The following is a 54,995-nucleotide window of genomic DNA, read 5'->3' as shown; positions in this document are numbered from 1 at the left end:
GACGGGCTGGTGGCTGAGCTGGCTGGCGACGCTGGCGGTGTTCACCATCGTCCTACCGCTCGACGCGCTCGACAGCCTCACCGGGCTGGGCTTCCTGGAGCTGGCGTGCCTGGCCCTGTCGGCCGCCCTCTGCGCCGCCACGGTCCGCCGCGTCACCCCGCAGCGCTCCCCCGCCGTCCGCCCCAGCGCCGGGTCCCCCGGCCGACCGGCCCCCGTCACCGCGGTCACCCGCCTGGGCCGGGCCTCCTGACGAGGATCAGGCCGCGGTGGGGCCGGAGCTGCCCGGGCTGGCGTGCCAGAGGCGGCGGGGCGGGTCGGTGACGGCCGGGCCCAGGTCGGCGTAGGGCGACAGGCGGAAGCCGTTGCCGTACTCGATGGCGCGCCCGCCCACCGGGCCCTGGTCGGCCGGGGGCCGGGCGAGCTCGGCGCGGACGGCGTCGAGGCCGCGGGTCCGCCACAGCGCGTCCAGGTCGGCCAGGTTCCAGCAGTCGAGGGCCCGGATCGAGACCGCGCGGGCGCCGGTGCGGCGGACCGCGCCGCGCACCAGCAGCAGCCACGACCCGAACACGGTGGCCGCGCACCGCCCCTGCACCGACTCGAAGAAAGTCAGGTCGACCGGCCCCGTCGAGTCGTCCAGGGTGGCGAAGATGATGCGCTGGCCGGAGCGGATCGCGGGCGTCTGGGTGGCCACCTTGACGCCGGCCACCAGCACCTCGGCCCCGTTGCGCGGCCCGAGCAGGTCCTTGGCGCGGGTCACGCCGAGCGCGTCCAGCAGCTCGTCGTGGAAGCTGACGACGTGCCGGCTGATGTCCATGCCGAGGATCTCCAGCTCGGCCTCGACCATCTCCGCGTCGGTCATCTCCGGCAGCTCGCCGGGGGTGACGTGCTCGGTGAAGCCGAGGGGCAGCTGCACGGCCGCCAGGTGGCGGCTCTCGGCGGGCGGCGCGGGCGCGTACCGTCTGCCGCGGCGCGGCCCCGCCCGCACGCCGATCGACGAGGCCCGTTCCAGCGCGCCGACCTGGGCGATCAGGTCGCGCCTGGTCAGCTCGCCGGGCCGCCACCGCTCGCCGTCGCCGGGCCGCAGCCCGTGCACCGCGTCCAGCCCGCCGACCTGCACGATCCGTTCCATCGTCGGCCGGGACGGGCGGGCCCGGTCCCAGAAGTCGGCGAGCGAGGTGTAGGGCCGGCCCGCCACCATGCGCTCCACCTCGGCCTCGCTGACCCCCTTGACGGCCGAGAACGGCACCCGCAGCGCGTACCCCTCGCCGATCTCCCCCGCCTCGAACGCGCGCCGGGGCCGGCCGGAGCCCTCCAGCCGGGCCGGGTCGACGCGGACCCGCACCCGCGGGCCGAGCCGTTCCACCCGCCAGTCCTTGGCCGACTTGTTGATGTCGAGCGGCAGGATCCGCACCCCGCACTGCCGCGCCTCGTCGATGATCACCCGTGCCGGGTACATGCCGGGGTCGTGGGTGAGCACCCCGGCGAAGAACGCGGCCGCGTGGTGCCGCTTGAGCCACGCCGACTGGTAGGTGGGCAGCGCGAACGCCGCCGCGTGCGCCTTGCAGAACCCGAACCCGCCGAACGCGTCCAGCACCTTCCAGGCCCGCTCCACCTCCTCGTCGCCGAACCCGTTGGCCCTGGCCAGCGGCACGAAGTGGTTGCGCACCCGGTCACGGCCCTCGGGCGTGCCGAGGGTGCGGCGGAGCATCTCGGCGAACGACAGGTCGCGGCCGGTCATCACCTGGATGATCTTCAGCACCTGCTCGTGGAAGACGACCACGCCGTGCGTCTCCTTCAGCGCCTCGCGCAGCCGCTCGTGCGGGTAGTACGGCTGCCGCCAGCCGTGCCTGGCCTCCAGGTACGGGGTCACCATGTCGGAGTTGACCGGCCCCGGCCTGAACAGGGAGATGTCGACGATCAGGTCGTGCATGGTGCGCGGCTCCAGCTTGGAGACCAGCTCGCGCTGGCCGGGCGACTCGATCTGGAAGCAGCCGAGTGTCCGGCCGGCCCGGATCATGTCGTACGTCTCCTGGTCGTCGTGCGGGACGTACCGTACGTCCGGATCGTCGCCGCTCTGGGCGTCGAGCTCGACCGTGACGCCGTCGACCCGCTTGATCTCGCCGAGCGCGTACGCGAGCGCGGACTGCATCCGCACCCCGAGCACGTCCAGCTTGAGCAGCCCGGCCTCCTCCACGTCGTCCTTGTCGAACTGCGACATGGGGAACTCCAGCAGGCTGCGCTCGACCGGGGTGAGGTCGCGCATCCCGGAGTTGCCGACCAGCACCCCGCACGGGTGCAGCGCGATGTGCCTGGGCAGCCCGTCGAGCTTCTCCGCCAGCCGGAACACCCGCTCCAGACCGGCGTCGCCGAGCCGGCTCTCGCGCAGCTCGGGCAGGTCGCGCAGGGACGCGGTGATCTGCATGGCCCGGATGTGCGGGAACGCCTTGGCGATGGCGTCGATCTCGTGCGGCGGCAGCCCCATCGCGCCCGCCACGTCGCGGATGGCGCTGCGCGCCCGGTAGGTCTCCATCATGGACACACACGCCACCCGCGACTCCCCGTACCGGTCGAAGATCGCCCTGTAGCAGTCGAGGCGGCGCGCGGACTCCACGTCCACGTCGATGTCGGGCAGCCCGATCCGGCCCTCCGACAGGAACCGCTCCATGAGCAGGCCGTGGTCGATCGGGTTCACCTCGCCGATGCCGATGAGGTAGTTGACCAGGCTGCCCGCGCCGGACCCGCGGATGGCGCAGCGCACCCCCATCCCGCGGATCATGTCGGTGATGCCGGACACCGCGACGAAGTAGCCCGACAGCCGCTTGCGCTCGATGACGTCGAGCTCGGCGGCCGCCCGTTCCCTGGCCTCGCGGGAACGGCGCAGGCCGCGCTCGGCCAGGCCGTCCGCGACCCGGTGGCGCAGCAGCGGCACCGGGTCGCCGCCGATCTCCGGCAGGTGGAGGCGGGGCGGGCTCTGGCGGAGCGCGAGCAGCTCCACCGGGTCGGCGGCGCACGCCTCGGCGATCTGCCGGGTGGTGCGCAGCAGCCTGCCGATCCGGTCCCCGTCGTGGCCGCAGATCTTGGCGGCGACCTGGGCCATCTCCTTGCCGCTCTTGAGATAGGCGTGGGAGGTGGTGCGTTCCAGGTGGCGCGGGTGCAGCGGGACGAGCTGGCGGGCCGCGTCGAGCACGTCGCCGACCTGGTGGTCGGCCGGGTCGAGGTAGCGGACGGCGTTGGTGAGCACGGCGGGCACGTCCATGGACTCGGCCAGGGCGAGCATCCGCAGCGCCGTGGCGGCGTCGTGGAACGCGTACTGGTCGACCAGCTCGATCACCACGCCCGGCAGCGCCTCGCGCCACCGGCCGAGCAGTGTCCGTGCGTGGTCGTCGCGCCGCTCGGCCACCGCGCGGCCGACGTCGGAGCGCGGGCCGAGCAGCACCGCCAGCCCGCCGTCGCCGGCGGCGTCCCACTCGGCGGCCAGCCCGCGGGTGATGCGGGGGTCTCCGCGCTCGCCCGCGTAGTGCGCGGCCGTGACCAGCCGCGCCAGCCGCGACCAGCCGCGCGAGCGCGCGAGCACGGTCACCCGGTCCTGCGCCCCCGGCCCGGTCCGCGGCCGGGCGTCACGCCCGCTTGCCCGGCTCGGTGGGGCGATCGGCCACATGTCCGGTTCCGGATCGCCGAGAGCCAGGTTGACGCCGAACACCGGCGCGATCCCGGCGGCCGCGCACGCCTGCGCGTGCTTGACCGCGCCGTACAGCCCGTCGCGGTCGGTCAGCGCCAGGATGTCCATCCCGTGTTCGAAGGCCCGCTCCGCCAGCGCCTTCGGGAACGCGGTGCCGTAGCGCATCGAGTAGGCGGAGCTCACGTTGAGGTGCGGGAACGGCCCCGCCGCCCGGCCGCCCATCAGTCCCACGCCCGCAGGAGCAGCCAGCCGCCGCTGGCGGTGTCGAACCTCAGCTCGTACGTGCCGGCCTCGCGCCCGGGGCTGGCCTCGACCCGCCAGAACCGGCGCTCACCGGGGTCGCTCTCGCTGATCTTCCACCATTCGCGGGCCACCACCCAGTGATCGAGCACCTGGCGGACGAGATAGAGCCGGTCACGCCAGACGAACTGGGTCGGCTCCCCGTCTCTGGTCCACACCTCTATCGGATCGCCATAGAGTCTGCTCAAGTCGCTTCTCCCCGCGGCTCTGGTGCCTATGCTGAGCCACCCGGGGGAAGGCGGGCGCTATGACTCGAACATATGTTCTTACGCGCCGAAACGCAAGTCGCCCGCGTGCCGGACGAGCGGGTTCGCCCCGATCGAGTTGCGGATGCTGAAGGCCACGCTCCCCGCCCGGTAGCGGTCGTCCGAGCACTCCACCGCCCTGCCCTCGTGCGTGGTCGTCACCCGGCGCTGGCGCAGCAGCGGGCTGCCCCGCCTGACCCCGAGCAGGCGCGCGTCCCGCGTGCTCGCGGGCACCGCGTCGATGAGGTGCTCGCCGTAGGCGAACACCAGCCCCGCCGACTCGTACAGCGCCTCGGTCACGGACCCGCAGCCGGGCGGCAGCTTCTCGACGGCGCCGGCGATCCACTCCGCGTACGCGGTCCGCTCCAGCAGCACCGGCTCGTCCTCCAGGGTGCGCAGCCGCAGCACGTCGAGCACCTCGCCGGAGCCGAGCCTGGCCGCCTCGGCCGGGGTGGGCGGGCGGCGGCGCTGGGCGATCACCTGGCCGCCGTACCGGTAGCCGTTGGCCCGCGCCCACTCGGCGAAACTGTGCAGCTCGGCGAAGCTCTGGCTGCGCGCGGTGCCGAGCACGATGCGCCTGGCCCCCTGCCGCGACCCGACCAGGCCCTCGGCGGCCAGCACGGCGACCGCCTGCCGGACCGTCCCCCTGGCGGCGCCGTGGCGCGCGGCCAGCTCCGACTCGGACGGGAGCTGCGACCCCACCGGGTGCACGCCCGAGAGGATCTCGCCCCGCAGCTCATCGGCGATCAGTTCATAGCGCGCAACCATTACCAACCACCCCAGTTCACGAAAGAGCAACGTATATGCGACTTACTGGTGCTCGCTTGTTTGTACAAGTTCCCCTACATTCCTCCCACACCCCCGGAGTGGAGGCCACGTGTTCACACCTCGCGCTCGTGCGGCAGGCGTCATCGCCGCCCTTACGGTAGTCACCGCGGCGTGCGGCGCCGCGCCAGGAACCCAGACGTCGACGGCCGCCGAAGGCGGGGTGGACGCGCGCACCGCAACCTCGGCGGCCGACTTCGGCGGCTTCGACAAGCTCGTCGAGGCCGCCAAGAAGGAAGGCGACCTGCACGTCATCGCCCTGCCGCCGGACTGGGCCAACTACGGCGAGATCATCAAGACCTTCGAGGCCAAGTACGGCATCAAGATCGAGAGCGAGGACCCGGACGCCGCCAGCGCGGACGAGATCAACGCGGTCAAGACCCGCAAGGGCCAGGACCGCGCCCCCGACGTGCTCGACCTGGGCCAGTCCTTCGCGATCAGCGGCGCCGCCGAGGGCCTGTTCGCCCCGTACAAGGTGCAGACCTTCGACAAGATCCCCGAGGGCCAGAAGGAGCCCACCGGCCTCTGGGTGAACGACTACGGCGGCTACATCTCCATCGGCTGCGACGCCAAGAAGATCACCACCTGCCCGAAGAGCTTCGCCGACCTGCTCAAGCCCGAGTACAAGGGCAAGGTGGCGCTCAACGGCAACCCCACCAAGTCCGGCTCGGCCTTCGCCGGCGTGTACGCCGCCTCGATCGCCAACGGCGGCTCGTTCGACGACATCCAGCCCGGCATCGACTTCTTCAAGAAGCTGAAGGACGCGGGCAACTTCAACCCGGTCGAGACCACCCCCGCCACGATCGAGAAGGGCGAGACCCAGATCAGCATCGACTGGGACTACAACAACGCCGCCTATGCCCCGCAGATGGCGGCCAAGGGCCTCGACTGGCAGGTCAACGTGCCCTCCGACGGCCAGTACTTCCAGATGTACGCCCAGGCGATCAACAAGGACGCCCCGCACCCGGCGGCGGCCCGCCTGTGGCAGGAGTTCCTCTACAGCCCCGAGGGCCAGAACCTCTACCTGAAGGGCTTCGCCCGCCCGGTCCTCATGCCCGCCATGCAGGCCGACGGCAGCATCGACAAGGCGGCGGCCGAGGCGCTGCCGGCCGTCGAGGGCGAGCCGGCGTTCCCGACCTCGGAGCAGGTCGACGCGGCCAAGAACAAGCTGGCGAGCGGCTGGGACGCCGCGATCTCCGGATGAGACGGTCCCCGGGGTGGCTCGGCACGCTGCCCCTGCTCGCCTTCTACGCGTTCGTGTTCGGCATCCCGCTGGCCGCGCTGCTGGCGGGGGCCTTCACCTCGCGCGGCGAACCGACGCTGGCCAACGTGCGGCAGAGCCTGGAAGGCGGCAACCTGACCGCCATGGCCGGGAGCGTGCAGGTCTCGGCCGTGGTGGCGCTGTCGGGGGCCGTGCTCGGCACGTTCCTCGCCTACGCGGTGGTCACCTCCCGGTCCACCGCGCTGCGCAACGCGGTGCTGACCGCCTCCGGCGTGCTGGCCAACTTCGGCGGCGTCCCGCTGGCCTTCTTCTGGGTGGCCACGCTGGGCAACTCCGGCGTGGTGAGCGGGCTGCTGGGGCTGCCGTCGGGGTCGCTGTACTCGTTCTGGGGCCTGGTGATCGTCTACCTGTACTTCAGCGTGCCGCTGATGGTGCTGGTGATGGCGCCGGCCCTGGACGGGCTGCGGCCGCAGTGGCGGGAGGCGGCGGCCAACAACGGCGCCACCGCCTGGCACTACTGGCGCTACGTCGGCCTGCCCGTGCTGACGCCCGCCCTGCTCGGCGGGGTGGTGCTGCTGTTCGGCTCGGCCTTCGCCGCCTACGCCACGGCGGCGGCCATGGGCGCGGGCACGGTCGTGCCGCTGGTCACCCTCAAGATCGCCAACGCGCTCACCAGCGACGTGCTGATCGGCCAGGAGAACGTGGCGCTCGCCCTGAGCCTGGACATGATCGTGATCGCGGGCCTGGTCATGCTGATCTACCTGCCGCTGCAGAGGAGGACCACCCGATGGCTGCAGTGACGGGCCTGGAGCAGCCCCTCGTCACCGCCCCCGCCCGGCCCGGCCGCCCGCGCGCCTGGCGGGCCGCCGTGTTCGTGATCGCCGGGCTGTACTTCCTGGTGCCGCTCGGGGCGTCGCTCTGGTACACGATCTACACGCCCACCACCGGACTGTCCTTCGAGCCCTACGCCGAGCTGTTGACGGCGGAGGGCTTCGCGTCCAGCCTGTCGCTGTCGCTGGCGCTCGCCCTGGCCACGATCGCGCTGGTGCTGCTGCTGACGCTGCCCGCGATGCTGGCCGTCCGGCTGTTCGCGCCGGGGCTGCGGCCGCTGATGGAGGTGCTCTGCACGCTCCCGCTCGTGGTGCCGCCGATCACGTACGTGGCCGGGCTGAGCACCTCGCTGCGGGTCGGCGCCGACGTGCTCGCGCCCACCCCGTTCTGGGCCACGCTCATCGCCGTCCAGGACCCGGGCTTCCCCGTCGTGCTCGTGCTCGCGTACGTGGTCCTCGTCCTGCCGTTCGTCTACCGCTCGCTGGACGCGGGGCTGCGCACCATGGACGTGCGGACGCTGGTGGAGGCCGCGCGCAGTCTCGGCGCGTCGTGGCCGCACGTGATGTTCCGCGTGATCATCCCCAACCTGCGCTCGGCCCTGGCCAGCGCCTCGTTCCTCACGCTCGCCCTGGTGTTCGGCGAGTTCACCGTGTCCAGGCTGCTCGGCTACCAGCCGTTCGCGGTGTGGATCGTGACGATCTCCGGCTCGCGCGGTCAGGTGTCGGTCGCGGTCTCGATCCTCAGCCTGCTGCTCATCTGGCTGCTGCTGCTGGCGGTCTCCACCGCTTTCGGGAGGGAGAAGAAGTGACGTCCAAGGTGGAGTTCCGCGGCCTGCGCCGGGTCTTCGGCAAGACGGTGGCGCTGGACGGCCTGGACCTGACCATCGAGCCCGGCCAGTTCGTCGCCCTGCTCGGCCCGTCGGGCTGCGGCAAGACGACGGCGCTGCGCTGCGTGGCCGGGTTCGAGCGTCCCGACTCCGGGGCCGTGCTGGTCGACGGCAAGGACATCACCGACGTGCCCGCCAACAAGCGCGACGCCGGCATGGTGTTCCAGTCGTACTCGCTGTTCCCCAACCTGAACGCGCGCGACAACGTCGCCTTCGGCCTGCGCGTGCGCGGGGTGCCGACCGCGACCCGGCGGGCCAAGGCGGACGAGCTGCTGGAGCTGGTCGGCCTGCCCGGGCACGCCGACCGCTACCCGCACCAGCTCTCCGGCGGCCAGCAGCAGCGCGTCGCGCTGGCCCGCGCGCTCGCCCTGGAGCCGCGCGTGCTGCTGCTCGACGAGCCGCTGTCCGCGCTCGACGCCAAGGTACGGGTCGCGCTGCGCGAGGAGATCCGCCGGCTCCAGCTCGGCCTGGGCATCACCACGATCTTCGTCACGCACGACCAGGAGGAGGCGCTGTCGATCGCGGACCGGGTCGCGGTGCTCCGCGACGGCCGCCTGGAGCAGGCCGGCCCGCCCGCCGAGGTCTACGACCGGCCCGCCACCCCGTTCGTCGCCGAGTTCGTCGGCACCATGAACCACCTGCCCGGCCGGCTCGCCGGCGACGGCAAGGTGACGGTCCTCGGCCAGACGCTGCCCGTCGACGGCACCGCCCCCGCCGGCCCCGACGTCACCGTCCTCATCCGCCCGGAAGCCATCCAGGTGACCCTCGCCGCCCCCGACCCCGGCCCGGACTCCGCCCGCAGCCCCGGCCCCGGCCCCGGCTCCGGTGCCGGGTCCGGTGCCGGGTCCGGTCTGGGCGAGGTGGTGACGGCGTCGTTCCGCGGCGCGTCCGTCCGTCTCCGCCTGTTGCTGGACGGTCACGAGGTGCTCGCCGACGTGCCCGGCCACGAGGCGGCGCGGCTCGCCCCCGGCACCCGCGTCGCGATCCGCCTCGTGGAGCGTCCCGTCCTGGTGGCCGCGCGCGCCGCCCCCGTGCCCGATGCCGTCTGAGGTGCCCGCGGCCGTCCTGTTCGACCTGGACGGCACCCTCGTGGACACCGAGCCCCACTGGTGGCGGGCCACCGCGACGGTGGCCCGCGGCCTGGGCGTCGACCTGGGCCCGGACGACGAGCCGGACGTGCTCGGCCGCACGGTCGAGCACACGGCCGCCCACCTGCTCTCCCGCGCCCCCCGCTACCACGACGCCGGGGACACCGGCGACGCCCTCACCCGCGCGTTCGCCGGCGAGCTGGCCCACAGCTTCGACGTCATGCCCGGCGCCACTCCCCTGCTGCGGGAGCTGACCGCCGCCCGCATCCCCACCGCCCTGGTGACCGCCTCGCCCCGCAGTATCGCCGCCCTGGTGCTCCCCCGCCTCGGTCACCGCTTCGACGAGGTGGTGGCCGCGGAGGACACCCGCCGCGGCAAGCCCCACCCGGACCTGTACCTCGAAGCCGCCCGCCGCCTCGGCGCCCATCCCTCCCGCTGCGTCGCCCTGGAAGACAGCCCGGCCGGCGTCACGGCCGCCAGCACCGCCGGCTGCCACGTCATGGTCGTCACCCGTACAGGTCTCCCGACGCTCCGCGAGATCCGGTCGATCGCGTGAAGATCAGTCGACCGCCAGCCGTACCCCGAAGCCGACGATCACCACGCCCGTGACCCGGTCGAGCAGGCGGCGCACGGACGGCGACCGCAGCACGCCGCTCATCACCCCGGCGAAGACGATCAGGCCCGCGCTCCACACCAGCCCCTCGGCCACGTGCACGCCCGCCAGCAGCAGCCCCACCGCCGCGTGCGGCGCGTCCGGCGGGATGAACTGCGGCAGCATCGCCACGTAGAAGGCGCCGACCTTCGGGTTGAGCAGGTTCGTCACCAGCCCGCGCCGGAAGCCGGTGCGGAAGCGGACCTCTCGCCCGTCCGGCTCGTCCACGTGCGCGTCCTTCTTGACCAGCAGCATGCGCAGCCCCATCCACACCAGGTAGGCGGCCCCGGCGTAGCGGAGGACGTCGTAGGCGAGCTGCGAGGCGGCCAGCAGCGTGGCCAGGCCGGCCGCCGTCAGCAGGCCCCAGACGAGCGTGCCGAGCTGGATGCCCAGCGTCACCCCCCACGCGGGGCGCTTCCCGGACAACAGGGACGTACGGAGGATGAGTGCGGTGTCCAGTCCCGGCGTGATCGTCAATAACGCGACGACGGCGGCGAACGAGACGACCGAAGTGGTCAGGTCCATGCCGTCGAGCGTAGTCGTCACGGGATCAGCAGCAGCTTGCCCGTCGTCCGCCTCGAGGCCAGGTCCTCCTGCGCCTTGGCCACGTCAGCCAGCGGGTAGCGGTGCGACACGTTGACGCGCACCCGGCCCGAGCCGATCCACTCGAACAGGTCGGCCGCCCGCCACAGCAGCTCGTCACGCTCGGCCGTGTAGTCGGCCAGCGTCGGCCTGGTGAGGAAGAGCGACCCGGCCCGGTTGAGCCGCTGCGGGTCCACCGGCGGCACCGGACCGCTCGCGGCTCCGTACAGGACCATGAGCCCGCGCCGGCGCAGCGCCTCCAGCCCGCCGTCGAACGTGGTCGCGCCCACGCCGTCGTAGACCACGTCCACCTTGCCGCGCAGCCTCTCGGCGAAGTCCTGGTAGGTCAGCACGTCGTCGGCGCCCGCCTCCCTGGCCAGCTTCTCCTTCGCCGGGGTGGAGGCGGTCCCGTAGACGGTCGCCCCGAGCATCTTGCACACCTGGACGAGCAGTTGCCCCATGCCGCCCGCGGCGGCGTGCACGAGCACCGTGTCGCCCTCCTGCACCCGGTAGGTGGAGTGGGTGAGGTAGTGGGCGGTCATGCCCTGCAGCATCACGGCGGCGGCCACGTCCGGCGCGACGCTCTCGGGCACCGGCACCACCAGGCGGGCGGGCACCACGGCCTTCTCAGCGTAGCTGCCGAGCGCCATCGCCCACGCGACCGTCTCGCCGACGACCACGCCCTCGACGCCTGGCCCGACCGCGGACACCATGCCCGCGCCCTCGGACCCGATCGTGCAGGGCAGTTGCAGCGGGTAGGCGCCGGAGCGATGGTAGATGTCGATGAAGTTGACGCCGCTCGCGGCGACGTCGACCACCACCTCGCCGTCACCCGGCTCCGGGTCGGGCCGCTCGACGTACTCCAGGACTTCGGGGCCGCCCTGGGCGGCCAGCACGATTGCACGCATGCCCCTAGTCAACTACGAACCGTCCGGCGAGCCGGTCCGGCATGACCCTGGCGAGTCCGCCGGACTCCATCGCCACCCAGATCGCGTCGTCGGGTCCGGTGGTCAGGCCGTGCGGCTCCGACCCGGGCAGCTCGAACTCACTGATCGCGCCGTCGACCGTGATGCGGCCGAGCCGGTTCGCCGCCCACTCGGTGAACCAGAGCGCGCCGTCCGGCCCGGTGACGATCGCGTGCGGCCGGCAGGCGCGGTCGGGCAGCGGGTGCTCGGTGACCTTCCCGGCCGGATCGACGCGGCCGACCTGGCCCGCGCCGATCTCCGCGAACCAGAGCGCGCCGTCGGGCCCCGCCGTGATGTGCACCGGCGCCGCGCCCTCGGTGGGCAGCGGGTGGACGGTCACCTCACCGCCCGGCGTGATCCGGCCGACGGCCCCGGCCTGGTTGAGCGTGAACCAGAGCGCCCCGTCGGCCCCGGCCGCGATGCCCGACGGCATCCCGCCCTCGACCGGCACCGCGAACTCGTCCCGCTCCCCGCCGGCGCCGATGCGGCCGATCTTGTCGGAGCGCATGCACGTGTACCACATCGCGCCGTCGGGACCGGCCGCCATTCCGTACGGAGCCTCGGCCTCGTACGAGGTCACCTCGAACTCCGGGGTGATGCGGCCGACCCGGTCGCCCTGGTACTCGGTGAACCACATCGCCCCGTCGGCCCCCGGCGCGATCACCGTCGGCCCGCCGCCGGCCGGGTCGAGCCGGTGGAAGCTCGGCTCCTCGCCGGGGACCAGCCGCCCGACCATCCCCTGGTGCACCAGCGTGAACCAGACCGCCCCGTCGGCGCCGGTCGCGACCCCGTACGGGGCTCCTTCGGAAATTTTGATCAACATGAGGGTCCCCCGTGGGTTCCAAGCCGCGACGCTCCAATCGCAACCTGTGTTGCTTTAGTGTGGCATGGGTTCTACAATAAACGCAACGCCAGTTGCCTTAGGAGTGGCCGTGGAGCCCAGTAAGCGACCCGGCGGGCGCAGCGCCCGCGTCCGCGACGCCGTACGGCAGGCGACCCTCGCCGAGCTGGCCGGGAAGGGGTTCCGGGGGCTCACCGTGGACAACGTCGCCGAACGGTCGGGGGTCCACAAGACCACCGTCTACCGGCGGTGGGGCAGCGTCGAAGGGCTGATCTCCGACGCGCTGGAGCTGGCCCGCGACGAGCCCTGGCCCGTCCCCGACACCGGCGCCGTCGAGAGCGACCTGCGCGGGGTGGCCAGGCTCGTGCAGAGCGGGTTCGCCGATCCGGAGCTGGGCCCGGTGTCGTCGGCGTTCGTGGCGGCGGCCATGCAGAGCCCGGAGGCGGCCCTGGCGCTGCACGACTTCTTCCAGGCCCGCCACGAGCAGTCGGCCCAGGTGGTGCGCCGCGCCGTCGACCGCGGCGAGCTGCCCGCAGCGGTCGACGCCCACGAGGTGATCAGGGCCGCGGTGGCGCCGATCTACTACCGTCTCTTCGTCACCCATGAGCCGGCCACGGCGGCGGACGCGGACCGGGCGGCCGACGCCGCCCTGGCCGCCGCCCGGGCCGGCATCCTCTGACCCGTCGCCCGCTACCGGAAGGCGGCGGCGTTGCGCCGGGCCCACTCGGCGAACGTGCGGGGCGCCCGGCCGAGGAGCCGCTCGACGTCGGGGCTGACGCGCCGCTCGGCCGGGGTGGGCTCGCCGATGATGGACAGGGTGGTCTCGACCACGGGCTCGGGCATGAACCGCAGCATCTGCGCGCGGGCCTCCGCGCGGGTCTGCCGACCGCCGGACGGCGTCCTCGATGGACCGCGCTGTGCTCCCGTGGGAGGACGAGCCGGGGCGGGTCGCGACTCCCTGGGAGGACAGCAGCACGACCCGCCCGGCTCCAGCGGATCTGGCGTCGTCGAGGACGCGGCCGATGACGCCGCCCGGGCTGTCGGCGGCCGCCACGAAGTCGCCGGAGATCAGCAGGAACAACGCGCCGGCGCCGACCACCTCGCCCGGCTCACCGGTGAGCTCGACCGGCTGCCCGACCCCCTCGAACTTCTCAAGGCCCTGGTCGCCGGGTGGATCAGCCAGCGCGACATCGCGGCCCGGTACGGCTGCCCCACCCGGACGACCTCGCGCTCACGTTCGTCGGCGCCTACCAGGGCATGTCCCTGCTGGCCAACGCCCTGCGCGACCCGGAGATCATGACCAGGGAGGGAAACCGCCTCATCCGCTGGCTCGATGCCCTGCCCGAGCGCGGACAGCGTGGCGGCTCGGACCCATGTTGCAGATGAGTATCTGTTCTCTTCCTTCCGGGCCGATTCCTGATCCGGTTGCCGAAAATGACGGCAGAGGTCATGGGGAGGGGCGGTGGCGGACCGCGAGGATGCTCGACGCTCGACAGCCACGAGACTGGCGGTGTGGGCACGGCGACACCTGACGATCTGGATCACCGTCGCGACCACCACCCAGGCCGCGCTTCTCGCCATCACCACCATGCTGATGCAACTGCCCGGTCAGTCCGACTCGGTGATCACCGCTTGCATCGGGATCGTGCTCCTCCTCGCCGCCCTTTCCGTCGTTCTCCCCCTGATCGGGGCGCGCGCCGAGCGGAAGGCCCGGACGGCGGAGGAACTCGACGACAAGCGGCGGTACGTCACCACCCGGGTCCTGCGAGGAAGCGCCGGCGAGCTTCCCCGGCTCGGTCAGCTCTCGGCCACCGATTTCGGAGTCACTCCCACCCAGTACACCACCAGCGGGCGCGACCCCTATGTCCCCCGCGAGCCTGACGACACGCAGATCCGTGACGCCCTCAGCGCGCCCGGCCCGCCCTATCCGTTCGTGCTGGTGTGGGGGAACACCAAGGCGGGCAAGTCCCGTATCACCGCCGAAGCCATCCGGGCGGTGTTCCCCGAAGACACCGTCGTCTTGCTGCCTGCCAGCGGAGCCGCTCTCGCGGAACTCGCTCTCTCCGAAGACGCTCTCCCCTCCGGTGAGGGGCCGGCCGTGGTCCACCTCGACGACATCACCGTCGCCGACCTCGAAGTCCTGACGCCTGCCGTGCTGGACGCGGTCGCCCGCCAGGCCGTACTGGTCGCGACCATGACCGCCGGAAGGCGCGGTCAGATCCTCAAGTCGGGTACCGACAGCACGCGCGTCGCCCGAACGGCGTTGAGCCGCGCGCACCGCGACGGCCAAGGCCACGAACTGGTCTTCCGCCCGCCCACCGACGCCGAGCGTGAGCAAGCCGAAGCCCTCTACCCTGGGGAGACCTTCCGAGGCAGCATCGCCGAGACGCTCGTCGGCGCGATCGAGCTCTTCGCCAAGTACAAGGCCGGGCCCGATGACGATCCGGCCGGCTGCGCCATCGTCCAAGCAGCGGTCGACTGCCGCCGTGCGGGACTCACCCGTTCTGTCACCGACGCTGAGCTCTCGCGGCTGTTCGCTCTCTATCTACCGGCGATACGGGCAGGCGTGCCCGCCACTCCGGACACCTTCCAGCAGGGCCTCCGCACCTGGGCGGCCGTCCCCGTCTCCTCCCAGGTCGCTCTGCTCACCGCGGACACCGGCGACGGTGAGGCAGGGTGGAAGGCTCTTGACCACATCGTGTCCGCCGACGAAGGAGCCCGGCCCATCCACCCGGGCCTCTGGCCCGAGCTCATCTCGATCGTCGACCCGTCCGATGCGCGCGCGATCATGTACGGAGCCGAGAACCGCGGGGAGCGAGAGCACGCCATCGCGGCAGGGCGCAAGGCGGCTACCTCACCTCACCGTGAAGAGGCGGCCGTCTCCGCGGGCTATCTGGGCATTCTGCTCGCTGGGCAGGGAGAGGTGGAAGCCTCCGCGGACGCCTTCCGGCAAGCGGCCCGCTCGCAGAACGCCGATCGTTCGTCCATGGCCACCCTTCAGCTGGGAATAGCGCTTTCCAAGCAGGGGAAGATCGAAGCCGCCACAGACGCCTTCCGCCAAGTGATCCGTTCGCGTAATCCCCACACCGCACCGCTCGCCGCACTCGTCTGCGGGAAAATGCTCGAAGAGCATGGAGATCTGGACGCCGCGCAAGACGCCTACTGGCAGGCGATCCGCTCCTACCACCCCGACCATGCGCCCAGGGCCGAACTGAACCTGGGGGCCCTGCTCGCCCATGCGGGGGAGCTGAGCGCCGCCGGCGAAGCCTTCCGGCGGGTGATCGCTTCGAACCATCCGGACAGCGCGCCTCATGCCGCCTTGAATCTGGGGATAGTGCTCGCCAGCCGGGGGGAGCTGGAAGCGGCCGAGCAAGCCTTCCGGCAGGCCATCGCCTCCGGTCACCCGAGGCACGCGCCACCCGCGGCGCTCGGTCTGGACCAGGTTCTCGCCTTGCGGAGGGGAGAAGCCCCCTTCGGGGCCACCCCTGATGGAGGTTCAGAGGGCGACGAGGTTCCCCCGCCAGAGGGCGGGGTCCCCTCGACTTCAGGGTGAGGGATCAGGACCGGGAAACCGCGTCGGCCGTCCGGCGGGGGACTCTGCCCGCCGCCACCACACCGACCACGGCGATCGCCGCGGCGACGAAGAGCGCGGAACGCAGCCCGTCCACTGTGGCGGCACGCAGCGCCTCGCCGGTCAGGCCGGTGGTGTCACGCCAGGCCACGGCCACCAGCACGGCCAGGCCCGTGCTGCCGCCCGTCTGAAGGAAGGTGGAGGACAGCCCCGAGACCGCTCCCTGGTCATGCGGGGCCACGCCGGTCGTGGCGAGGATGAACATGGTGGTGAACGACAGCCCCGAGCCCAGCCCGAAGACGACGAGCCCGGCCAGCAGGCCGAGATAGGAGCCGTCGGCGGACAGGCTCCAGGCCAGCAGCGCCGTGCCGGCGGCGCCCACGAGCAGGCTGAGGGTCAGCGTGCCGCGCAGCCCGAGCCGGGGGATCAGGCGCTCGCCGATGATGTTGCCCGCCGTGATGCCCAGCGTCGGCCCGAGGAACGCCAGGCCCGACCGCATCGCGTCGTACCCGAGCACGTCCTGGAAGTGCAGGGTGAGGAAGTACGGGACGCACTGCAGGGCCATGCCGTAGACCAGGATGACCCCGGTGGCAGTGCGCGTGTGCGGGTTCGCCAGCAGGCGCGGCGGCAGCAGCGGGTTACGGCTGCGCGCCTCGATCGCGACGAACCCGGCGAGCAGCACGACGGCGGCGGCCAGGGACGCCATCACGCCGGGCGAGGTCCAGCCCCACTGGGCGCCGTGCGCGATGGCGAACACCAGCCCCGTGACACCGGCGGTGCCGGTGACCGCTCCGGGCAGGTCGAAGCCGCCCGGCCTTCGCGTACCGTCCGGGGTCAGCACGGCGAAGGCGGCCACGATCCCGGCGGCGGCCATCGGCACGTTCACGAAGAAGACCGCCTGCCAGCCGAACGTCGCCGTGAGCACACCGCCGAGCAGCGCGCCGAGGCTCAGCCCGCTCGCGCCGCACACCGCCCACACCGTCATCGCCCGGTTGCGGGCCGGGCCCTCGTCGAACATGGTGACGACCAGCGAGAGCGTGGCCGGCAGCAGCACCGCCCCGCCCAGCCCCTGGAGCGCACGGGCGGCGATCAGCGGGCCGGGCCCCGTGGCCAGCCCGCCGAGCATGGACGCGACCCCGTACAGGAGCATGCCCAGCACGAACATCCGCCGTCTGCCCAGCAGGTCGGACAGCCGGCCGCCGAGCAGCAGGAAGCCGCCGAACGGCACCGCGTACGCGCTCACCACCCATTGCAGTGCGTACGGGGAGAAACCGACATCCCGCGCGATGTGCGGGAGCGCGACGTAGACGACGGTGAAGTCCAGGGCGGTGATCATGCTGCCCAGGCCGAGGAGGACGAGGGGGAACGCGAATCTCATGCCGGTCAGCCTCGCCGCGGCCCCGGACGTCAGCCAGCCCCGTGTTCTGCGTACGCAAACTTTGCTTAGGCTGGCGACCTATGGAGCGTGATGTCGAGCTGAGCGAGTTCCTCAAGTCGCGACGGGCGCGGCTGCGGCCGGACGAGGCGGGGCTGCCCTTCAAGACCAACGGCACCAGGCGGGTGACGGGGCTGCGCCGCGAGGAGCTGGCCCTGCTCGCCGGGGTGAGCGTCGCCCACTACACCCGGCTGGAGCAGGGCCGCAGCCAGAACGTCTCGGCCGAGGTCCTCGACTCGATCGCCGACGTGCTCCGGCTCAGCGATGACGAGCGGTCCTACCTGCACGCGCTCGCCCACCCGGCGCACCGGTGCCGCGACTTCCCGCAGCACCCGATCAGGCCGGGGCTGCAGCGACTGCTCGACTCCCTGGTCCTCACCCCGGCCCTCGTCCTGGGCCGGCATGCCGACGTGATCGCCTGGAACACCCTCGCCGCCGCGGTCTTCGCCGACCTCGCCGCGATCCCCGAGGAGCGGCGGACGCTCGGGCACCTGATCTTCCTGGACGACGACGTCAGGCGCATGCACGGCGACGGCTGGCACCGGCTCGCCCGGGAGCATGTGGCCCGGCTCCGCGTCCTGGCCGCCCGCTACCCCGAGAACCCGCGGGTCATGGCGCACGTGGACGCGGTCTGCAAGCGGAGCCCCGAGTTCCGCGCCCTGTGGACCGAGCACCACGTCGCCGCCGCCACCCACCGCGACTACGTCCTCGACCACCCCGTGGTGGGCGAACTCCGCCTGTCGGCCGAGCTGGTGTCCCTGCCGGGCGACCCCGAGCTCCAGGGCCTCGACCTGTACGCCGCCGAACCCGGCTCCGCGTCGGAAGCCGGACTCCGCCACCTCGCCGCCACCACCACCCGCCTCCCCTCCTCCGGCCGTTGACGGGGTGACGGTCGCCTACGACTGGGCGGCGGTGCCGCGGAGTTCGAAGTCGTCGTAGGCCATCTTCAGCACCGACTTCTCGTCCTTCGGCGTGCGGGCGAACATGCCGACCGAGCCGTTGCCGATGCCGTTCGGGTCGTCGGCCGACACGACCTTCTTGCCGTTGACCCACAGGGTGAGCCGCACCGCCTTGCCGGTCTGCTCGCAGGCGGCCTCGATGCGGACCTTGCCCTTCAGCTCGCCGACCTGCGCCGGCTCCGCCATGGTGCCGCCGGAGCCGTTGTAGATGCGGCGGACGCGGGCGTTGCCGGCCGTGTCGAGACCGAACTCGTAGTAGGTGTCGTCGTCCGCCGCGTGGCAGTAGACGCCGTACTCGCCCGAGCCGGTCACCTGCTTGACCTCGGCGGTCACCGCGACCAGGACGGTCTCGGGGAGCATCGGCGTGGGGGTCGCCGACGGGTCGGGGGTGGCGGTCGGCGTCTTGGTCAGGAACGGGATGGCCGCCTCCGCCCAGCGCTCCTCGTAGTTCGGCTCCACGTCCAGCCCGTACGTGCCGTCGGTGCGGTAGCCGTAGCTGGAGCCCGAGGAGGGGTCGTACCTGCCGTTCCAGCCGCCGGACGTCTGGGTGAAATCCTCCCGGTAGAGCACCGACATCTCGGGCGGCCCGCCCGGCATCAGCGCCCACGCGACGACGCCTGCCGTCACCAGCAGCGCCGCCGCCGCGCTGGCGCCCGCGATGAGCTTGGCCCTGCCGGGGCCGCGTGGCGCGTACGAGGTCGCGGCGGTGACCGGCGTGGTCGCCTGCTGCCAGGCCACCTGGACGGTGTGCGCCACCTGCTCCGGCCCGGCGGCCCGGCCCACCAGGTGGTCGAGGAGCTGCTGCGCGGTCGGGCGCATGGCGGGGTTCTTGTGCAGCGCGGCCCGGACCAGCTCGCGCAGGCCCGGCTCGACCTCGTCCAGGCTCGGCTCGGTGTTGAGCACCTGGTAGACGATCGCGGGCAGGGTGTCGCCGGGGAACGGCGACCGCCCGCTCGCGGCGTACGCCACCAGGCAGCCCCACGAGAACACGTCGCAGGCCGGCGAAACCGGCTCGCCGCGCAGCACCTCGGGCGCCATGTATCGGGGCGTGCCGATCAGCTCCCCGGTGCCGGTGACGCCGCCCAGGGTGTCGAGCGCCCGCGCGATGCCGAAGTCGATCACCCGGGGCCCGACGGGCGACAGCAGCACGTTGGACGGTTTCAGGTCGCGGTGCACGACCCCGGCCCCGTGGATGGCGGTCAGCGCGGTCGCCACGCTCACGGCCAGCGCGTCGAGGCTGGACCCGCGGAGCGGCCCGGACTGCCGCACCGCCTCCTCCAGGTTCGGCCCCGGAACGTACTCGGTGACCACGTAGAGCTGGTCGCCGTCGAGCGCGGCCTCCAGCACGGCCGCCGTGCAGAACCGCCGCACCCGCCGCGCGGCGTCCGCCTCCCTGCGGAAGCGCATGCGGAACTGCTCGTGCTGGCTCAGCTCGGGGTTGATCACCTTGATGGCGACCTGCTGCCCGGAAGGGTCCTCGGCGAGATGGACCGTGCCCATCCCACCCCGGCCCAGCACACGCACCAGCCTGTAGCGCCCGATGTGGGAGGTTTCACCGCTCACGGCGCGTAAGCTTACCGACTTCGGCCCCGCCGTCGAATGTCACTCGCCGCCCGGCTGTTCCCAGGGCCAGTCGAGCAGGCGCGCGCCGAGCACGGCCGTCTCCAGCGTGAACCGCTGGGTGGGGTCGTCAGGGGAGAAGCCGGTCAGGCGGTTGATGCGCTGCAGCCGGTACGTGACCGCGCGGGCGCTGACGCCCAGCCGGCGCGCGGCGGCGGTCTGGTTGCCGTGCGCGGCGAAGATCGCCTCCAGCGTCTCCAGCAGCGGCTCGTGCCCGCCGCGCGCGTGCAGCAGCGGGCTGAGCACGCTCGTCACCAGGTCCTCCATCGCGCTCCTGTCGCGCAGCAGTACGGGGAAGACGAGCAGGTCGGCGGCCTTGACCACGTCGTGCTTCAGGCCGAGCCGGTCGGCCAGGTCGAGGGCGCCGGCCGCCTCCCGGTAGGAGGCGACGATGCCGCCGGGCCCGCGCTGCGGCCTGCCGACGCCGACCCGCCAGCCGGCGGGGAAGCGGGACCGCACATGGTGGGTGAACTCGCCGACCGCCGCCGGGAGCGTGGCCGGGACCACGCACACCAGCAGCCCGTCCCGTACCGCGACCACGATGTTGTGCGAGCCGAACCGTTCGGTCAGGTCGCGTTCGATGCCGTCGGCGCCGGTGCCGGCCAGCCCGCGGGCGACGGTCACCACGTACGACTCGGCCAGGCGCAGCCCGAAGTGCTCGGCCCGTTCCGCCAGCCGCTCGGCCCTGCCGTGGAGCAGGTCGTCGACGAACGCGCGGCGTTCCCGTTCGGCTTCGCGCAGCGCGGCGAGCTGTGCCTTCTCGTACCCCTCCATGAGGGCGGCGACGGCCTTGCGCAGCGCGGGCAGCACCGACGGCGCGGCCAGCCCCTCGGCGGCTGCCAGCGCGGCGTCGACCAGGTGCCGTAACGGCACGCCCAGCTCGGCGGCGCGGCGGCCGCCGGCGCGGTAGGCGTCCAGTTCGTCCCTGCCGGGCAGCCGGCCGGTGCCGGCGGCCTCCCGCAGCGTGCGGAGGTGCCCGCCGAGCAGCTCGGCGGGCACCCGCGGCGACATCACACCCCCACGTCGCGCCGGTCGAAGGCCAGCACCGCGGTGAGCGCCAGCACCGCGGCGGCCCCGGTCAGCACCAGGTACTCCCCCACCGGCAGCCCTTGCTGCAGCGGCTGGCCGGAGGCGTAGTAGTGGAACGGCGACAGCCACTTCAGCCAGGCGATGGCGTCCACGCTCCGCCCGACGGTGACGACGACGTAACCGAGCACCGCCCACACCCCGGTGACCGCCATGGCGGGGCCCTTGCGGCCGGTGGCGGCGCCCACGGCCAGGGTGACGGCCCCGAAGAACAGCCCGACCAGCAGGACCCCGGTGTGCGCGGCGAGTATCCGGTCGAACGGCACCCCCATCTCCATCGTCTCCGCCATCACCCAGGTGACCAGCAGCGTCATGGCCGCCACCGCCCCCAGCCCGATCACCAGGGCGGCGAACCGCTCCAGGACGAGCCGCTTGCGGTCGATCGGCAGCGTGACGACGAGCTCCAGCGTGCCGTCCTCCTCGGGCTGGGCGAGCGCCCGGTTGGCGATGAGCATGGCGCAGGCCAGGAAGAGGAACGGCACGAAGAGCTGGTAGACGACCGACTGCAGGTAGCCGGCGCCGCTGGTGAAGTCCTCCATGCCGCCCATGAGGTCCTTCAGCGCGCCGGGGAACTTCGCCATCGCCTGCGGGCCGTACACCTCGGGATTTTCCTTCACGCTTCCGTACACGGCCAGGTAGAGGCCCATGAAGGCGCTGATCCCGATCGTCCAGCCGATGAGGGCCCGCCGGTAGTCACGCAACGTCTTGGCGATCATCGTGTCTCCCCTCGTCGCTGTAGTAGGTGAGGAAGATCTCCTCCAGGTCCGGCTCCTCGCTGACCAGGTGCACCACGGTGAACCTGGCCGCGGTCTTGATCAGCGCGTCCGGCCGGCCGTCGATCGTGCAGCGCACGCTCGCGCCCGCCACCCGCAGGTCCCGCACCCCCGGCAGCCCGTCGAACGCCTCCGCCGGCACGGGCGCGTCGAAGTGCAGCTCCACCCGCCGCACCGCCTTCTCACGCAGCGCGGACACGTTCTCCACCGCGACCAGCCGCCCGGCCCGTACGATGCCGACCCGGTCGGAGACGTGCTCCACCTCGGCCAGCACGTGCGAGGACATGAGCACGGTCCGCCCGGAGGCGCGCACCTCCCGCAGCATGGCGAGGAACTCCTGCTGCACCAGCGGGTCGAGGCCGCTGGTCGGCTCGTCGAGGATGAGGAACTCGGGCTCGTGCATGAACGCCTGGATGAGCCCGACCTTCTGCTTGTTGCCCTTGGAGAGCTTCCCCATGGGCACGCCCAGGTCGGCGTCGAGCCGCTCGGCCAGCGCGCCGATCCGGCCGGCGGGCACCCCGCCGCGCACCTTCCCGAGGAACTCCAGGTAGTCGCGGGCCTTCTCCCTGCCCTCCAGGGCGAGCTCGCCCGGCAGGTAGCCGATCCTGGCCCGTACGGCGGCCTCCCGCGAGCCGGTGCCGAGGACGCTCACCGTGCCGCGGGTGGGCCGGATGACGTCGAGCATGAGCCGGATCGTGGTGGTCTTGCCGGAACCGTTCGGCCCGAGGTAGCCGAAGATCTCGCCCGGCTGGATCTCCAGGTCGAGGTCCTCCAGCCCCCGGCGCTTACCGTAGTACTTGGTCAGCCCTTCGGCCCGCACCACTGCTGTCATGCCCGCCATGGTGCCTGTCAGGGGCCGCCGCCGTCACCGGCGGGCTCCGGAAGGTTCGGCGCCGGTTCGCTTCCGGCACCCGGCAACCGCTGACTCCGGAATTCCGGTTTTCCGGGGTATCTTTCGCTTGTGACGACGATCGAGGAGCGCGTGGCCGCGCTGGAGGCCCGGGTCGCCGCCCTGGAGGGCCGGGCGCCCGAGCCCGGCGGCGAGGTCGAGGAGTCCGGCAAGCTGGTGTACGGCGGGCATGCCAGGTTCGGCGGCTACCGGTGGAGCTGGGAGATGGCCCGGCCGCCCGGCTGGCTGGTCGAGCAGCCGGCCGGTCCGATGGCGGCCGTGCTGGCCGCGGCGGGCCACCCCGCCCGGCTGCGCATCCTGCAACTGCTCGTGCGGGGCCCGCGGCCCGCGGCCGAGCTGCAGACCGAGCTGTCACCGGCCTCGCAAGGCCAGCTCTACCACCATCTCAAGACGCTCAGCTCGGCCGGGCTGGTCGAGCAGCCGGAGCGCGGCGTCTACCGGGTGCCGCCCTCGGCGATCTTCCCGGTGCTTGCCATGATCGCCGCGGCGACGGACGTGGTCCACCCCCGCTGACGGTCACGGGGCTCCGGGCGGCAGGCCGGGCACCTGCGGCGGGCCGTTCCCGATCAGGTCGAGCAGCGCCCCGGTGTCCAGGTTCCGCTCCACCAGGTCCCCGAGCGCGTCCAGGCGCCGCTCGCGCAACCGGCCGAAGTCGGTGGCCGGGTCGGGCTCGAACGCGCGGCCCGCCCTCCCGGCCACGTCCGCCAGGAAGGCCCGACGGAACGCGTCGTTCTCCAGCGCGCCGTGCCAGGTCGTGCCCCACACGTTCGCGGCCCGGCAGCCGTCCAGGAACGGCTCGCCGCCCTCCACCGTGACCCGTCCGTGGTGGATCTCGTACGCGTCCACCGGATGCCCGTACGCCTGACCGGACGGCCTGCCGAGCACCTTGTCCGGCCCGAACGTCACCCGCGCGGGCAGCAGCCCGAGCCCGTCCACCCGGCCGGCGCCCGACTCGACCTCGTCCACGATCTCCCTCGCCAGCATCTGGAAACCGCCGCAGATGCCGAGCACCGGCCCGGCGCGGGCGGCGAGCGCGTCCGCCAGCCCGCGCTCGCGCAGCCAGGCCAGGTCGGCGACGGTGGCGCGGGAGCCGGGCAGCACCACCAGGTCGGCGTCGTCCAGCTCGGCCGGGCCAGTCACGAACCGCACCACCACGCCAGGCTCGGCGGCCAGCGCGTCCACGTCGGTGAAGTTGGAGACGCGCGGCAGCCGCACCACCGCCACCCGCAGCGTCTGCCTGCCGTGCGGCTTCCCGGTCACCACCCGGCGGCCGTCGAGGGCGAGCGAGTCCTCGACGTCCATCCAGAGCCCGTCCAGCCAGGGCAGCACCCCGTACACGCGCCGCCCGGTCAGCTCCTCGATCATGTCCAGGCCCGGCCTGAGCAGCTCCCGCGCGCCCCTGAACTTGTTGACCACGAACCCGGAGACCAGCGCCTGGTCCGCGGCGTCCAGCAGCGCGACCGTGCCGTAGAAGGCGGCGAACACCCCGCCCCTGTCGATGTCGCCGACCACGATCACCGGCAGGTTCGCGGCCCTGGCCAGGCCCATGTTGGCGAGGTCGCCGGCCCGCAGGTTGATCTCGGCGGGGCTGCCCGCGCCCTCGCACACCACCACGTCGTAGGCGTTCCTGAGCCGGTCCAGCGACTCCAGCGCCGCCGTCCGCAGGCGGTCCTTGAGCGCGCCGTACTCCGTCGCGTCCACGTCGGTCAGCGGGCGGCCCATGAGCACGACCTGGCTGCGGCGGTCGCTGCCCGGTTTGAGCAGGATCGGGTTCATGTCGGCCACCGGCTCCAGCCCGGCGGCCCGCGCCTGGACCTCCTGGGCCCGGCCGATCTCGGCGCCGTCCGCGGTCACGTACGAGTTGAGCGACATGTTCTGGGCCTTGAACGGGGCGACGCGCACGCCCCGCCGGGCCAGCCAGCGGCAGATCCCGGCGGTGACGACGCTCTTGCCGGCGTCTGATGTGGTGCCCGCGACGAGCAGCGCCCCTCTCACGCGGACCACCGTAACGGTGATTCGCCTGAAATCGCCCATTTACGAATCCTGTGACTTCTGCCACTCTGACTAGAACGCGATTCTAGAGTTATCTACTGGAAGGTGGGGCATGGTCGGAACGCTGGGCTCGCCTCGTACCGGCAGGATCGACGCCACGTCACAGGCACCGTTCGGCTGGACGCCGCTCGTCGTGCTCTTCATCGTCGGCCTGGTCGACCGCATCGAGGCCAACCTCCTGTCAGGGGTCCTCCCGCACATCATCAAGGAGTGGGGAATCAGCGACGTCGCGGCGGGCGCGATCCCGACCGCCGCCGCGATCGCCGGGGCCATCGTCGCCATCCCCGCCGGATACCTGGCCGACCGCCGCAGCCGCACCCGCATCATCGCCATCGTCGTCTTCATCTGGGCGATCGCCACGGCGGGCTCCGGCCTGGCGACCGGCTTCGCGATGTTCTTCGGCATGCGGGTGCTGCTCGCCGCCGCCGAGAACATCGACAACCCGGCCTCGGGCAGCCTGCTCGCCGACTGGTACCCGCCCTCCAGCCGGGCCAAGGCGTACGGGCTGGTCCGCGTCACCACCTACCTGGGCGGCGTCGGCACCCTGATCGGCGGCGTGCTCGCGGCGCAGCTGGGCTGGCGGCAGGCGTTCCTCATCATGGTCATCCCCGGCGTGCTCACCGCCCTGCTGGTGTGGTTCCTGCGCGAGCCGCGCCGGGGCGAGCTGGACCGGCTCGTCGCCACCGGCTCCGCCCCCGAGGCCCGGGCCACCGTGCACGCCGAGCCCGTGCCCGAGCCGACGCCCGACAAGGTGCCCGTGCACGACCAGGTGCCGTTCGGCACCCAGCTCCGCCAGGTGATCCGCATCCCCACGCTGATCTTCGTGTGCGTCGGGCTCGGCCTGCTCACCCTGGGCCTGGCCGGCGTCTTCTACTGGATGACCACGCTCATGGTGCGCTCGTTCGGTGTGGACACCGCCGTCGCCGGATCACTGAGCGGCCTCATCACGGTGGCCGGCACGCTGAGCGGCACCCTCATCGGCTCCTGGCTGGGCCGTAAGTGGCACGGCACCCGCAAGGGCGGCCGCCTGCTCGCGGGCGGCGGCGGCATCACGATCGGCGCGCTCATCCTGGCGCTCGCCCTGTCGATGGACTCGCTGGCCTGGCTGACCGTGCTGACCGTGCTCGCCAGCACCTCGATGTCGATCGCCATCCCCAACATGACCGCCTGCCTGGCGGACGTGGTGCCGGCGAGCGCCCGGGGACTCGGCTTCGCCGTGCTGCAACTGCTGATGGCCGGCTTCGGCGCGTTCGGCTCGCTGATCGTCGGCATCGTCTCCGAGCGGACCGGCTCGCTGCTGACCGGCATGTACGCGCTGGTCCCCGTGATGGTGATCGGCGGCCTGCTCACGCTCGGCGCCCGCGCCTCCTTCGAGCGGGACGCGCGGAAGGTGCTGGACGCGGCCCGCGACTCCTGACCCGTCAAGGGCGGGAGGGTGCCACACCCTCCCGCCTTGCTCTTCCCCAGATAGGAAAGAAAAGTTGCGCAATTAATCCTTCCCATTTAGGCTGACGCCATGGAGAGCAGGCGCATCACCGACCTGGACACGCTGAAGGCCATGGCCCACCCCCTGCGCCTCAAGCTCTACCGGGCCCTCTTCCAGGCCCGCGTCGCCACCGCGTCCCAGCTCGCCGACCAGGTCGACGAGGCGGTCTCCCTGGTCAGCTACCACCTACGCAAGCTCGCCGCCCACGGCGTGATCGAGGAGGCCGAGCCGCAGAGCAGCGACGGCCGCGAGCGCTGGTGGCAGCTCGTCATGCGCCACTACAGCGTCCAGGACAAGGACTTCCGCGACGCCCCCGAGCGGGCCGCCGCCTACACCGCGTTCACCCGCACCGCCTTCCACGACCACGTCGAGCTGTACGAGCGCTACCTCGACGAGCAGTCGGCCTGGTCCCCCGAGTGGCGCGCGGCCGCTTTCAGCTCGCAGTCGCTGCCCCGCCTGACCGCCGCCGAGCTGAACGGGCTCAACCAGGAGCTCCTGGAAGTGGTCAGGAGGTGGCAGCGCCACAGCGAGGCCGCCATCGAGGCCGGCGACACCGAAGGCCGCGAGAACGTCAACCTCCACCTGTACGGATTCCCCGCCCGCCGCCCCTGACCGAGGAGGTCACGGCCATGCACCCCGACATCCACCTGCGGCTCATGGAGATCCGCGACGCCGAGTTACGGGAGCGCGCCGACCACTGGCGCGCCACCCGCGACAGCCGCCCCACGATGAGCTGGCGCCTCGGCTGGACCCTCGTCGAGCTGGGCCTGCGTCTCGTCCACCGCGCCCCCGCGAACATCCAGCGGATCTGATCGCCTCACGGGTGTATCAAGCTGCGGAGCCCTCACTCCATGTGGATGTCGAAGGAGGCTCTCGTGGAAGCCGCAGACGGCCGCGTCATCTTGTTCCTCGTCATCGCGATCGCGCTGTTCATCGCCGGGCGCCGCTACCAGACGCTGGTCGCCACCCGCCAGGCGTGGCGTGACGCGATGAGACTGGTCATCGCGCGCAGGCAGGTGGCCGCCAACGCCACCAGGTCCATGCTGTGGATGGCCGTCGTCACCGGGTTCGTCCTCTGGCTGGTGGCCAACCTCAACCGGCTGATGTGACCCGCCGCCGCGCCATCCCCCACGCGGCGAGCACCGCCGCGCCGGCCGCCACCAGGCTCACCGCCCGGGTCAGCCGCACCGCCCGCCGGATGTCGCCCACGCCCGGCGGCGGCCCGTCACCCATGGCCGGCCGGTGCTCCACCCTGCCGCCGTACACGTTGGCGCCGCCGAGCGTGACGTCGAGCGCGCCCGCGAAGGCGGCCTCGCACCGCCCGGCGTTCGGGCTCGGATGACGGTGCCCGTCGCGCGCCAGCACGGCCAGCGCCCGCCGCCGGTCCGGCGCGGCCAGCACGGTGATCAGCCCCGTGAGCCGGGCCGGCACGTAGTTGGCCACGTCGTCCAGCCGCGCCGCCGCCCACCCGAACCGCTCGTACCGCGGCGACCGGTGACCCACCATGGCGTCCAGCGTGTTGACCACCCGGTAGGCCAGCAGCCCCGGCACCCCCGCCACCACCCCCCAGAACAGCGGCGCCACCACCGCGTCGGAGGTGTTCTCGGCCAGCGATTCCACCGTCGCCCTGGCCAGCTCCGGCGCCTTCAGCCCCGACGGGTCGCGCCCGCACAGATGCGGCAGCCGCTCCCTCGCCGCCTCCAGATCTCCGGCCTCCAGAGCGGACGCCATGCAGGCCCCCTCCCGCGCCAGCGTCGTCGCGCCCAGCACCGCCCAGGTGGCCGCCGCGGTCGACACCGTGCGCGCCAGCGGGCTCCGGGCCCGCTCCGCCAGCAACCCGGCCCCGGCCGCCACCCCCACGCAGACCGCCACGTACCCCACGCCGTTCACCCGCGCGTCCCCGTACACCCTGCCCTCGAACCAGGACGCGGCCCGCCCGAACAACGCGACCGGATGCCCCCTCCTGGGGTCGGCGAACACGGCGTCCAGCATCACCCCCAGCGCCAGCCCGGCGGCACGACCAGATCTCATGGAGGACATCCTGGCGGACAGCCTTGGCGGAGGGTTCCGGGGGGTTCTGGCGGAGGTTCCTCGGCGGAGTCCCGGCGAACGGTCCTTTCGGAAGGTCCTTGCGGGGTCAGACCAGGTGCGCCCGCAGCCAGTCCTCGTGCGCGTCCAGCCAGGCCGATGCCCGCCGGATCCGCTCACCCGCGCCACCGTCCCACAGCGTCGCCCAACTCCCGCCGCCCGCCGCCCGCGCCTTCATCACCTCGTACGAGCGATGGAACCGCAACCGCGCCACCTCCAGCAGCCGCCGCCGCTCCCTCGGCCGCAACCCGTACGCGTCACAGAACAGCCGCAGCCGCTCCCCCACGTCCACCCCGCGCAGCAACGGATGCCGATCGACCGGATCCGCGATCGGCGCCCAGTGACGCAACGTCGTCACCACGTCGAACACCCGCGTCGTCGGCCGCGCCTGATCGAAATCGATCATGGCGGACGGGATCCCGTCCGCGAACACCACGTTGGCCGGCGTCAGATCGCAGTGACCGATCACCTCCGGCGGCGCGTCGTCGTTCGACCCGCCGTCCCACCCGCCAGGCGCGAGCGGAAACCCCTCGGCCGCGTCGTGGAACCCGCGTAACAACCGCGCCAGATCAGCCAGCGCGCCGTCGGAGACCGACACCGGACTCACCCCCGTCGCACCCGGCAGGTAGGTGAGCACCTCACGCCCCAGCGCGTCGAACCCGAGTACGCGCGGCGCTCCCCCGAAACCTGCGGCTTCCAGATGGCGGAGCAGGGCATGCACGGCAGGCGTCGACGACCTCGCCGGCCTGCGCACCGTGTCACCGACGCGCACCACGCCATCGGTCACATCCCCGCCCTGCAAGGGGATCTCATGCAGGAGCGTCGCGAACATGCCACGACAGCTTAGACCCTCCCCCACCCCCTCGCGTGGGGTTTTTCATGCAGTTCAGGGTGATGGGAGAGGGGATCTGGGGATGAGGAGGTGACGGACAGGAGCGCACGAGGGCGGTGAGGGCGGGCTGACACGGTGGAAAACGTGTGCATGACACGTCGCCGGATCATGCACAATAAGGCGAGAGCGCCCTTAGCTCAGCTGGACAGAGCATCGGACTTCTAATCCGACGGTCGCAGGTTCGAATCCTGCAGGGCGCGCCACTCCACCTGCGGAAACTCACGCCGCGGTCGCGGCGACGGCGGCATGGGGCAAATATGAGGCAAAGCTGAGTCAGCCGCTGAGCCCACGCCCCAGCTTGGACGCGGCGTTCAGCACCAGCCAGGGCCGTTTCCCGAGCGGCTTCGTGGGCCACCTCGGGCAGCACCGAGACGTAGGTGTCGGCGGTCAGCACGATGGTGGCATGCCCCAGCATCGCCTGCACCACCTTCAGATCGGTGCGCGCGGCCAGCGCCAGCGTGGCGGCGCCATGGCGCAGATCGTGCAGCCGGATCGGCGGCAGCCCGGAGGCGGCCACCAGCCGGCGGAACCGGCTGGTGAGGTAGTCCGGTCGCAGTGGCTCGCCGTTCGCGGTGATGAACACGTATCCCGAGTCCTGCCAGCCTGCCTCCGCCGTCGCGCTCAACTCCTCTTGCCGCTCGCGGTGCCGGGTCAGCACCCGCACGGTCTCCGCGTCCAGGGCCACCACCCGGCAGCTGGCGGTGCTCTTCGGCGGTCCGATCACGACCTGGCCGTCGGCGTGCACTCGCTGCTGCGCCACCGTCAGCTCCGCGGCCTGCAGGTCGACGTCGGTCCAGCGCAGCCCGGCCAGCTCGCCCCGGCGCAGGCCGCGCAGCGCGGCCAGCCACCAGGCGGCGTACAGACGGTCCTGCGCGATGCCGGACAGGAAGGTCGCGAGCTGTTGTTCGGTCCAGACCGCCACCGCCGGACGCTCTCCGGACTGATGCCAGCGAGCTGTCCGCCCGGCGGTCCAGACGACCGGATGCGGCCGCCGCGGGTGGGGCAGTTCGGCGCCGTTCGCGGGGTTGACCGGGATCACCTGGGCGGGAACCGCCGCGTTCAGCGCGGTCCGCAAGGTGGCGTGGATCCGCACCACCGTCGCGGGCGACAGCCGGCGGCCGGTCGGCGAGGGGTGGGATGCGAGCGTCGCGAGCAGTGTGTTGACGTCGCGGGAGGCGAGCTGGTGGAGCAGGATCCGTCCCAAGCAGGGGATGAGGTAGAGGCGGATGTGTGCAGCGTAGCCTTGCCGGGTCGATGGACGGAGGGCGTCCTTGGTGGCCAGCCAGCGTGCCAGCCACTGTCCGAGCGTGCATCCGGCCCCCGCCCTATCGCGATCGGCGGCGGCCAGGGCGCGGCCTGCCGCCTGCGCTTCCTCGGGGTCAGCGTATCCACCCTGGCGGACGCGCTGCCGCTGCCCGTCCAGGCCGCGTACCTGTACCGCGAAATACCAGCTGCCGTGGTCGTCATCTACCGGCAGACGCGGACACGTCATTCCTCGCTGACGCCCTGTTTCCGCATCCACGCAGCCGCATCGCCTGCTGACCTGCACACGAGTCTTTGTCATCTGTCCCACCTCCACCCCCACGGTGCGCGACGACAGACGCGCCAGCCAGGGCTCGCATTCCATCGAGGGCGATCCCAGGTCAAGTGTCCGGAGTGCGGGGGGACTCAGGTTGAGCTGGGTCAGCTCGCCGTACAGATCGACAGCCTGCTGAGAGGCATTAGGGCGTTCTGGTTCTGGCGGGTGTTGCGCAGGCGGTTCGCCTGGGTGAGAAGGAGCGCGGCTCGTCGCGCCGGATCTTGAGTGGTGGCCAGGCGGTGGGCAGGCTTCGATGGCCTCCAGAATGACGGGTTCGATGTCGGGCAGGGCGGTCAGGGCCCAGCGCTACCGGCGTTTCAGCATGAGCTGGAGGTGGGCACCTCAGCCAACAGACGCTAGGTCACGGCGTCCACTATCGACAAGATCACGGAACGTGATCCCAGGTGGCCCGGACCAGCCATTCGGCGCCTCAGAGCCCTTCCTTCCACCGGGCGAAGGGCTCTGCGTTTGCTGTACTCGAGTTCTTAAGCCCCCACAACGTCCTTGGACAGATCAGCGCGTACCAGCACCGCCAGCAGGCCGAACAAGCCCTTCACCCGCCGGTAGACAAGCGACAACAATGGCTGACGATGGTCGCAGCCGCCGCTCTGATCGCGCAGCAAAACCCCAGATCGCAGCGCGAAACCGTGTTCTCGAGCGGAACAAGCGTCGCAAATCCCAACGATGTAGATCTCTGGTGGCTTAGTTAGTACAATTCCGCCTGTGAACTTGCAGGCGCAGATTGAGCTCATAACCAACCCACAGGACTTTGTCCGGCTGTGCAATGCGGTTCTGCAGGCAGAGTATGGGGATGACTTCCTTCCGATTGATGATGACCGGCCCGATAGGGGAAACGACGGCTTCTTGAAGTCCGAACGGAGAATGTTTGCCGCACACTGTTTCAAGCGAGCGCAGAACCGCAGCATTGACGCCGAGATCAGGACGAAGATGGCCGGCGACCTGAAGAAGGCGATCCAGCTCAAGCAAGATCGGGCCTGGGATATAAAGCGCTGGACCTTCCTTTCGAACTATCCCATGCCGGAACATATCGCCGCCAGTATAGTGCAAGCTGGTAATGCCGTTGGTATTGAAGTCAGTTGGCGAGGGCCGGAGTATTTTGCGGATAGACTTCAGCGATTCAAGGGCCTGCGAGAGCTCTTCCCGAATCTTATGGCCAACGAGGTCGCCGATAAGCTTGACGATGTCATGAGGCGCTTGGATTCGCTCGTCCCGCCGAAGCCGCTAGCAATAAATTGGGTGCCCAGAAACCCGAATGAGCAGCGGGCACTGATCGAGCAGATGCCACGCGCCTGGGAATACCTACTTTTCGCCGGCGTGCTCTTGCAAGGGCGTGTCGCTCTAGATCTAAGGTGGCGAGACTATCAGAATGGTTATGGGCGCCGAACGGGCAGATATCTAGACCGACGGTCATCTCTGGCTCAGCTTGAGGGGGTATTAAATGACGGACTCCTGATAACGAAGGGACTAAATGCAATCTTTTCGTCCGACATAAACGTCCGCGCCTTTGGGCCGCCGGGATTCGCTGGTGATGTCGGTACCATCGTGCAATTCGCTGGCCGCATAGTCTCCACTTGCGAAGATCTTCTCAATCTTGCAAGTGAGGTCCGAGGAACGGTCTATGCGGACGAGTTTCGTCAGGCCGCGGATATGCTATCGGCAATCCTTGGACAACCCATAGGTCAAATTCTCTTCTTCATGGATCGAGTCATTCGGGAATTTGGAGAGATTCCCGCGTGGCTTGCGATGCCCAACCCGCCGCCGCGGCATATCGAGATAACTTTAGAAATATCTGTAGACGAACGCAGATTGAAGGCGTTCACCAAGGAGGTTGCTCGAGTGCGCAGGCGGTTGAGAATCTAGGTGACCTGGCAAGAGTCTTCGAGTCCGTGGAGATCGCCAGGCATGGCTACGTCGAGGACGAATAGGCATGCTCCGGAGGCGTCGAACACTGGCCGCGGGCCGACCACGACCTGGCCGTCGGCGTGCACCCGCTGCTGTGCCACCGTCAGCTCCGCCGCCTGCAGGTCGATGTCCGTCCAGCACAGCCCGCCCGGCTCGCACCGCTGCAGATGGCGCAGCGCAGCCAACCATCAAGCGGCGTACAGGCGGTTCTGCGCGATGCTGGCCAGGAAGGTCGCGAGCTGTTGTTCGGTCCAGACCGTGTTCCTACGAACCAGTCTTGGTACCGACTTCGAACGAGCGTCGGTGCCACTGCCCTGAAGCGGCTTCATCCTCAGCGATTTCTGGTACCGCCCATGTTCTCCTCGCTGCTGTTTGAACCTTTGCAAGGTCTCTCGGCGGTACCAGAAATCGCTCGTGACCATGAACTTCAGAGGTCGTCAACTGGCACCGGAACTCGTTCGAACTTGGCACAGAACTCACTCGTAGAACCACAGACCGTCGCCGTCGGGCGCTCTCCCGATGGCCGCCCGAATGATTTCACTGCGGGTACGAAACTCGTCAACCACAGGTCGGAGCTGTCGTGGTTGCTCTTGACGCGGTGCAGCGCTCATGTCGGTTCCGATCTCATGGGCGACTCCTGGTCGGTCAAGATGCGCCGGAGAACGGCATCGTGTTCCTGGAAGAGGACGTACTCGGGCAGTCCATGTGCTGCTTTCAACGTCGGATCAGTGTGAGGGCCGAGTGGCACCGCGGAGGGTGCCGATCCGACCTCGGCGATGATCTCCGCGTCCATCACCACGAGTTCAGCGCCGTAGTGCTGAGCAATGTAGTTGGCGATTTGAAAGCCGTCGGCATCGAGGTCACCCGCGTACCGCAGGGCGATGTTCTGGTCGAAGGCGAGCTGGAGGAGGGCGTGATCGACTCCCCGCAGGTGGCCGCTGGTGCAGGCGAGGGGAAGGTCGCTGTCCAAGGCCATAGCCGCTTCGAGAACGGATGGATTCTCGACGACGGTAAGGATCTGTTGGGACAGGACGGGTGGGTGCATGACGAGATCAAGCAGGGTTACCGCCACTGGCGTCGTAGCCTCCCGCAGCCGCCGGTCTATAACGCCGTCTCCGACGACCTTGATCCGGTATAGGAGAACTGTGGCCGACAGCCGGTCAGCGACGATGCCGGCGTCCGAGAGGAGGGCGCGGACGAGATCGGGCCGGATGGGTTCTGGCTGCCCGGTGAATTCGGCGACGGCCGAGACCAGCCGTGCGCCGTTGGGGGTGTTCAGCTCGAAGTAGTGGGGGTCGCCGGCACTGACGTTATCTCAGCGAATTGCTGACAGGTAGTCGTGCTCGAAATGGGTGAGGACAAGTGCCGCTCGGGCGATGTCGCCGATTCGGCTGGGGCTGACGGTGATGTGCTGGAGGACCCACCAGCGGCCTTTGAGCAGGGCGAATCCGCGTTCACCGAGGCAGCGCAGGGCGCGTAGGAGCCGGTTGTAGGTGCGGTTGTCCGGGCTGAGGATCTGGTTCCCCTCGGGTTGTCTGATCGGCGTGTGGATGCCGATTCCGGCGCCGTCGTAGCCGCTGTCGGCGAGGGTGGGCAGACCGGCTGCGGCTGCGGCGTACAGCGCGCCCAGCACGTGGGTGCGGGCGGCGCTCAGGTCGTGGACGGAGCCGGGTTCGACCTCGCCGATCCACAACGGCAGCCCGTCTGGTGCTGAGAGCGCTTGGAGGTTGCCGGCGTGGTGGCAGGCCTTGCCGGAGTACCAGGCATCGATGGGTTCGCCCTTGACGCTGATGGTCTGCTCGGCGCAGCGGTCGATGGGGATCAGGGTGCCGTCCAGGATCACGTAGGCCAGTCCTGCGGCGTGGGCGTGGTCGAGGGCTTCGTGTAGATCTGGTGCTTGAGCTGCGAGAACTGCGATGCCTTCGTGGATGTAGCGGTAGGCGGCGGCTCGGGAGACGTGATGGTCGCGGCCGAGTTTGGGGATGTCGTGCTCGCCGCGGAACCAGCACAGCACCATGACTGCCTGCCGGAACGGGGTCAGGGCTCGGCTGTCTTTGGGCGTGCCGCGCAGTCGGCGTTCATCCCGCAGAAGTCGGGCGACGTGGTGAACGAGTGCGCGAGAGACGTCGAGCGTGGCACGATGAGCAATCACGTGGAGCCTTTCGGCGTCGGGATTTCTTGTGGTGAGAACTCATCTACCGGAGGCTCCACGCCCGTCTCCGGCCTTCGATGGCTCCTCCCGAAAGGCCCGATACGTCACCGCCTGCGTCCCAGAAATCCCCAATCGCCCTGAATTATTTCGCTGAGATCACCTCATTGAACCAGCGATAGTAGCTCTTATCGATCAAGGGGTTCCTTTTGGACTATTGGCGGACCGCCCGCCGCCGAGATGATGAGCCGGCGGCGAAACCTGTGGATCTGACGGGAAGGGGTGTACCTTCCCGAATCATCTGATCAGAGTTTCGGAATAAGGCCGACGCGCCAACGTCGGTCGGGAAGCGCACCCGTGCCGCTTACCGTAGTGCCCGAGTTGCCCGCTGACGACCACGACGGCTCGGCCGCCCTCGTTGATCGACCAGTTTGTTCGTGAGGGCGCCCGCAAGATGCTCGCGACCGCATTGCAGGCCGAGGTCGATGGCTACATCGCCGCCTTCGCCGGCGAGCGCGAAGAGAAGGGCCGCCGGCTGGTCGTGCGCAACGGCCACCAGCCGCGGAAGATTCTCACCGCGGCCGGCGCGATCGAGGTCACGGCCCTACGCCTCAACGACAAGCGCATCGACGAGGCCAGCGGCGAGCGGCGGCGGTTCTTCTCGGCGATTCTGCCCGCTTGGGCCCGCAAGTCCTCCCCCATCGGCGAAGTGCTGCCACTGCTGTACCGGCACGGCCTGTTGCGGCTCACTACTATTCCGCCATGCTTTTCGATCTTGCTGGGTACGCCTTCATGACCGCGTTCTTCGTCCTGTTCGCGGGCCTTCCCGCGGCCGGGGCCATCCCTGCCGCGATGCTCACCGCCCCGCCTGACCGCCACAAGGTCATGCGCTTGCGCTTCGTCGTCGTGGGACTGTTGGTGTCAATCGCCGGCATCTTGTTGATGGGGCTCGGCGCCTGGCTGGGGCGGGAGGATTCGCGCTACGGCGCCATCGAATTCTTCGGGATGCTGCTGATCTCCCTCATAGGCGCGGGCCTGCTTGTCGCCGGTCTCGGCCCGCTGCCTTCGTGGCTGCTGCAGCTCTCAGGTCCGTACGGGGAACGGCTGCCGCTGCCCCTCCGCCTGGCTGCCCGGGACCTGGCCCACCGTCGTGGCCGCGCGGTGCTCGCGATCACGCTGACGATGATGGCGACGGCCTTTGGCATCGCACTGATGATCATCGCGGTCGGCGAAACAACGCAGAGCAGGGCCGAATACTCCCCCCAGGCCCGGCCGGGCAGCTTGTTGATCCGGCCAACCGCCTTGTTCGTGCAGCAACCTTTCTCGGCGGCCGATGCGAACACCGTACGAGCGGCGATCGAGCAGGAATTACCCGGGGTGCCGATCGCCCAGAGCGAGCGCCCCTCGGGCGAATCCTGGTACTTCGACGCGAGGGCGGAAAACGTCGAAATACCAGAGGAGGCCGTCTACTGGGACTATGCCATCGGCAACGAGAAGCTGCTGCGGTACCTCACGGGCGATCAGTCGACACCGTACGACGAGAGCATGGCCGTGGTGATCACGTCAGCCGAGGTGAAAGTCGACTCGGTCGAACTCTTCTACGAGATCAACGAGAACGATGAGACAGCGACGACCAGGACCGTCCCGGCGTTCATCACCAGGACTGCCGACCCGCACATGCAGACGATCTTCATCCCCTCGAAGATCGTCCAGGATCTCGGCTACCAGCTCCAACCAAACGAACTGATCGTCGACCCCACCCTCCGCCGGGTCACGGTGCAGGAGCAGGAGCGCCTCGACGACCGACTGGACGACGCGGTCGCGGAAACGTACGTCGAGCGGGGCTTCGAAGCTTCGACCTGGTGGATGCCCGTCGTCGCGGTGGCGCTCCTCATCGCCCTCGCGTGCACGCTGGCCACCGGATTCGGAAAGGCCGCCAACGCGCGCCAGGCCCGGGTCCTGAGGCGGGCCGGCAACGGATCAGCCACGGCCTTCCGGTGGTTCTGCGCTTTCCGCGCGGGTCTGAGCACCCTGTACGGCACGGTGCTTGGCGCGGTCGCCGGATGTCCCGCCGGGATGTTGCTGCTGTGGCCCCTGACGGTGCGTATCACGTGGGAAGAACCGGTACGGGTGCCGTTCGAGACTCCCTGGCCGGCGATCGCGGCCGTCGTCGTCGGCCTTCCCCTCCTCGCCGCCACCCTCGGTGCGATTCTCGCCCGCGAGCAGTCGTCGCGCTAGCGCCCTTCCCGCTCAGTATGGTGGCCGCGTGGCTGGCCCGCTTGCCCTACTGGCCGGCTGTCGGTCTGGTGGCGCCCTTCGCCATGCTGGCAGTCTTCTTCGTCCAGCCGACGTATGGCTGTTGGGTGTCCCGGCCGCAGGTTCGAGTCCTGCAGGGCGCGCCGTCCAGGCCAGCTCAAACACCGTCTGAGCTGGTCTTTTGTCCGGGCGGGACTCGCGGCCCGCAGGATGGGGCCCGGCGGCGAACCGGGACCCTGGGTAGCGTGCGATCGAGGGCGTTGACGCGCATAGGTGGAAATGCCGCAGTTCCTCGCGCTCTCCCGGCCGACCCCTCTCCGACATCAGCAACACGTTCAGCGGCCTGGTCGCGTCAATCCGAGCGGAGCGACGGCGGGAAGCGCAGCACCCAGCGGCGCTGCCAAGGGGTTTCGATGGCCCGTCGGTGGTGGTGCTCGCGTGTCCAGGCGACGGCGTCGGCCGGGGCGAGGCCGGCCAGGATGGCCAGGCAGGCGACGACCGTGCCGGTGCGGCCGATGCCGCCTCCGCAGGCGACCTCCACCGCGGCGCCCGCCCGCGCTCGCTCGTACAGGGCGCGGATCTGCTGGACGGCCGCGTCGCGGTCGCGGGGCAGCAGGAAGTCGGGCCACTGGATCCACGCGCGGGGCCACGGCAGCTCGCCCTCGTGGTGGCGGCGGAGCTTGTCGGAGCCCAGGTAGAGGCCGAAGTCGGGTCTGGGTCCCGACGGCAGCGGATGGCGGAGGCCGCGGCCGCGGATCCAGGTGCCGTCGGGGAGCTGGAAGGCGCCTGCGAGGGGCGGTCCGCCCGCCGCAGGGGTGTCCATGGGGTCGCTCATGGGGTTCTCCTTGTGTTCTTCAGTGGGCGGCGCTGTCGGAGCGCCGCCGTTCGCGGTGTTTCGCGACATTGATCCGGTTACCGCACACGTCGGGCCTGCAGTAGATGCGACGCCCTCCGCGGCTGATGTCGACGAACACCCCGCGGCAGCCAGGGGCGGCGCAGGCGCGGAACCGGTCGTGCCCGAGCGCCCGGACCGCGCCGAGCAGCCCGATGCCGATGAGCGCGGCCAGTTCCTCGGCCAGCGGCGCGCCCGGCCTGGTCGGGACGTACCACTGCCACCGCCCGCCGGGATCGCGCTCCAGCACCGGCCGGAGTCCTGCCCGCCCGGCCAGCACGGCGCCGCCCGCGACGGCCTGGTCCTCCGTCTCGGTCTCCACGACGCCGCGGGCCTCCCGGCGCAGCAGGTGGACCTCGCGGAGGTCGTCGTCGGTCGGCGGCCGGCCGCCCGCCACGGCGTCGAGCCGCAGCCCGTGCCCCGCGAGCAGTTCCATCAACGCGCCGGGGGTGGGCAGGGCGTCGCCCGCCGGGGCCTGCACGGTGGGCGAGGTGTTGGCCAGATCGCCGGCGAGAGTCGCCCCGACCGCGTAGTCGGTGATGGAGATCCGCATGTCGCACCTCGTTTCAGTAACCGAATAAACGGAACTATACCCCTTACATCGATCACGCGGGGTGCGGAAAACCGCAGGTTCAGACGGGCGGGTGCCTCATTCCGCCAGGTGAGCGGCTCGGCCTACCGTTCTTGGCCATGATCGGAAAGTTGTTCGACGTGCCACGCCGGCTGCTGGCCGGGCTGGCGGCCCTGCTCACCCTGGGCGCGGTGGTCACGTTCACTGCCATGGCGGACAGCACCATGCAGCCCCTGCCGGCCACCGCCCCTGACGACCAGTTCAGCGCCGGACGCGCGCTGGTGCACCTGAAGAAGTTCGCCGCCGAACCACGGCCCGTCGGCAGCCCGGCCGGCGACCGGGCCCGGGACTACCTGGCCGGTCAGCTGCGCGCGGCAGGGCTCGAGGTGGAGATCCAACGCTCGGTGGGTGCCCGTTCCGCGGCGGGGCTGGCGACGTTCGGCCAGGTCGACAACATCGTGGGCCGGCTGCGGGGAACGGACTCGACCGGCACCGTGCTCATCGCCGCGCACTACGACTCCGCGGCCATGGGACCGGGCGCCTCCGACGACGGCGCCGCGGTGGCCTCGATGCTGGAGACCGTCCGGGCGCTGCGCGGCGGCCCCGGCCCGCGCAACGACATCGTGCTGCTCATGTCGGACGGTGAGGAGGACGGCGTGCTCGGCGCCGAGGCCTTCGTCCGCGAGCACCCCCTGGGCAAGGCCGGCGGCGTGCTGCTGAACTGGGAGGCCCGCGGGGTCAGCGGCCCCTCGCTGATGTTCGAGACCTCCGCGGGCAACGCCCGCCTGGTCGAGACCTTCGCGGAAGCCGTCCCCGCACCGCGCGGCCACTCCGCCATGGTGGAGGTGTATCGGCTGCTGCCCAACAACACGGACTTCACCCCGCTGACGAAGGCGGGCTTCACCGGCATGAACTTCGCCTACATCCAGCGTTCCTCGCTGTATCACACGGCGGGCGACACCATCGCCAACCTCAACCCGGGCAGCCTGCAACACCACGGCAGCAACATGCTGGCGCTGGCCCGCGCCCTCGGCGGCGCGGACCTGCGGACGCTGGACTCCGATCACGACGCCACCTACTTCCGCGCGCTCGGCACGATGATCACGTATCCCGGTCAGTTCGTCTGGCCGCTGGCGGTGCTGGCCGTCGTCGCGGTGGCGGGCCTGGCGCTGCTGGCCCGCGTCAGGCGGCTGCTGAGCCTGCCACGGCTGATCATGGCGACGGCCTCGGCCGTGGTGCCGTTGGCGGCGTCGGCCGTCTTGGCGCAAGGGCTGTGGGAACTGCTGGTGTCCTGGCGGCCGGCCTACGACCCGATGGGCGGGCTGCTGCACCGCCCGCAGCCGTACCGGGCGGCGATCGCGGTCCTGTGCGCGCTGACGGTCCTCGGCTGGTACCTGGTGCTGCGCCGCAGGCTCGGCCCGGCGGCGCTGGCGGTCGGGGCGCTGACCTGGTTCGCCGGGCTGGGCGTGCTGTGCGCCCAGGTCGCTCCCGGGGCGTCTTTCCTGTTCGCCCTGCCGGCGCTGACGGGCGCGCTCGGCTGGCTGGCCGCGGTCCTGCTCCGCACGCCTGCCTGGGCGCGGACGGTCGCGGCGATGCTGGGCCCGGTCACGGCCGCCATGCTGCTGCCGTCCCTGGCCGGGAACGTCTTCGACGGGATGGGGCTGGCGCTCGGCGGGGCGAGCGCGCTGGTGCTGGCCCTGTCCGGGCTGATCGTCGTGCCGATCGCGGAGCTGTTCCTGCCCGATCCCGCCATCCTGCCGAAGCGGGCCGCCGTCCTCGCGGCGCCCCTGACGGCTGTTCTCCTCGCGGCGGGGCTGGTCGTGGCCGGATTCGTGGTGGACGACTTCGACGCCGACCGGCCGCGGCGCACGCATCTGGCGTACGTCATGGACGCCGTGACTCGTCGTGCCCACTGGGTCAGCGCCGACGTGGACCCGGCGCCGTGGACGAAGCGGTACGTGTCCGGCCATGACGCCTCCGCGCTGCCCCCGGGGTACGCACGCGGCCCGCTGCGGACCGGACCGGCACCGGCGATCGCCGCCGAGGGCCCGCGAGCCGACGTCCTGGCGCACAGCGGGGACACGCTGAAACTGCGGGTGACCGCCGGGGAGGGCACGCGCTCGGTGACGCTACGGCTCGACCAGCCGATCAGCCACGCCACCGCGTCGGCCGGCCGGTTCGGGTCGGTGAGCGTGCCCGTCACCGGCACCCGAATCGGCACCTGGCCCTCGGAGATCCGCTTCCGCGGCCTCCCCGCCCGGGGAGTCCAGATCACCCTGCGCGTACCGGAGAAGGACCGGATCCGCCTCACGGTGATCGCCGAGACCGACGGGCTGACCGCGGTGCCGGGCTTCGTCCCCCGACCTCCTGACCTGGTCGCCGCCACCAGGGAGGACGGCGACCTCACCGCGGTCACGCGTGGTTACACCCTGACCAGGGGCTCCTAGATCCCACACCGCGGAGGCGGGGCGCCTGAGGCTGGTCTTGATGTCGACCAGCCTCGAACCCGTACAGGGCGGGCGGCGGAGCGTCCTGGACCGCGCGGCCGATAGCGGGACGTCAGCAGTTCTCGGCCGACGGTGCGCAGAATCGGACCTCGGGGTAGCGCGGGGAGGGCTTGTCCAGCAAGGGCTGCGCCTTGCCGCGCAGGTGCAGGTCGAAGAAGGCGGCGACGTACTTGCGGGTGATGTCCATCGAGCGGGTTTCCTTCAGGCCGCCGCCGAGGTCCACGCCGAGCTGCTGGAGCAGCATGTCGTAGTCGGTGAAGGACGGATGCAGCGCGCCTTTCACCACCAGCCAGCGTTTCCATCCGGTCAGGCGCTCCCAGTCACGCTTCCAGGTGCTGTCGTCCGAGGGGGCACCCATCAACATGAACGGTCGCGCCAGTCCGCTCTCGGGGATCGGGAGGAACATGCTGCCGTCCATGTTGATCCCGGCGCGCACCCGGGAGTCCTTCAGCATCGTCTCCGGAGCGGCGGCCCCGCCGATCGACTGGCCCGCCATCGCGATCCGGGCCGGATTGATCAGGGCGCTGCCTTTCCACGTGGGCCGCGGACCGGTCAACTGGTCGAGCACGAAGGGGATGTCGATCGCCCGGCTCCGGATCACCTTCTCGCCGAAGTCGTCGTCGTTGACGTTCTCGCAGGCAGCGCAGGTGGCGACCCTCCCGTCGGGGAAGGTGGTGGCGAAGTTCTCGTAGGTGTGGTCAATACTGGCCACCACGTACCCTCTGCTGGCCAGGTCCTCGGCCAGACCCGTGAGCGAGCTGCGAGGCCAGGTGAAGCCGGGCGACAGCACCACGAGCGGCAGACTGCGCCGGCGTCCCGACGGCTCGGCGCCGGTGAGGGCGTTCGTCCGCGTCCGGCTCAGCGCTTCTGGCGGTACGTTCTCCAGTTCCTTGATCCCCGAGCCCTTCAGGAGCAGCTCCGACTCCTTGGGCGTGACGTACGGTGCGCGCCGCCCGGCACGCGCCACCGTCGGATACCAGAGGGAGACCATGAGCTCCCTCGCCTTGGCCGCGGGGACCCACGGGTCAGGGCGGGTGGTGTCGGTCAGGTGCAGGGAGGTCGTGCCGACGCGGTGAGGGCCGGTCGGCTTCGGGAGATACGGCGTGCCGGGCGCCGCGGCGGCGGGGGCCGGCGCCGCGGCGATGGAGGCCGTGAAAGCGAGTAGTCCGGCGACGGCGGCCACGAGTACGGGCCTTCTTCGCGCTGGATGGGTACTGTCGTGTGCCATGGAGTCGATCTTGCGGTCCGGGATCGGCGCCGGCATCGGCCGCGAGTCCATCGTCCTCGGCCGAAAGGTCGATCTCCAGAGCTCATCGCCCCCGGGTGAAGGCGAGCGGCACTCCATGGGCGTCGTCAGCGGTGACGTAGAAGCCGCCGGGGGTGGTGTGGGTGGGGATCAGGTTGCCTTCGATGAGCGTTCGGGCGGCGGTCAGGTCGCGGACCGCGACGGTATGGGCGGCCAGCAGAGGCAGGGCGGGCACGGTGTGTCCGGGAAGGAAGTCGTCGAGCGAGGACTGCGGGATGATCTCCACTCGTCCGTGCCGCATGGGGAGCACCCGCTTGGGGCCGTCGATCCACACGTCGGCGTCCAGCATGCGGGCGTAGCGCTCTTCGTGGCCGTCCATCTCGTCGTCGGGCACGACGAGCAGCACGCTGTGCAGTCCGATCGCGCCGTTGGGGTGATCGAGGTAGCGCGGCTGGTGGACGTACTGCGGGGTGAGATGCCGGGTGGTCTGAAGCGCCCCCTCGGGGGTGTGGGCGGCATCGATGCGGACGCTGTCGGCGCGGACGGTCCGCGGGCCGTCGGGGGTGGAGACCTCTCGTTCCAGTGCGCGGATTCCGGTGGAGACCAGGCCCGCGGCGCGCAGCCGTTCTTCGGTGGCGGCCACGTCCCGCGAGCCGAGGGTCATCAGCAGACCGCGGTACGTCCGGCGTAGCTGATGGACGCCCCAGGGGTCGGGAGCGGCGGGATCGACGATGCCGAGCAGTTCGATGAACGACTGCCCGAAGTAGGCGCACCGGTTGGCTGTACAGGTGGGCAGGAGCGGACCCCCGGGCCGTTCGGCGAGTCGGTGGGGCGAGACGGGGCTGAGGGTGAAGCCGAGGGCCTCATAGCGGGCGCAGGTCGCGGCGAGGTCGGTGGTGATGAGCACCGTGTGGTCGATGTAGTCGATGTCGGCGGTGTGTTCGGTCGTCATGCGTTGTCCTTGCTCGGTTCCTGATGATGTCGCGAGAGGTGTCACGCGGCCGCTGCGACGGCGGCGGCGATGAAGAGCACTTGAAGGGCTGTGCGGGCCGGCAGCGGGGTCACGGGTTTCCCGGCCAGGGTGAGGCCGCGGCGGGCCGCCGAGACGTTGGCGGGAAACATGGCGATCATCAGCAGCGCCAGCCCGATCGCCGCGTACGGCGCGACCGGCGCGAACAGCAACCCCACGGCGCCGGCCAGTTCCAGCACGCCGGTGAGAGTGACCAGCAGGGCCGGGCGCGGGAACGACGGCGGGATCATCGCGACGAAGCCGCCGGTGAGGGCGATGAACGGAACCATCCCGTCCTCCAATCTTGTCACCGGATAGATTGGAGGAGGTTCGCCATCTTGTCAATGTCAAGCTAGGGTGTGGTCGTCACGTCGATCACCGGAACGCGGAGGTGGGGAACATCAGCCAGCCGTCCTACCACCACGGCAACCTGCGGCGCGTCATCATCGACGCCGCGCTTCAGGCCATCGGCGAATCCGGCCCGGCCGGATGGAGTCTGCGCGAGCTGGCCCGCCGCGCCGGCGTCTCTCACGCCGCTCCCGCCTACCACTTCGGTGACAAGCAAGGCCTGCTGACGGCCGTGGCCGCCGAGGGCTTCGCCATGTTCGCCGACGCTCTCGAGAGCGCGGCCGCCGACGTGTGGGAGGTCGGCGTCGCCTACCTCCGCTTCGCCCTCGACCACCGGCCCTACTTCGAGGTGATGTTCCGGCCCGAGCTCTACCGCGTCGACGATCCCAGCGTCCAGTCCGCGCACCAGCGCGCCGCGGACGTGCTCATCACCAGCGCCCACTCGCTGTCGCCGGGCCCGGAACACGACCGGACCACCACGGTCGCCGCCTGGTCGCTGGCCCACGGCTTCACCACCCTGTGGCTGAGCGGCGCCTTGCCGGAAAGCACGGACGGAGACCCGGAGGCCCTGGCCCGCTCGATGATCCGCCTCGTCTTCGGCGCCCTGGCGGGAGGGTCGGCGCCCGGAGAGGACCGGACCGGATCGCGGCGCTAGGACCTGTGCCCGGCGGGCCGTCCGGATCGGCGTGAACCGTCGCCGCGCGAAGCCGGGGCAGGTTCGGATCCCGCAGCGCGCAGATATGAGACCCCACCAAGACGGAACCCCCGATCCTGCCGGTTCGGGGGCGGGGTCCTATTCAGCAGGACGACCTACGGTGGTCACTCCCCGTGCTCGGCGTCGAACGCCTCGCGGGCGCGCTCGACCTCCGGCATGGTGACCGTCGCCCAGCCCAGCAGCGCGTCGACGAGGTCCTGGAGGGTCTTTCCCAACGCGGAGATGCGATATTCGACGGCGACCGGGCGGGTGGCGATCACCACGCGGTCCACCATGCCGTTGCGCTCCAGCCTGCGCAGCGCGGCTGTCAGGGACTTCTGCGAGACCGTGGGGATCACCCGCCGCAGCTCGTTGAAGCGCCGGGGGCTTTCACAGAGCCTGTCGAGCACCAGCAGCGACCATTTGTCGAGCACCTGATCCAGCAGCTCCCGATGTTCGCGGGCGATCGGTGGGTGTCCGGCCTGGGCCGCGGTGGTTTCGTTCATGACACCTGGTCTCGTTGAGGTGGCCTTTCTGTACTAGGTATACATGAGATACCTGATTTCGCACAGAGAAGGACATCTCATGACCGTTGAGCTTTTCACCCCAGAAGGCATGTTCCAGCCAGTTCCCTACCACCATGTCTCGGTCTCCACAGGCACGCGACACGTCCACGTCGCCGGCCAGGTCGCGCGAGACGAGCAGGGGAACAAGGTCGCCACGGGCGACTTGGCGGGGCAGATCGCTCACGCTCTGCGCAGTACGGCCCGTGGTCTGGCGGGCGCGGGAGCGAGCTTCTCCGACGTCGTACGCCTCCGGTTCTTCGTCACCGGCTGGCAGCCGGAGAAGTACACCGAGTTCATGGCGGGCATCGAGAGCGTGGTGGACGAACTGGGGATCCCCCAGCCGTTGCCGCCGCTCTCGGCGATCGGCGTGGACTACCTCTTCGAGCCCGACGTGCTGGTGGAGGTGGAGGCGGAAGCAGTCCTCGACTGAATAGGCCCATGAGGAAGCCGCGGGGGCGGAGTCTTCGGGCCGCGCAGGGCGATGTAGACGAACAGCGCGCCCATGACGGCGACGCCCGCCCACATGGCCTGCTGCCAGCCGTCGACGAAGGACTGCCGGGCGGCGTGGACCAGGTCCTGCGCGTGCGGGCCCGCGCTGCGGGCCACCTCGACGGCGTTGGCGACACCTGCGCGCGCGGTGTCCGCGAGACCCTGGGGAATGCCCCGCAGGCGGTCGTCCACGGCGCCGCGGTAGCCGGCGGACAGCAGCGCTCCCAGCAGGGCGACGCCGAGGGCGGTGCCGAACTCGCGGGTGACGTCGTTGAGCGCGGACGCGACACCCTGCTTCTCGCGCGGCAGGGAACTGGTGATGGCCTGGGTGGAGGGGGCCATCGACAGGCCCATGCCGATGCCCATGGCGAGCATGCCGGGCAGGATGGTCAGGTAACCGCCGTCGGCGGAGACGAACAGGGCCATGAGGGCCAGGCCGACGGCGGCCAGCGCGATGCCCGCAGCCATGGTCGAGCGGGGGCCGATGCGCGCGGCCAGCTTGGGGGCGAGGCCGGAGGTCGTCATCATCATGACGGCCATGGGCATCAGGGCCAGCGTGGACAGCAGCCCCGACCAGCCGAGCACGGCCTGGAAGAACGGGAAGAGCACCACGGCGATGCCCGCCTGGACGCCGAAGACCACCAGCAGCGTGATCGAGCCGCCGGCCAGTCCACGTTCCCGGAACAGGCGCACGTCCAGCAGCGCGGCGTCCCGGCGGTGCGACTCCCAGGCCACGAAGCCGATCGCGGCGACGAGACCGGCAGCGAGACTGATCAGGGTCGCGGGCGCGGTCCAGCCGCGCTCGGGGCCCTCCTGCAGGACGAAGATGAGGCCGGCCACCGCGACCGCGGACACCAGCGCGCCGACGGTGTCGAAACGGTGGGCGGACCTCTCACGGGAGTCGGGGACCGACTTCAGCGTCATGGCCAGGGCCACGACGGTCAGGACCACGGGCAGGACGAACAGCCACCGCCAGTCGGCGACGTCGACGAGGAGGGCGGAGAGGAACATGCCCAGGATGCCGCCGCCTCCGGCGACACCGGTCCACACACCGATCGCCGTGCCGCGTTCCTCCTCGGGGAAGGTGGAGGTGATGACGGCGAGAGTGATGGGCATGATCATCGCGGCGCCGATACCGCCGGCCACGCGCGCGGCCAGCATCACCTCGGCCGTCGGAGCCAGGCCCGCCGCGACACCGGCGACGCCGAAGACGCCCAGCCCGGCGATGAGCATGGGCTTGCGTCCCAGGCGGTCGCCGATCGCGCCGAGCGGCAGCAGCAGCGCCGCCAGGGCCAGGGTGTAGATGTTGATGATCCACAAAACGGTGTTCTGCGAGGCGCCGAACTCGACGGCCATGTGCGTCTGGGCGACGTTCAGCCCGGACACCGACGCGATGACGGCCATCAGCGCGATGGAGACGGCGATCAGAATGCTGCGCAGCTGACGCGCGTCCGGTGCGCCTCCGCCGCTCCTGTCAGCGGCCTGCGGAGGCTGGTTCGTAGTCATGGATTCCTCTCACGTGGGCATGCGATCTTCCGCACACGACGGTAAGCCTGGCTTGCGGTTTAGGCATACGATGTTGCGTATGACGCAAGAAAGTGGAGAGCTGGACGGCCTCGTACGCAAACGCATCCGCGCTCTGCGGGTCGCTCAGGGCTGGTCCCTGGAAGAGCTGGCCACCCGCGCCAACCTCAGCCAGTCGTCACTGAGCCGCATCGAGAACGGTCAGCGCCGCCTCGCCCTGGACCAGCTCGTCACCCTCGCCCGCGCCCTGGACACCACCCTGGACCAGCTCGTCGAGACCGCCACCGACGACGTCGTCATCAGCCCGATGATCGACGACACTCACAGCCTCATGCGCTGGCCCGTGAAGGGCGACCCGGGCGTGAGCGTCGTACGCCAGCGCATGACCGCGCCACCCGACAGCCCCTCCCGCATGCGTGCCCACCCCGGCCGGGAATGGCTGGTCGTCCTCTCCGGCACCGCGATCCTCATGCTGGGTCACCGGCGCTTCCGTCTTGAGACCAACCAGGCCGCCGAGTTCCCCACCATGCTGCCGCACGCCATCGGCGCCGAAGGCGGACCGTGTGAGATTCTGGGCATCTTCGACCGCGACGCCCGCCGCGGACACCAGCGCGACAACGGCGGCGCCTGCGACACGCCCGGCACCCGCGCATGACGTCGACGACATGCCCGCCTCGTACGGCCGGCTGCGCCGGCGCTTCTCATCCGTCGGCGCGGACCTCGGCGATCACGTCCCGCAGCACGTCGTCCAGAGAGTGCGTCGACCGCCATCCCGTCAGGGTCCGCAGGCGCCCGGTGTCAGGCACCCGTTGCAGCGGCTCCTCCGAGTGCGGTCCGTACACCTCCTCGTGCGGGACGAAGACGATTTCCGAGTCAGAGCCCGCGAGCTCGATGACGCGTCTGCCGAGATCCAGGATGCTCGTCTCCTCCGACGACCCGAGGTTGAACGTGCCGCCGATCGACCGCTCGTTCTCCAGCAGCAGGAGCATCGCGGTCACCGCGTCGTTGACATGCAGGAAGCACCGGGTCTGGCTGCCGTCGCCGTAGATGGTGACCGGCTCGTTCGCCACGGCCTGGCGGACCAGCCGGGGCACCACCATGCCGTAGGCCGGGCTCTGCCGGGGCCCCACGGTGTTGAAGAAGCGCACGATGATCGTGTCCAGCCCGCGCTCCCGGTGATAGGCGTTGACCAGGCACTCGTCCACGGCCTTCGCCAGGCTGTAGGACCAGCGGGCGACCTCGGGCCGGCCCAGCACGTGGTTCGCGTCCTCCCGCAACGGCATCTCCCGGCTCTGGCCGTAGACCTCGCTCGTGCTGGCCAGCAGGACCTTCTTGCGAAAGGCGTCGGCCGCCTGCATGACCACCTGCGTGCCGCGCACGTTGGTGATCAGCGAACCGAGCGTCCGGCTCACGATCAGCCGGACGCCGACCGCCGCCGCCAGGTGCACGACCACGTCGCAGCCCTCGACCAGCTCCGCCACCAGCCCTTCGTCCAGCACCGAGCCCTTGACGAAGGTGAAGCACCCGCCGGCCGGGTGCGCGGCGAGGTTGTGGCCCGTGGACAGGTCGTCCAGGACGACCACGGAATGGCCTTGTGCGAGGACCGCTTCGCCGAGATGGGATCCGATGAAGCCGGCCCCTCCAGTGATCAGGTATCTCACGGTTGTTCCTGGCAGAAATGGATGGGCAGCCGTGACGCATACGATTCATAGAGCATAATCGAAATGCTCTGCCGTGGCCTGTGCGCGCCGACCGGAAACTCCTCGGACATTCGGCGGATTACCCGGCGGCCGAAAAGCAGGAGGCGGATTGAGGAGACTGCTGGTGGTCGTCGCGCACGGCGATGACGAGACCCTGGGCGCCGGTGCCACACTCGCGCGGCTGAGCGAGGCGGGCGTGCGCATCCGGCTGTGCGTCCTGACCCGCGACGACGGCTCCCGCGATCCCACCGGGGGCGGCGCGACCGACCGTGCCGGGGCGATCGAGAAGGCCGCAGGCATCCTCGGCATCGAGGAGGTCAGCGTCCACGGCTATGGCGACAACCGGCTCGACCAGGTGGGTCAGCTCGAACTCAACCGTACGATCGAGGCGGAGATCCGGCTCTTCGGCCCGGACACCGTGTTCACCACCAGCCTCAGCGATCTCAACCAGGACCACCGCCTGGTGAGCTCCGCGGTGCGGGTGGCGGCCCGTCCGGGGCGCACCGGCGTCACCGAGATCCGGTGCGCCGAGGTGCGGTCGGCGACCGACTGGGGCGAGGCGTCCGGCCTGCGGCCGGCGTTCTCCCCCAACTGCTGGCAGGTCGTCTCCGAGAAGCATCTCGAACGCAAACTGGCGGCGCTGCGCGCGTACGGCGGGGAGGTGGAGGAATGGCCGCTCCCGCGAAGTGAGAATGGCGTGCGGGTATTGGCCGCATATCGCGGCAGTCAGGTGGCCGCCCCCTTGGCCGAGGCCTTCGAGATAGCGCGCGTCATCCACGATTAGCCGGACCTCTTGATCGGTTCCCTCGGCGGGGTAATCTTCTGTCGTGAGCTCCATGCCTTCGGAAGCGATGGCAGCGATTCGTGCTCGACAGCAGGAGCAGTTCCGGCATCTCGCCAAGAGTGGCTGCGAGAAATCCGTCCTGGACGATTTCGAAGCGTTCCTGGCCGCACCGGGGACGCTGTCCCGCCCGTCATTGATCGTGCGCTGCCGGATCAGCGCTGAAGATCTCGATGTGCGCGTGGTCGTGGACAAACCCATATCGCGGCACAGGCTGACGGATTCCCTCCTGCCCGCCCTGCGGCGCCTGCTCCCCCGGATACGTCACCCCGCGGACTTCTTCGTGCTGCTGAGCGACAGCGTGTACGTCTCCCCTGCCGGCCGGGCCGAGTTCGTCGAGTTCCTCATGAGGGCGCCGCTGCTGAGATGCGACCGGCGTGACGGCGACGACATCAGCGCGCACTCCATCCTCATCCCCGACTTCGCCATTCTCGGGCCCCGGTACGCCGGCGAGCTCGCCGCCATTGCGAAGGCGTCCGCGGCGATCCCGTTCGAGCGGCGCCTCGGCCTGATCAAATGGCGGGGCACGCTGTCGGGTCCCGGATACCCGAACTTCGGCAACCGGCGCGACTTCGCCCGCTACGCGCTGCTGATGGCCTCGCGCAAGCACCCCGAGGTGCTGGACGCGCGCCTCGTCACGTACGACAACCTGACCGACAGCGAGTCCGCGCTCGCGCTGCGACGCCACCTGCGGGAGATGTTCGGCGACCCCGCGGAAGAAGTGCCCGCCGAGGGCTTCGTACGCTACAAGTACCTGATCTCGCTGGACGGCGCGGTGGCGGCGTGGAAACGCGTGCCCACGATCCTGGCTTCGAGATCTGTCCTGCTGCTGCAAGCTCAGTGGAGCCAGTTCTTCTACGCGGGGCTGAAACCGTGGGTCCACTACGCACCCGTCCGGCATGACCTGTCGGATCTGCTGAAAGTCCATGAACGGCTGGCCGAGCATCCGGAGGAGGCGGAGGCGATCGCCGACAACGGGCAGCGCTTCGCCGGGGAGATACTGCACCCGGCCGCGCTGGACACCTTCTTCGTCCACGTCGTCAACAGGTGCGGCGAGCTGTCCAGCTGATACGGATGACGGTCGACGCGTTCTCCCTGATCCCGCCGATGCTGCGGCAGCCGGCGATCCGCATCGCGATGCGCAGCTCCTCGACCAGGAGGCCGACCGCGTCGACGACCCCTCGCTCCCCACCTGCCGCCAGCGCCCACATCACCGGCCTGCCGAGCAGGACGCCGTCGGCTCCCAGGGCGATCGCCTTGAGGACGTCGGTGCCCCGCCGGAATCCGCTGTCGATCAGCAGGCCGGTGCGCTTCCCGACGGCCGCGGCGATCTCGGGAAGCATCCTGATCGTCGACTCCGTCGTGTCCAGTTGCCTGCCCCCGTGATTGGACAGGATGAGCGCGGCCACCTCCAGGTCCAGGGCCGGCGGGACGTCGAGCGGGTTCATGATGCCCTTGAGCACGACGGGCAGCGCGGTCTGTCCGCGCAACCACTCGACGTCGCTCCACGTCAGCGCGGGATCGAGGTCCGCGCCGACCGAGTGGATGGGGTTGTCGTGCACGACCACGTTCCGACGCGCGAAATTGGCGGCGACCACGTCCGCCGGGAGGGCGAACCGGTTGCGGACGTTCCTGTAGCGCCTTCCGGTGACCGGACATCCCACGGTCAGGACGATCGCCTTGTATCCCGAGCCTTCGGCCCGCTGAATCAGCTCCTTCGTGAGCGCCCTGTCCTTGAAGATGTACGTCTGGAACCAGAGGTGCTCGTTGCCGGAATCCCTGGCGACGTCCTCCATCGCGACACTGGACATCGAGCTCACGATCATCGGGATGTCCAGGGCCTTCGCGGCTCTCGCGGTCGAGACCTCTCCGCTCTCGTGGACGAGCCGGTGAAAGGCCGTCGGGCTGAACCCGACGGGAAAGCCGAACGAATGCCCCAGCAGGCTGGTCCGCAGGTCGAGGTCGGCGACGTCACGCAGGCACAGGGGCAGCAGCCGGATCCCGTCCAGGTCGCGGCGGTTGGCCCGGCTGGTGATCTCGTCGCAGGCGCCCCCGTCGATGTAGTCGAAGACGCCGGCCGGCAACCGCTCCCTTGCCAGGGTCCTGAAATCGTCGAGGCTGGGCGGTGTCATGGCGGGGGCGGGCCCTCGTCGACGGGGGCCCAGTCGCCGTGCCGGTGCACGATCTTCCATATGCCGTCCTCACGCCGGTAGACGTGGGTGACCCGGATCGTCATCGGCTCGGCGGGCCGCCCGTCCACGGACGCGGTGAAGCGTTCGCACCCTACGGTGTAGGCGAGGTCGCCGACGATGTCGACGACCTCCACGTCGAAGCTGAGGTCGCCGCACCGGGAGAACCTCGACCCCACCCAGTGGTAGACCCGGTTGAGCTCGGCGGATCCCGTGGTGCACGACCCCCAGGCGCCGAAGAGGCTCAGCGGGTCCCGCGTCGACCACATGCTCATGAACGGCGCCTGGTCTCCCGAGAACAGCGCTCTCATCGCCTCGGTCTGGCGGGCGAGGGTGTCCGCGCGAAAGTCGTCGAGCTCACCCATGGGGCCTCCCGAGGCGGGACTTTCCTACAGCCGGGAAGTTATACCGGCGGGTGACCCGTGTAAACGGGTCACCGGCCGGGGAAGTCCCGACGCTTATCATGTCCTCGGTATAACCGAGCTTCCGCAACAGCCTGTCCCTTACTCCGGGCCATTCACACCGGATAATGCTGTACAGCACGGAATCCCTGACCCGGCCGTCGTCGTAGATCATGTGCTGACGGATCACGCCTTCCTGCACGGCGCCCAGAATCTTCATGGCGGCCCTCGAACTCAGGTTGTACGGGTCGGTGATCAGCTCCACCCGGTTGACCGACAACCTTTCGAAGGCGTACGTCAACGTCAGCAGCCTGACCTCCGAATTGACGAGGGTCCCCCGCGCGTTGCTCGTGTACCACGTCGAACCGAGGGCGAGGCGGCGGTGCTCGGGAGCCATGTCGTAGTACCGCGTCGATCCCACGATCCTGTCGTCCGCCCGGCGCCGCACCGCGAACGGGTAGAGCTCCCCCATCGCGTCCCGTTCCACGGAGTAGTCGAACCAGTCGTCGAAGTCGGACCCTCGTACGGTGGTGAAGTACGTCCAGATGCTCTGGTCGTCGCCGGCGGCGGCCCGCAACGGCTCCCGATGCCGCATCGTCAGCGGCTCCAGCACCACGCGGGGCCCGGAAAGCGTGCCGGGCCGGGCGAATCTCATCCGCCTCCCCTCCCTCGCTGACTGGTCCTGACCTCGACGTAGTGCGGGAACGGACGGACGACGCCCGGGTCGTGGTCCAGCAGCACCACGTCGCCCGACGCGGCCACTTCCCGGAATCCGTGGAACCTGTAGGTCAGGTACATCATGCGGTTGCGTTCGTTGGCGACGAAGTCCGCCCGCAGCCGGACGCCCTGGCGCCGGGCCGACCGCACGATGTGGCTCAGCATGATCCCGCCCACTCCGCGGGTGATGACGCGGCAGGACATGACGAGCAACTTCACCAGCCAGGCGTCCGGACCCCGCTCGACCAGCGCCAGGCCGATGGTCCCGCTGGACCCGTACCGATCTTCCAGCTCGGCGACCAGCAGGAGGTGATCGGGCGAGTCCTTGAGATCGTTCAGTTCCTCGTACGCGTAGTGGCGGCCGGTCGTGTTGAGCTGGCTGGTCCTCAGCGTGAGTTCCTCCGCCCGGCGCAGGTCGAGCTCCCCGGCCGGGCGGATCGTCATGCGCATGCCGAGCGTCTCCAGGAACTTCTCGCGGCTGCCCGGGGACTCGTTCTGGGCCCGGTTCCGCTGGATGTCGGCCTGGCACATCTGCCGCCGCCTCCTCGACTCGTCGGTGACGAACCGGGGTCGCATCCGGGGCAGGTCCAGCAGCCCGCCGAGGTCGGCGGCGTCGATCACGCTCACCTGAGGCAGGGCGTACCGCACCTCGTCCCGTTCGAACGCCTGATCGTCGACGAGGGCGAGGGTGTCCAGGCCGATGCCGAGCTCGCGGGCGATGATCCTGATCGACGCCGACTTGTCGGCCCAGCCGATCTGCGGATGCAGGAAGAACTCGGCGAGACCGAACTCGGTGACCTTCGCCCACGCCAGGTCGTGGTCGTTCTTGCTGGCGACGGACTGCAGGATGCCTCGGTCGTCGAGCTCGCCGACGACGGATCTGACGCCGGGCGCGAGGACCAGGTCGTCGCCTTCGAGCAGGGTGCCCTGCCACAACGTGTCGTCGAGGTCCCAGACGACGCACTTGATGCCCGGCCCCTGCCGCTCAGCCCGCATGCTCACACTCCGTCGCCGTCATCGCAGGTACGGCCGCTGGAAGGCGTAGTCCGCGAGGGTCACCTGGTGGATCTCGTGGGTCCCCTCGACGATCCCCATGACGGTGGCGTCACGCAGATACCGGGCGACCGGGTAGTCCGTGGTGCAGCCGTTCGCCCCGTGGAGGTGGACCGCGTCGTTGGCGACCCGGATCGCCGCCTCGGCCGCGTGGTACTTCGCCAGCGCGGTCTCCATGACGGCGCGCGGGTCGCCCGTCTCCCGCAGGCATGCGCTCCGGTAGCAGACCGCCTGGGCGGCGGTGTGCGCGACCAGCATGTCGGTGAGGTGCCGGCGGACGAGCTGGTGGTCTTTCAGCGTGCGGTCCCCCTGGGTGCGCCGCCCGGTGTACGAGACGCAGGCGTCCAGGCATCCCTGGATGATTCCGGTGCTCCCCCAGGCGACCGAGAACCGCCCTTGGTCGAGCGCCAGGTTGGCGACGAAGCCGAGTCCCGCGCCCGTGGGCCCCACCTGGTGCGATCTCGGGACCCGGACGTCGTCCAGCCGGACCTCGGCCGGCATCGACCCCCGGGTGCCGAAGATGTCCGTGACCGGTGTCACGGTGAGGCCGTCACTGTGCCGGTCCACCACGAGCGCGACCGGCTCGCGTTCGCAGTGCGCGAAGACCAGGAACAGGTCGGCGATCTGCCCGAAAGTGATCCACTTCTTCGTGCCGCTGACGAGGTAGCCGTCGCCCACCTCCACCGCCCGCGTCCCGATCGCCCGGGTCGCGCTGCCGGCGCCGGGCTCGCTCAGCGCGAAGGCGATGATCTTGCGGCCGGTGCAGAGCTCCGGCAGCCATCGCTGCCGCTGATGCCGGTCGCCCAGCGCGGTGAGCGCCTGCGCCGCCATGTTGTGCACCGTCATCAGGCTGCGCACGGACGAGCACGCTTTGCCGATCTCCTCGGTGACCAGGCCGTAGCTGACCGGATCGAGCTCACCGCCGCCCCACCGCGCGGGCAGGGCGGCCCCCAGGTAGCCCTCCTCGCGCATCGCGGCCAGGACGGAAGCGGGAGTGGCCTGCTGCCGGTCGATCTGGTCCGCCAGCGGGGCGATCCGCTCGGCGGCGAACCGCCGCGCCCTGTCGCGCCACCCGGCCTGGACGTCAGTCAGCCGCATGGCCGGGCCCGGGTGGCGGCTGCGTCTTCCTCAGGACGAACGCCGTCAGAGCATCGATCGAGGAGAAGTTGACGATGTCCAGATCTTCCCGCTCCGCCTTGATCGAGAACTCGTTCTCGACGAACTGGACGAGCTGCAGGGCGAACAGAGAGTTGACGAGGGCCGCGTCCAAGATCGTGGTGTATGAGGTTCAACCACTCTGCGATCTAAATCCTATTTAAGCAGCAATAGCACTATTAGTCACACTTGCATCAG

Annotated in this window: 54 protein-coding genes, 2 tRNA genes and 2 pseudogenes (1 of these 58 running past the window's edge); 26 read left to right on the top strand and 32 right to left on the bottom strand. The window is 70.6% G+C overall.

Annotated features, from left to right (window positions below; all coding sequences use genetic code 11):
* A protein-coding gene (locus ACZ6YG_RS37825) for a DUF4328 domain-containing protein (protein ID WP_466020630.1) crosses the window boundary here: on the top strand, window positions 1-250 show its end. It extends 464 nt beyond the left edge of the window; the window shows 250 of its 714 coding nt (coding positions 465-714); the start codon falls outside the window, past its left edge; the stop codon is at window positions 248-250.
* Between the two features lie 6 nt (window positions 251-256).
* Here ACZ6YG_RS37825 and ACZ6YG_RS37820 read toward each other — a convergent pair whose 3' ends face one another.
* The 3 genes from ACZ6YG_RS37820 to ACZ6YG_RS37810 all read right to left on the bottom strand — a co-directional run bounded on the left by ACZ6YG_RS37820 (window position 257) and on the right by ACZ6YG_RS37810 (window position 4,992).
* Window positions 257-3,901 carry a DNA polymerase III subunit alpha gene (locus tag ACZ6YG_RS37820; protein WP_466020682.1) on the bottom strand — a complete coding sequence of 1,215 codons (3,645 nt, stop codon included), beginning with the start codon at window positions 3,899-3,901 and terminating at the stop codon, window positions 257-259.
* Window positions 3,901-4,167: a DUF6504 family protein gene (locus ACZ6YG_RS37815; protein WP_148029863.1), complete on the bottom strand. Its 267-nt coding sequence runs from the start codon at window positions 4,165-4,167 to the stop codon at window positions 3,901-3,903. Before ACZ6YG_RS37815 ends, ACZ6YG_RS37820 begins: the two co-directional genes overlap by 1 nt.
* A gap of 78 nt (window positions 4,168-4,245) precedes the next feature.
* Complete coding sequence (locus ACZ6YG_RS37810) at window positions 4,246-4,992, bottom strand: GntR family transcriptional regulator (protein ID WP_219548030.1); 747 nt, start codon at window positions 4,990-4,992, stop codon at window positions 4,246-4,248.
* Window positions 4,993-5,101: 109 nt separating this feature from the next.
* On the opposite strand from ACZ6YG_RS37810, the gene ACZ6YG_RS37805 reads away from it, so the two are divergent.
* Genes ACZ6YG_RS37805 through ACZ6YG_RS37785 form a run of 5 tightly spaced genes read left to right on the top strand, consistent with a single transcriptional unit; the run spans window position 5,102 to window position 9,632 of the window.
* Window positions 5,102-6,253, top strand: coding sequence for an ABC transporter substrate-binding protein (locus ACZ6YG_RS37805; protein WP_219548028.1), 1,152 nt, complete (start codon window positions 5,102-5,104; stop codon window positions 6,251-6,253).
* Window positions 6,250-7,071, top strand: a complete 822-nt coding sequence (locus tag ACZ6YG_RS37800; protein WP_148029860.1) for an ABC transporter permease — start codon at window positions 6,250-6,252, stop codon at window positions 7,069-7,071. Before ACZ6YG_RS37805 ends, ACZ6YG_RS37800 begins: the two co-directional genes overlap by 4 nt.
* Entirely contained in the window at window positions 7,059-7,910 is an 852-nt protein-coding gene (locus ACZ6YG_RS37795) for an ABC transporter permease (protein WP_466020629.1), read from the top strand. Before ACZ6YG_RS37800 ends, ACZ6YG_RS37795 begins: the two co-directional genes overlap by 13 nt.
* Window positions 7,907-9,037, top strand: coding sequence for an ABC transporter ATP-binding protein (locus ACZ6YG_RS37790; RefSeq protein WP_466020628.1), 1,131 nt, complete (start codon window positions 7,907-7,909; stop codon window positions 9,035-9,037). Before ACZ6YG_RS37795 ends, ACZ6YG_RS37790 begins: the two co-directional genes overlap by 4 nt.
* Before the next feature lies 1 nt (window position 9,038).
* On the top strand, window positions 9,039-9,632 hold the full coding sequence (locus tag ACZ6YG_RS37785) for an HAD family hydrolase (protein WP_466020627.1): 594 nt from the start codon (window positions 9,039-9,041) through the stop codon (window positions 9,630-9,632).
* A gap of 3 nt (window positions 9,633-9,635) precedes the next feature.
* Here the strand turns inward: ACZ6YG_RS37785 and ACZ6YG_RS37780 are convergent, their stop codons facing one another.
* The 3 genes from ACZ6YG_RS37780 to ACZ6YG_RS37770 are packed head-to-tail and all read right to left on the bottom strand — an operon-like array spanning window position 9,636 to window position 12,098.
* Entirely contained in the window at window positions 9,636-10,253 is a 618-nt protein-coding gene (locus ACZ6YG_RS37780) for a LysE family translocator (protein WP_466020626.1), read from the bottom strand.
* Between the two features lie 17 nt (window positions 10,254-10,270).
* Entirely contained in the window at window positions 10,271-11,218 is a 948-nt protein-coding gene (locus ACZ6YG_RS37775; protein ID WP_466020625.1) for a quinone oxidoreductase family protein, read from the bottom strand.
* 4 nt (window positions 11,219-11,222) lie between these two features.
* The gene (locus tag ACZ6YG_RS37770) at window positions 11,223-12,098 is read right to left on the bottom strand and encodes a Vgb family protein (RefSeq protein WP_466020624.1); all 876 of its coding nucleotides are present in this window, start codon (window positions 12,096-12,098) and stop codon (window positions 11,223-11,225) included.
* 109 nt (window positions 12,099-12,207) lie between these two features.
* Here ACZ6YG_RS37770 and ACZ6YG_RS37765 point away from each other — a divergent pair, with 109 nt between their 5' ends.
* Complete coding sequence (locus ACZ6YG_RS37765) at window positions 12,208-12,795, top strand: TetR/AcrR family transcriptional regulator (RefSeq protein ID WP_148029854.1); 588 nt, start codon at window positions 12,208-12,210, stop codon at window positions 12,793-12,795.
* 11 nt (window positions 12,796-12,806) lie between these two features.
* Here ACZ6YG_RS37765 and ACZ6YG_RS37760 read toward each other — a convergent pair whose 3' ends face one another.
* Window positions 12,807-12,959, bottom strand: a complete 153-nt coding sequence (locus tag ACZ6YG_RS37760; protein WP_466020623.1) for a hypothetical protein — start codon at window positions 12,957-12,959, stop codon at window positions 12,807-12,809.
* 327 nt (window positions 12,960-13,286) lie between these two features.
* Here ACZ6YG_RS37760 and ACZ6YG_RS37755 point away from each other — a divergent pair, with 327 nt between their 5' ends.
* Both ACZ6YG_RS37755 and ACZ6YG_RS37750 read left to right on the top strand, forming a co-directional pair.
* A complete protein-coding gene (locus ACZ6YG_RS37755) occupies window positions 13,287-13,502 on the top strand; it encodes a hypothetical protein (protein ID WP_466020622.1) in 216 nt (71 codons plus the stop codon).
* 76 nt (window positions 13,503-13,578) lie between these two features.
* The gene (locus ACZ6YG_RS37750; protein ID WP_466020621.1) at window positions 13,579-15,669 is read left to right on the top strand and encodes a tetratricopeptide repeat protein; all 2,091 of its coding nucleotides are present in this window, start codon (window positions 13,579-13,581) and stop codon (window positions 15,667-15,669) included.
* Between the two features lie 4 nt (window positions 15,670-15,673).
* Here ACZ6YG_RS37750 and ACZ6YG_RS37745 read toward each other — a convergent pair whose 3' ends face one another.
* Window positions 15,674-17,065, bottom strand: coding sequence for an MFS transporter (locus tag ACZ6YG_RS37745; RefSeq protein ID WP_148029851.1), 1,392 nt, complete (start codon window positions 17,063-17,065; stop codon window positions 15,674-15,676).
* 80 nt (window positions 17,066-17,145) lie between these two features.
* On the opposite strand from ACZ6YG_RS37745, the gene ACZ6YG_RS37740 reads away from it, so the two are divergent.
* Window positions 17,146-18,003: a helix-turn-helix domain-containing protein gene (locus tag ACZ6YG_RS37740; protein WP_364237670.1), complete on the top strand. Its 858-nt coding sequence runs from the start codon at window positions 17,146-17,148 to the stop codon at window positions 18,001-18,003.
* A gap of 15 nt (window positions 18,004-18,018) precedes the next feature.
* Here ACZ6YG_RS37740 and ACZ6YG_RS37735 read toward each other — a convergent pair whose 3' ends face one another.
* Genes ACZ6YG_RS37735 through ACZ6YG_RS37720 form a run of 4 tightly spaced genes read right to left on the bottom strand, consistent with a single transcriptional unit; the run spans window position 18,019 to window position 22,392 of the window.
* The gene (locus ACZ6YG_RS37735) at window positions 18,019-19,644 is read right to left on the bottom strand and encodes a serine/threonine-protein kinase (RefSeq protein ID WP_261808359.1); all 1,626 of its coding nucleotides are present in this window, start codon (window positions 19,642-19,644) and stop codon (window positions 18,019-18,021) included.
* A gap of 39 nt (window positions 19,645-19,683) precedes the next feature.
* Entirely contained in the window at window positions 19,684-20,712 is a 1,029-nt protein-coding gene (locus tag ACZ6YG_RS37730; RefSeq protein WP_466020620.1) for a PucR family transcriptional regulator, read from the bottom strand.
* On the bottom strand, window positions 20,712-21,503 hold the full coding sequence (locus ACZ6YG_RS37725; RefSeq protein WP_148029848.1) for an ABC transporter permease subunit: 792 nt from the start codon (window positions 21,501-21,503) through the stop codon (window positions 20,712-20,714). Before ACZ6YG_RS37725 ends, ACZ6YG_RS37730 begins: the two co-directional genes overlap by 1 nt.
* Window positions 21,481-22,392: an ABC transporter ATP-binding protein gene (locus ACZ6YG_RS37720; protein WP_148029847.1), complete on the bottom strand. Its 912-nt coding sequence runs from the start codon at window positions 22,390-22,392 to the stop codon at window positions 21,481-21,483. Before ACZ6YG_RS37720 ends, ACZ6YG_RS37725 begins: the two co-directional genes overlap by 23 nt.
* Before the next feature lie 129 nt (window positions 22,393-22,521).
* Here ACZ6YG_RS37720 and ACZ6YG_RS37715 point away from each other — a divergent pair, with 129 nt between their 5' ends.
* A complete protein-coding gene (locus ACZ6YG_RS37715) occupies window positions 22,522-22,983 on the top strand; it encodes an ArsR/SmtB family transcription factor (RefSeq protein ID WP_219548003.1) in 462 nt (153 codons plus the stop codon).
* Window positions 22,984-22,986: 3 nt separating this feature from the next.
* Here ACZ6YG_RS37715 and ACZ6YG_RS37710 read toward each other — a convergent pair whose 3' ends face one another.
* Window positions 22,987-24,504: a cobyric acid synthase gene (locus ACZ6YG_RS37710; RefSeq protein WP_466020619.1), complete on the bottom strand. Its 1,518-nt coding sequence runs from the start codon at window positions 24,502-24,504 to the stop codon at window positions 22,987-22,989.
* A 70-nt stretch (window positions 24,505-24,574) separates the two neighbouring features.
* Between ACZ6YG_RS37710 and ACZ6YG_RS37705 the strand changes: the two genes are divergently transcribed.
* The 4 genes from ACZ6YG_RS37705 to ACZ6YG_RS37690 all read left to right on the top strand — a co-directional run bounded on the left by ACZ6YG_RS37705 (window position 24,575) and on the right by ACZ6YG_RS37690 (window position 27,117).
* Window positions 24,575-25,939: an MFS transporter gene (locus tag ACZ6YG_RS37705; protein WP_466020618.1), complete on the top strand. Its 1,365-nt coding sequence runs from the start codon at window positions 24,575-24,577 to the stop codon at window positions 25,937-25,939.
* A gap of 99 nt (window positions 25,940-26,038) precedes the next feature.
* Entirely contained in the window at window positions 26,039-26,620 is a 582-nt protein-coding gene (locus ACZ6YG_RS37700; RefSeq protein ID WP_148029843.1) for a winged helix-turn-helix domain-containing protein, read from the top strand.
* Between the two features lie 17 nt (window positions 26,621-26,637).
* Window positions 26,638-26,820, top strand: coding sequence for a hypothetical protein (locus ACZ6YG_RS37695; protein WP_466020617.1), 183 nt, complete (start codon window positions 26,638-26,640; stop codon window positions 26,818-26,820).
* A gap of 63 nt (window positions 26,821-26,883) precedes the next feature.
* Window positions 26,884-27,117, top strand: a complete 234-nt coding sequence (locus ACZ6YG_RS37690; protein ID WP_148029841.1) for a hypothetical protein — start codon at window positions 26,884-26,886, stop codon at window positions 27,115-27,117.
* Here the strand turns inward: ACZ6YG_RS37690 and ACZ6YG_RS37685 are convergent.
* Entirely contained in the window at window positions 27,101-28,039 is a 939-nt protein-coding gene (locus ACZ6YG_RS37685; protein WP_466020616.1) for a cobalamin biosynthesis protein, read from the bottom strand. The two genes, ACZ6YG_RS37690 and ACZ6YG_RS37685, sit on opposite strands and share 17 nt — an antisense overlap.
* Window positions 28,040-28,145: 106 nt before the next feature.
* Complete coding sequence (locus tag ACZ6YG_RS37680) at window positions 28,146-28,928, bottom strand: phosphotransferase (protein WP_466020615.1); 783 nt, start codon at window positions 28,926-28,928, stop codon at window positions 28,146-28,148.
* A 186-nt stretch (window positions 28,929-29,114) separates the two neighbouring features.
* Between ACZ6YG_RS37680 and ACZ6YG_RS37675 the strand changes: the two genes are divergently transcribed.
* A tRNA-Arg gene (locus ACZ6YG_RS37675) sits at window positions 29,115-29,191 on the top strand.
* A gap of 173 nt (window positions 29,192-29,364) precedes the next feature.
* Here the strand turns inward: ACZ6YG_RS37675 and ACZ6YG_RS37670 are convergent.
* Window positions 29,365-30,480, bottom strand: a pseudogene (locus ACZ6YG_RS37670) (tyrosine-type recombinase/integrase); the annotation flags it as partial.
* Between the two features lie 810 nt (window positions 30,481-31,290).
* On the opposite strand from ACZ6YG_RS37670, the gene ACZ6YG_RS37665 reads away from it, so the two are divergent.
* A complete protein-coding gene (locus ACZ6YG_RS37665; RefSeq protein WP_466020614.1) occupies window positions 31,291-32,448 on the top strand; it encodes a hypothetical protein in 1,158 nt (385 codons plus the stop codon).
* Between the two features lie 649 nt (window positions 32,449-33,097).
* Here ACZ6YG_RS37665 and ACZ6YG_RS37660 read toward each other — a convergent pair.
* Together ACZ6YG_RS37660 and ACZ6YG_RS37655 are read right to left on the bottom strand one after the other, a co-directional pair.
* A complete protein-coding gene (locus tag ACZ6YG_RS37660) occupies window positions 33,098-33,745 on the bottom strand; it encodes a DUF2399 domain-containing protein (RefSeq protein WP_466020681.1) in 648 nt (215 codons plus the stop codon).
* Window positions 33,746-33,805: 60 nt separating this feature from the next.
* Window positions 33,806-34,642 (bottom strand): HARBI1 family protein, encoded by an 837-nt coding sequence (locus ACZ6YG_RS37655; RefSeq protein WP_466020613.1) that lies wholly within the window; start codon window positions 34,640-34,642, stop codon window positions 33,806-33,808.
* A 369-nt stretch (window positions 34,643-35,011) separates the two neighbouring features.
* On the opposite strand from ACZ6YG_RS37655, the pseudogene ACZ6YG_RS37650 reads away from it, so the two are divergent.
* The 3 genes and pseudogenes from ACZ6YG_RS37650 to ACZ6YG_RS37640 all read left to right on the top strand — a co-directional run.
* A pseudogene (locus ACZ6YG_RS37650) lies at window positions 35,012-35,378 on the top strand (transposase); the annotation flags it as partial.
* Between the two features lie 23 nt (window positions 35,379-35,401).
* A complete protein-coding gene (locus ACZ6YG_RS37645) occupies window positions 35,402-36,877 on the top strand; it encodes a hypothetical protein (protein ID WP_466020612.1) in 1,476 nt (491 codons plus the stop codon).
* Window positions 36,878-36,948: 71 nt separating this feature from the next.
* Window positions 36,949-37,038 (top strand) — tRNA-Thr (locus ACZ6YG_RS37640).
* A gap of 209 nt (window positions 37,039-37,247) precedes the next feature.
* Here ACZ6YG_RS37640 and ACZ6YG_RS37635 read toward each other — a convergent pair.
* Together ACZ6YG_RS37635 and ACZ6YG_RS37630 are read right to left on the bottom strand one after the other, a co-directional pair.
* A complete protein-coding gene (locus ACZ6YG_RS37635; RefSeq protein ID WP_466020611.1) occupies window positions 37,248-37,730 on the bottom strand; it encodes a protein-tyrosine phosphatase family protein in 483 nt (160 codons plus the stop codon).
* Window positions 37,731-37,749: 19 nt separating this feature from the next.
* Entirely contained in the window at window positions 37,750-38,340 is a 591-nt protein-coding gene (locus ACZ6YG_RS37630) for a CGNR zinc finger domain-containing protein (RefSeq protein ID WP_148029835.1), read from the bottom strand.
* 137 nt (window positions 38,341-38,477) lie between these two features.
* Between ACZ6YG_RS37630 and ACZ6YG_RS37625 the strand changes: the two genes are divergently transcribed.
* On the top strand, window positions 38,478-40,805 hold the full coding sequence (locus ACZ6YG_RS37625; protein ID WP_466020610.1) for a M28 family peptidase: 2,328 nt from the start codon (window positions 38,478-38,480) through the stop codon (window positions 40,803-40,805).
* Between the two features lie 112 nt (window positions 40,806-40,917).
* On the opposite strand, the gene ACZ6YG_RS37620 is transcribed toward ACZ6YG_RS37625, so the two are convergent.
* The 3 genes from ACZ6YG_RS37620 to ACZ6YG_RS37610 form a co-directional block, all read right to left on the bottom strand.
* Window positions 40,918-42,093 carry an alpha/beta hydrolase family protein gene (locus ACZ6YG_RS37620; RefSeq protein WP_466020609.1) on the bottom strand — a complete coding sequence of 392 codons (1,176 nt, stop codon included), beginning with the start codon at window positions 42,091-42,093 and terminating at the stop codon, window positions 40,918-40,920.
* Window positions 42,094-42,175: 82 nt separating this feature from the next.
* Window positions 42,176-43,063, bottom strand: coding sequence for a VOC family protein (locus ACZ6YG_RS37615; RefSeq protein ID WP_466020608.1), 888 nt, complete (start codon window positions 43,061-43,063; stop codon window positions 42,176-42,178).
* 41 nt (window positions 43,064-43,104) lie between these two features.
* The gene (locus ACZ6YG_RS37610) at window positions 43,105-43,431 is read right to left on the bottom strand and encodes a hypothetical protein (RefSeq protein ID WP_397198655.1); all 327 of its coding nucleotides are present in this window, start codon (window positions 43,429-43,431) and stop codon (window positions 43,105-43,107) included.
* An 80-nt stretch (window positions 43,432-43,511) separates the two neighbouring features.
* On the opposite strand from ACZ6YG_RS37610, the gene ACZ6YG_RS37605 reads away from it, so the two are divergent.
* Window positions 43,512-44,123, top strand: coding sequence for a TetR/AcrR family transcriptional regulator (locus ACZ6YG_RS37605; RefSeq protein ID WP_271279896.1), 612 nt, complete (start codon window positions 43,512-43,514; stop codon window positions 44,121-44,123).
* Between the two features lie 164 nt (window positions 44,124-44,287).
* Here ACZ6YG_RS37605 and ACZ6YG_RS37600 read toward each other — a convergent pair whose 3' ends face one another.
* Entirely contained in the window at window positions 44,288-44,668 is a 381-nt protein-coding gene (locus ACZ6YG_RS37600; protein ID WP_219547975.1) for a winged helix-turn-helix transcriptional regulator, read from the bottom strand.
* 79 nt (window positions 44,669-44,747) lie between these two features.
* Between ACZ6YG_RS37600 and ACZ6YG_RS37595 the strand changes: the two genes are divergently transcribed.
* Window positions 44,748-45,158: a RidA family protein gene (locus tag ACZ6YG_RS37595; protein ID WP_148029823.1), complete on the top strand. Its 411-nt coding sequence runs from the start codon at window positions 44,748-44,750 to the stop codon at window positions 45,156-45,158.
* On the opposite strand, the gene ACZ6YG_RS37590 is transcribed toward ACZ6YG_RS37595, so the two are convergent.
* On the bottom strand, window positions 45,101-46,723 hold the full coding sequence (locus ACZ6YG_RS37590; RefSeq protein ID WP_466020607.1) for an MFS transporter: 1,623 nt from the start codon (window positions 46,721-46,723) through the stop codon (window positions 45,101-45,103). The genes ACZ6YG_RS37595 and ACZ6YG_RS37590 overlap by 58 nt on opposite strands.
* Before the next feature lie 79 nt (window positions 46,724-46,802).
* Between ACZ6YG_RS37590 and ACZ6YG_RS37585 the strand changes: the two genes are divergently transcribed.
* Window positions 46,803-47,396 (top strand): helix-turn-helix domain-containing protein, encoded by a 594-nt coding sequence (locus tag ACZ6YG_RS37585; protein WP_466020606.1) that lies wholly within the window; start codon window positions 46,803-46,805, stop codon window positions 47,394-47,396.
* 46 nt (window positions 47,397-47,442) lie between these two features.
* Here the strand turns inward: ACZ6YG_RS37585 and ACZ6YG_RS37580 are convergent, their stop codons facing one another.
* Complete coding sequence (locus tag ACZ6YG_RS37580) at window positions 47,443-48,402, bottom strand: NAD-dependent epimerase/dehydratase family protein (RefSeq protein WP_466020605.1); 960 nt, start codon at window positions 48,400-48,402, stop codon at window positions 47,443-47,445.
* A 148-nt stretch (window positions 48,403-48,550) separates the two neighbouring features.
* Here ACZ6YG_RS37580 and ACZ6YG_RS37575 point away from each other — a divergent pair, with 148 nt between their 5' ends.
* Window positions 48,551-49,225 carry a PIG-L deacetylase family protein gene (locus ACZ6YG_RS37575; protein ID WP_466020604.1) on the top strand — a complete coding sequence of 225 codons (675 nt, stop codon included), beginning with the start codon at window positions 48,551-48,553 and terminating at the stop codon, window positions 49,223-49,225.
* 67 nt (window positions 49,226-49,292) lie between these two features.
* A complete protein-coding gene (locus tag ACZ6YG_RS37570) occupies window positions 49,293-50,351 on the top strand; it encodes a glycosyl transferase family 90 (protein WP_466020603.1) in 1,059 nt (352 codons plus the stop codon).
* Here the strand turns inward: ACZ6YG_RS37570 and ACZ6YG_RS37565 are convergent.
* The 6 genes from ACZ6YG_RS37565 to ACZ6YG_RS37540 are packed head-to-tail and all read right to left on the bottom strand — an operon-like array spanning window position 50,323 to window position 54,912.
* A complete protein-coding gene (locus ACZ6YG_RS37565) occupies window positions 50,323-51,414 on the bottom strand; it encodes an alpha-hydroxy acid oxidase (protein WP_466020602.1) in 1,092 nt (363 codons plus the stop codon). The genes ACZ6YG_RS37570 and ACZ6YG_RS37565 overlap by 29 nt on opposite strands.
* The gene (locus tag ACZ6YG_RS37560; protein ID WP_271279890.1) at window positions 51,411-51,836 is read right to left on the bottom strand and encodes a YybH family protein; all 426 of its coding nucleotides are present in this window, start codon (window positions 51,834-51,836) and stop codon (window positions 51,411-51,413) included. Before ACZ6YG_RS37560 ends, ACZ6YG_RS37565 begins: the two co-directional genes overlap by 4 nt.
* Window positions 51,829-52,527: a GNAT family N-acetyltransferase gene (locus ACZ6YG_RS37555; RefSeq protein ID WP_466020601.1), complete on the bottom strand. Its 699-nt coding sequence runs from the start codon at window positions 52,525-52,527 to the stop codon at window positions 51,829-51,831. Before ACZ6YG_RS37555 ends, ACZ6YG_RS37560 begins: the two co-directional genes overlap by 8 nt.
* Window positions 52,524-53,585, bottom strand: coding sequence for an HAD-IIIC family phosphatase (locus ACZ6YG_RS37550; RefSeq protein ID WP_466020600.1), 1,062 nt, complete (start codon window positions 53,583-53,585; stop codon window positions 52,524-52,526). The genes ACZ6YG_RS37555 and ACZ6YG_RS37550 overlap by 4 nt, the downstream gene beginning before the upstream one ends.
* An 18-nt stretch (window positions 53,586-53,603) precedes the next feature.
* Entirely contained in the window at window positions 53,604-54,740 is a 1,137-nt protein-coding gene (locus tag ACZ6YG_RS37545) for an acyl-CoA dehydrogenase family protein (protein ID WP_466020599.1), read from the bottom strand.
* Complete coding sequence (locus tag ACZ6YG_RS37540) at window positions 54,727-54,912, bottom strand: hypothetical protein (protein WP_466020598.1); 186 nt, start codon at window positions 54,910-54,912, stop codon at window positions 54,727-54,729. The genes ACZ6YG_RS37545 and ACZ6YG_RS37540 overlap by 14 nt, the downstream gene beginning before the upstream one ends.
* Between the last annotated feature and the right edge of the window lie 83 nt (window positions 54,913-54,995).

This window comes from Nonomuraea sp. NPDC054003, assembly GCF_055585125.1.
The sequence above is the reverse complement of the archived record's forward strand: the minus strand, read 5'-3'. Positions and strand labels throughout refer to the sequence as shown.

Bases quoted from the DNA above. Each gene is read 5' to 3' on its own strand.
- ACZ6YG_RS37820 (WP_466020682.1), bottom strand. From the start codon at position 3,901: ATGGGCGGCCGGGCGGCGGGGCCGTTCCCGCACCTCAACGTGAGCTCC.
- ACZ6YG_RS37760 (WP_466020623.1), bottom strand. From the start codon at position 12,959: ATGCCCGAGCCCGTGGTCGAGACCACCCTGTCCATCATCGGCGAGCCC.
- ACZ6YG_RS37615 (WP_466020608.1), bottom strand. From the start codon at position 43,063: ATGACGACCGAACACACCGCCGACATCGACTACATCGACCACACGGTG.
- ACZ6YG_RS37635 (WP_466020611.1), bottom strand. From the start codon at position 37,730: ATGAGCGACCCCATGGACACCCCTGCGGCGGGCGGACCGCCCCTCGCA.
- ACZ6YG_RS37565 (WP_466020602.1), bottom strand. From the start codon at position 51,414: ATGACACCGCCCAGCCTCGACGATTTCAGGACCCTGGCAAGGGAGCGG.
- ACZ6YG_RS37740 (WP_364237670.1), top strand. From the start codon at position 17,146: ATGGAGCGTGATGTCGAGCTGAGCGAGTTCCTCAAGTCGCGACGGGCG.
- ACZ6YG_RS37745 (WP_148029851.1), bottom strand. From the start codon at position 17,065: ATGAGATTCGCGTTCCCCCTCGTCCTCCTCGGCCTGGGCAGCATGATC.
- ACZ6YG_RS37560 (WP_271279890.1), bottom strand. From the start codon at position 51,836: ATGGGTGAGCTCGACGACTTTCGCGCGGACACCCTCGCCCGCCAGACC.
- ACZ6YG_RS37780 (WP_466020626.1), bottom strand. From the start codon at position 10,253: ATGGACCTGACCACTTCGGTCGTCTCGTTCGCCGCCGTCGTCGCGTTA.
- ACZ6YG_RS37600 (WP_219547975.1), bottom strand. From the start codon at position 44,668: ATGAACGAAACCACCGCGGCCCAGGCCGGACACCCACCGATCGCCCGC.
- ACZ6YG_RS37770 (WP_466020624.1), bottom strand. From the start codon at position 12,098: ATGTTGATCAAAATTTCCGAAGGAGCCCCGTACGGGGTCGCGACCGGC.
- ACZ6YG_RS37695 (WP_466020617.1), top strand. From the start codon at position 26,638: ATGCACCCCGACATCCACCTGCGGCTCATGGAGATCCGCGACGCCGAG.
- ACZ6YG_RS37730 (WP_466020620.1), bottom strand. From the start codon at position 20,712: ATGTCGCCGCGGGTGCCCGCCGAGCTGCTCGGCGGGCACCTCCGCACG.
- ACZ6YG_RS37585 (WP_466020606.1), top strand. From the start codon at position 46,803: ATGACGCAAGAAAGTGGAGAGCTGGACGGCCTCGTACGCAAACGCATC.
- ACZ6YG_RS37795 (WP_466020629.1), top strand. From the start codon at position 7,059: ATGGCTGCAGTGACGGGCCTGGAGCAGCCCCTCGTCACCGCCCCCGCC.
- ACZ6YG_RS37595 (WP_148029823.1), top strand. From the start codon at position 44,748: ATGACCGTTGAGCTTTTCACCCCAGAAGGCATGTTCCAGCCAGTTCCC.
- ACZ6YG_RS37685 (WP_466020616.1), bottom strand. From the start codon at position 28,039: ATGAGATCTGGTCGTGCCGCCGGGCTGGCGCTGGGGGTGATGCTGGAC.
- ACZ6YG_RS37550 (WP_466020600.1), bottom strand. From the start codon at position 53,585: ATGCGGGCTGAGCGGCAGGGGCCGGGCATCAAGTGCGTCGTCTGGGAC.
- ACZ6YG_RS37710 (WP_466020619.1), bottom strand. From the start codon at position 24,504: ATGGGCGATTTCAGGCGAATCACCGTTACGGTGGTCCGCGTGAGAGGG.
- ACZ6YG_RS37590 (WP_466020607.1), bottom strand. From the start codon at position 46,723: ATGACTACGAACCAGCCTCCGCAGGCCGCTGACAGGAGCGGCGGAGGC.
- ACZ6YG_RS37700 (WP_148029843.1), top strand. From the start codon at position 26,039: ATGGAGAGCAGGCGCATCACCGACCTGGACACGCTGAAGGCCATGGCC.
- ACZ6YG_RS37725 (WP_148029848.1), bottom strand. From the start codon at position 21,503: ATGATCGCCAAGACGTTGCGTGACTACCGGCGGGCCCTCATCGGCTGG.
- ACZ6YG_RS37705 (WP_466020618.1), top strand. From the start codon at position 24,575: ATGGTCGGAACGCTGGGCTCGCCTCGTACCGGCAGGATCGACGCCACG.
- ACZ6YG_RS37680 (WP_466020615.1), bottom strand. From the start codon at position 28,928: ATGTTCGCGACGCTCCTGCATGAGATCCCCTTGCAGGGCGGGGATGTG.
- ACZ6YG_RS37625 (WP_466020610.1), top strand. From the start codon at position 38,478: ATGATCGGAAAGTTGTTCGACGTGCCACGCCGGCTGCTGGCCGGGCTG.
- ACZ6YG_RS37620 (WP_466020609.1), bottom strand. From the start codon at position 42,093: ATGGCACACGACAGTACCCATCCAGCGCGAAGAAGGCCCGTACTCGTG.
- ACZ6YG_RS37570 (WP_466020603.1), top strand. From the start codon at position 49,293: ATGGCAGCGATTCGTGCTCGACAGCAGGAGCAGTTCCGGCATCTCGCC.
- ACZ6YG_RS37720 (WP_148029847.1), bottom strand. From the start codon at position 22,392: ATGACAGCAGTGGTGCGGGCCGAAGGGCTGACCAAGTACTACGGTAAG.
- ACZ6YG_RS37630 (WP_148029835.1), bottom strand. From the start codon at position 38,340: ATGCGGATCTCCATCACCGACTACGCGGTCGGGGCGACTCTCGCCGGC.
- ACZ6YG_RS37800 (WP_148029860.1), top strand. From the start codon at position 6,250: ATGAGACGGTCCCCGGGGTGGCTCGGCACGCTGCCCCTGCTCGCCTTC.
- ACZ6YG_RS37775 (WP_466020625.1), bottom strand. From the start codon at position 11,218: ATGCGTGCAATCGTGCTGGCCGCCCAGGGCGGCCCCGAAGTCCTGGAG.
- ACZ6YG_RS37545 (WP_466020599.1), bottom strand. From the start codon at position 54,740: ATGCGGCTGACTGACGTCCAGGCCGGGTGGCGCGACAGGGCGCGGCGG.
- ACZ6YG_RS37555 (WP_466020601.1), bottom strand. From the start codon at position 52,527: ATGAGATTCGCCCGGCCCGGCACGCTTTCCGGGCCCCGCGTGGTGCTG.
- ACZ6YG_RS37810 (WP_219548030.1), bottom strand. From the start codon at position 4,992: ATGGTTGCGCGCTATGAACTGATCGCCGATGAGCTGCGGGGCGAGATC.
- ACZ6YG_RS37645 (WP_466020612.1), top strand. From the start codon at position 35,402: ATGCTTTTCGATCTTGCTGGGTACGCCTTCATGACCGCGTTCTTCGTC.